Below are 57671 nucleotides of genomic sequence, written 5' to 3'. Positions count from 1 at the left end.
CAACTCACCGGAGGTTGTTAAGAACGGATTGGATGAAAAGGCGCATACGGTAAGACAGGCTGAGCTTTTTTCTTCCCTATCGGCTGATTTCCCAAGGGATATTGATAATGTGCCAGTCACTGTGACGCTAACTGAGGAAGAGAGAAGTGAGTTAGCAAAACCACAGCCGCGAGGTGGAGTGCCTTTACGCGTTGGGTTGGTAAAGTCTATTCCTACTTTAATTAGCATTGCGGGATTGGCTGATGGTCAACCTAATGCTGGCGTGATTCGCCAAACTAAGGGCGGCGGACTAATTTGGGCGGCGTCAATTAAATCGCCAGAAGCTCAGGCATTGCGATTGCATTTTGTCGATTTTTCTTTGCCTGATGGTGTCAAGCTTTACGTCTTTAGCAGAGGTGGAGATGTTCGAGGGCCTTATGAGGCTAAAGGTCCGAATGGGGATGGGGATTTTTGGACTGGCGCTATTTTCTCTGAACGCATAAGTGTTGTTGTAAAGTTTCAAACGCTCCCAACTAAAGAGGATTTGAAGAAAGTTAAATTTACCCTTAGCGACTTAGGTTATATTGGCAGGAATTTTCTTAACTCTAAAGAGCTGTCCGAATGGTCGTCCGGACAATGTGGAAATGAGGATTGCGTAATTGATGCTAACTGTGCTGACCTCGGCCCAGCTGCGAATGCAGCGCGAGCAGTGGCGAAGATGGAATGGATTGCTGGGTTTTACATTTATAGTTGCACAGGAGGGCTTATTGCCGATACGAATGATAGCACTCAAGAAAAGTTGTTTCTCACTGCTAATCATTGTTTGAGTACAAGCAATAGCACACTTGAGACTTACTTTAATTACACCACAGATGTCTGTAACGGAACTTGTCCCGTTAACCCAGCGCCATACACAACTGGCGCTACAGTGTTAGCGACTGGGGCAGATGCAGACTTTACTTTGCTTAAGCTAGGTAACGGTGGCCTTCCAATTGGAGCCGTGTTTTTGGGTTGGAATGCGTCGGCTATTGCTTTCTCTAATGGAGCAAATTTGTATCGCGTGAGTAATCCAAATTTTGGCCCACAGGTTTATTCGCATCATCAGGTAAGCACGACAGCAGCTACCTGCTGGGAATGGCCTAGGGGAGATCGCATTTATAGTAGAGATATAGACGGAGCTATAGATGGTGGAAGTAGCGGTTCGCCAGTAGTCAATGCAAACGGCGAGGTTGTTGGGCAGCTTTCCGGTTGCTGTGGGTATAACTGCAATGACGTATGCGACTCAGTTTCCAATGCAACTGTAGATGGAGCATTGGCTGCTTATTACAGTCAGGTTGCAGAGTTTTTGGATCCTTCGACTGGAGGATGCACTGCAAATGCTGAATGCGATGACGGACTATTTTGCAATGGCGCTGAGTTATGCGTAAGTGGCGATTGCCAGCCCGGCAGCAATCCGTGCGTTGGACAGGCTTGTGATGAAAGTCTAAATGTCTGCACGGGGTGCACATTAAAGGCGAAAGGCGAGTCATGCACAACTAATGCCGAGTGCTGTTCTGGGAGGTGTAAGGGGAAAAAAGGTAGAAAGACCTGCGCCTAGGTAAAGGCAAAGTGCGCGGATGGGCATTTATGTTATTTATGCCCATCCGCATTCATAAGCACCTATTCTATCAATGTTGCGAGTAGGGTTTTTCGCAAGCAATATTAGCAAAGTTAGCACCTGACAGAAAAAGGCTAGTGACGACTTTGGGTTTTGTATAGTAGCCAGAAGTTTTAGTCGTTTTTTGCCTAATTACTAGCACCTCAACGTCATCCTGATAGGAAAATTCAGTTATAGTGTTTGAGAGAGCGGCATAAGATGTCGTGCCCCAGTCATTTAGGCCATAGCCTTTCTTAGCTAAGAGGACTACATAAAAGTAAATGTAGGACGAGCCTTGAACGACATTTAGCGCAATTTGTGCTTGTAAACCCAGAAAATCCGGATGTGATTTCTTAGGCTTTAAAATAAGCTTAACGTCTGAAGGCAAGGCCTTGTCTTTGTCTTCTTCGACTAAGAGTGAAACGCTTATTTCATCGTTCGGTATCTCTCCAGCTGTCTTTTTCAGCAATTCAAGAAAGCAATCTACTTTTAGAATCAGGTTTGCTTGCGTTAAAATCGTCCGCACGCCTGTTATCCAATGTGGAAGAAATAGGAGTGCTAGATTGACAGTTAATAATTGAATCCAAATGATACGTTCCTCTATTGCATATAGGTAAGCATATCCACAGATCCCGGCGATTATCAAGAAAGTCAGCAGTCCAAAGCCATTGGTAATATCGATAAGACTTCTGTCCCAAATCTTTATTTTTTTGCTAAGCGATTTGATTTCTAGGAGTTTTTCCCTGGTAGCTCGCTGCCACTGGGAGTTTGGTTTAAAGGAACCAAAATCGACGTTGTTGTCGTAACCCTTAGTTAAGAGAAATAGATTTCCGACAGCCACTAAAACAATTCCAGGAAAAAAATACATAGTTAGAACCTGAAGTGAGAAACCTGCAACAATAGCCAAGAATGACAGGATTACTCGCTTGGCGTAACCAAGTGAAGGAAAAAGACGAAATACCACAATTGCCGACTTAGATGTAGGGAGCGACATTGTTGCAAGCATCAATTAGTGTCTCCTAAAGTTTTTGTGAGCTCCTCGTATCCTTGATTCCGCCAGTAAAGGGGACATGCGCCGTTACATATGTGAAAGTGCTCGCACTTTTTGCAAGCGTCGTGCGCTAAATCTTTCTTGCGAAATTGCGCTGATCTAGATGACTTCCACAAGGTCGAAAAATCTTCGGAAAGAAAATCCCCCAAATTTTCGTCATATGAAGCGCAGGGTAAAAGTGCTCCATTAGCGCCGATAGAAATAAGCCCGTCGCAGGCACTGCAACCCTTGTTCCCAAGTCCATTTACAATCGAGTTAAACATACACATGGGAACCGGCGAGTACCACATGAATTCCACGCCAACTTTTTCGCTTTCGTCCCGAATGCGCTCTATGTATGGCCCTATCTCAGAATACGGCACTACCATCTCATCGTTAAGCTCACCGCTTCCGGTGGGGATCATGAGATTCATACTAAAGCGATTGCAACCTAAGATGTCTCTTGCGAAACGCGGGAACTCTAGGCATTCTGCTAAGTTTATTCGATTGATAGTTGTATTGGAATGCGTAAATATCCCAGCTTCCCTTAAATGGCGCACTGCAGCAACGGATTTAGCAAATGAGCTCGCCTGCACAATTTCATTGTGAGTATCAGCATTGACTCCTTCAACGCTTACTTGAGCCGAGTCCAACCCGCTTTCCTTTAGGGCTTGAGCGTATTTTTCTGTAATGCGAGAGCCATTTGTAATTAGGTTTACTCTCATTCCAAGCGTTTTTGCGTAGGAGATGTAGTCGAAAAGCTCGCTCACGAGCGTAGGCTCTCCGCCTGTAAAACTAACTGACGGCACTTTTGCATCGTTAAAGAGTTTATGAATAACCTTCTTTATGTTTGCCGAACTGAGTTCATGCTTGCTGCCTACTGGATTAGTCGTGCAGTTGCAGCCAGCGTAGCAGAATTTACATCGAAGGTTACAGCGATACGTAAGCGCGATTTCTGACAAAACTGGATACTCACTAAAACTCATGTCGAAAGGAAGGATCTCCACTGCGGGCATATGGACAAGAGGATCCAGCTTGTTTTCCAAATGCAATCTAACGGCTCGCAGGAATTCTTCAAGCTGTTTTAATTTAGCTACATCGGAATCAACCGCCCTAAGGAGTTCATGTAGCTTATGGCCCTCCAATAGGAATTTCAAAAATTTAGCGCCCGATGGATTTAACTTTACCGCGTTGTTGGGGCGCTTTATTAAAATGTTATCTTCTGTTCTAACGAAAACGTATGGCCGAACATTTTCTATGAACTCATCGACCCAAGAAAGGTTAATGCCGCTAATCACTTCGTCAAGGTTAGGGTTCTGCTTAGAAGGCTTAGTAAACCGTTTAAAAACTCTCGTCAGCATAGAACTGTCACCTCAATGTGAACCTCCACTTACGCAAGCTGAATGGCAAGCCGAGTGGCAGGCTGAATGGCAGGCGGAATGGCAAGCGGAGTGACAAGCCGAATGACAGGCATCGTGACAAGCAGTCATATCGGCATTTACTCCGACCCCTTGTAGCAAATGATCCACGGTAACCGGCATAACATGCTCATAGCGGTATGGATTAGCTCGATCGCGCGACAAATCTCGTCGGTAAGAGGATCGGTGGTACCACTGGTGCCATGCCTCATCTTGAAGGAATATATCCTGAGCAGTGTTCTTTCCGATGGCATCGTGCACTAAAGTGCCATAATAGGCTTTCGTAGCTTCTATGTCGCAGTCCCAAGCTTTCTTTTGAATGTTTTTGATGATGGTATTCATCAGAGACTCTAGCTCGTCCTGCGAAAAGTCTCCGTCGTGTAGAGTGTTTAAGAAATATTGCTCGTATCCGCTGTACTCAGTTCCAGTGCCTTCATAACTGCTCCTAAGTGTTTGCACTTTAAGAGGCGACTGGGAGATTACTTTCAAAAACCCTTCTTCCTCAAGGGAGCTAAGCATCCCGCTTAAAATGCGCTTCAAAGGAATTTCCAGGTAGAACGCTGCTTCGAGGGGAGAGAGATCCTTGCACACTTTCCCCTTTATGCGAAATGTCGATAGCTCGAGTTTTGGTGGGGTCCAATCTATGTTCTCCCAACGGATGTCATTTAAACCCTTGTGGGCTGCTAATAGGGAGTGTTGCTTGCCAAGAAATACAAAAATAAATCCCATGCCAACTAATGCAAATCCAACTCCTAATGCAACTTTGTTATGCAGAGGTAACTCAGAAGTGAGTTTTGAGGCATATGTTTGTGGAAAATTAAACCACTCATACGGCAGGTAAAATTGGACTCTCATGTGAAAGTGATTGCCCGGATTCTCCTTGTGAAAGAGAACTCCCAGCCCATCGTTATTTGTTCCACCCCTAAAAAAGTCAATCGCGTAGTTCTCATTTACCCAGGGTTCGGTTAGGAGTAATTGCCTGTTATCTACATAAGAACGCAAATTAACTCCACTTGATACTTGATGTGGAAATATAATGCGTAGGGTATAATGGCTCTTTGGAGCAACTTCATCCCATTCGACGGGAGCCCAATTAAACACCGCTAAGTCCTTGTCCCCCGCCTTAGTGTGGGCTAAATACCCCGCTCGGCTAAAATTACTGCGAAAGAAGAGAAAGAAATGAACATCGCCCGATGAAACACCCTCGCCGTTAGCAAGTACGATATCCCACTTGTCGCGGCCCTCCCACGAAATATCTAACTTGTGCCTTTTCCCAAATGAGTCGAGAGCATAACTGTGATCGAGGAAGCCACTGATTTCGAGGCGGTCGTTTCCGCTAAAGTAAAAACCGTGAAATTCGCCTGATAAAACCCTCCAGCTTACGTAATACATTACTGTTGCATCGCCGTTTGCACCGAGATCGATGCTAGTTTCTACGGCTGTTATTTCTCCTTTGCCAGCTAGTGCAAGTGACGGGCAAACAAGAACCACTAGCGCAAGGCAGCAAAATTTATAGCATTTACAAAAAGGATTTTTGTAAATGCTATAAACAGCAAGTGCGTAAGCACTTGCCAATAAACAACAAATACTGTTTCCAAAAAGTAAAATATTTAACTTACTTTTTGGAAACAGTATACAAAAGAGGCTAGTGCAATTTCTAGTAAAACGATACATATAAAACCTAATGGTTACTACCGTTAGCTAGATGCTGGCAATCAAAAAGTTAGATGAAATCCATCAGCGAAAGGCGCGAAAGTTGAGCGCCGCTGGCCAAAGTTGCTTCGAGGTTAGTTTGAAAGTTGGCGAGCTTTGAGGCTGCTTCAAAGATGTCTGCGTCCTGGACAGCCTGCCTGGCCGTTTGGGTGTCGATTGTTGCGATATCCATGATTTCGGAAGCTACTTGGACTCTCGAGAGCCTACTGCCGATACTAGCTCTCTCGGTTTTAACCTCGTCGGCTCCGCTTTCGACTAGATCGAGTGCTTCTAAGATATCCTCCGTTTGTTCTTGGTATTCGGCGGGAAAGTTAAAGGCTACGCCGTTTCCATCTGGCAATGTCGAGAGGTCTTCGGGCTCTGTGCGATATCCTGTTAGTGCACGACCTAGGCGCTCAAGTGCTGCAATCGAGTTCTCAAACACGTCCTGGCCAGAAGTGCTAACTCTCACGCTTAAACTATCAGTTATGCTCACTTCCCTAGTAACGTCTTGCCCGGCGTCGGCAGAATCAAATACCCATCTTTCACTCGCCGCGCCCGTAGCGGGGTTTACGTATGTTGCGGAATCAAATGGCGGGTCGTCGTCATCGGCTCCACCGTAAATATATCGACCTTGTACTTTAGAGTTTGCAAGGGATACCAGAGCATCTCTTAACTGAAATACCTCATCTCCTAGAGTCCTGCGTTGTTCCTCGGAAAGAGTCTCATTAGCGCCCTGTTGAGCTAGTTCTCTCGCCCTAATAAGAAGGTCGCCAGAGGAGGCAAGAATGCTCTCCTGCTGCTGCAGCAGATTTGTTACGTACGACATCCGTTCTTTGTGTTGCTCAAAGCGCTGAAGAGAGCTTTGAAATTGAGCTATAGTGCCAGCATGGGCCGGATCATCGCTAGGATTAGCGACGCGAATACCGCTCGACACTTCTCGTTGAACGTCAATTAAAGCGTTTCGTTGCCTATAAATTTGCGCAATAAAGGATCTAGTTATTTGAGCGTCTGTAACTCGCATTTGTTAACCCCCTGTCTTGTTACCCAAGTAACCGAACTAGTTCTTGTAATAGGTTGTCTCCAACTTGAATCATTCGGGCAGATCCCTCGTAGGCTCTTTGAAATTTGATTAACTGAGCGAATTCTTCATCGAGACTTACCCCTGAGGTGTTTTGCTGCAATGCAAGAACCTGTTCTTCTCTGGTTGTGTTAATTGCTAAATTTGTAGCAGCAGAACTAGCTTGGCTTCCAACATAGGTTACTGTCGTGTTGTAAAGGTCTTCAAGTGTAGCAGTTGCCGAGAATGCTCCCACGCTGTAGTTAGTTTCTACATTTCTTTGCGCGACCAAATTTCTAATATTTGTGTTGTCTGCATCGCCAAATGGAGTGGAGCCGCTCGTCGCTGTATCCAAGTCAATTGCCGCGGCGATATTAGCCGGATCGGATATGTTAAACGAAATTGCGCTAGCATATCCGACGAAGCTGGTGGATGCTTGAAGGTCCGCAATACTGGGGAGACCGTCGGCATCGTCATCGCTTGCCCCAGCAACGGTAAAAAGTCCAAATGGAGAGGGATTATTGCCGTTAAGATCTACTGAGGAAGCTTGAAATCCCGCTGTGACTGGATCTTCGTCCACCGGGCCTAGGTAGGTTTGGTTGAAGCGCACTAGTAGATCTCTTGCGACCGCTTCTATGCGAGCGCCAATTAATACCAAGTCGCCGCTTGCATCAAAGGCGGAAGTGTCGGTATCGGACTGAATACCGCGAAGGCTTAGTAGGCCACCGAGTTCGCCGCCAGCGGTTCCGATGACGCTTGTCAAATCTATATGTTCCGTCGTCGAGCTAGAGTCGTAGTCATAAACTATGTGGCGAAGGGCGCTGTTGTCTAAGCCAGGTGGATAGCCGCTAACGGGAGCAAAACTTGGCGACGCAGTGAAGTCCAAAGCTCTAGCGCTTGAGCCATTTACAAGCGTAAATCCGTTGCTAAGTGAAACCAAGACAGTTCCATCGCCATTTTCTACTGAGTTAATCGAAAGCTTTTCGGATAGTTCCTTTAATAGTTGGTCTCTTTTGTCTCGCAGAGCTAAAGCTTCCTGCTCCGAGATTTCCAGTGTGCTTATTTGCGTATTTAACTCAGCAATGTCGGCGGTCATGCTGTTAACTTCGCCAATTACTAATCCAATTCGATTGTCGGCCTCCCTTTGTAAACTCGCTATAGATTCGTACGAAGACTGAATAGCTTGTGAAAGGCTTGCGCCCTGTTCGATGACATTTTGTCGCAAGCTCATGTTTGCCGGATCGGCAGATAGGTCGTCTAGAGAACTAAAGAATTCCGATAATTGGAAACCAATTTGCCCTACCGTGTCTTCTAGGGAAAAAGGGCCTTCGGCACGCGATAGTAATTCATCGCGTATTTCACTTTTTGCCCGATCCGAAGTCGCTGAGTGAATCTGACTGCTTAAGAACTTGTCTACGAGGCGGGAAATCGTTCTAACGTTTACACCACTACCTAGAGAAATGCTGTTGGCGTCTGCGCTAGTAGTAAGTGTCTCAATATTAGCGCGTCTTCTGCTATATCCCTCGACATTGGCGTTAGCGATGTTGTCGCCAATGACTCGAATTGCTTGAGTCTGAGCAAAGAGCGAACTTTTGCTTATATTTAAGAGACTGCTTATTCCTCCAGATCCCATGATTTACTAGTTCCTTCTAATCTGTGCAGTTTATAGTCGTGCGGGAATCCCTTCTCGTTTTATTGCAAGAGGTGTGCAATTTACTGTTGAATTGACAAGCGAATTAGAAAAGGCATTATGTACGGGGAGTTAGACCGTGTGCTGTCTAATGCCGGACGTTAGATTGCGAGGTATTAATTATGGTGGAGGAAAATATTTGCCTGCTAGCGGGGAAAATTAGTCTGCATGAATCGCTGCCTAATTATAATGGCTAGGCACTGGTTCTGCTGCGTTTTAGAGAAGTCTCTTCGTGACTAGAGAGTTTGCCCTCCTTACTGTATGTTGGCAAATCGCCACCCGGCGCACATTGCACAATTGCCAGAGTCGAAGTTACTAGTCCAAGTGAATTCTTAATTAAGTCGGCATTTTCTGCGTTGAGCGCGCAGACTGCCGATACGATATTTCTTAAATCGCTTCGAATTTTATCGAGTTCTCTTTGAGTTCCCACTGAGGGGCACTTCGTGACGATCTCCGAAAGTTTAATCTGTTCGAGCGTTTGCTCACTCGACAGAAGTGAGGAGATAATAGTGTTTCGTTTTTTCTCCAGCTCTTGCGCGGCATTAATGAGGTCAAGTTTTTTTACGTTAGTGCTCTCTAATTCCGCTGTGTCGCATTTTACTATGGCCGTTCGCTCCTTTGTGAGAAGCCGCAAGAATTCCTCTTGTTTTGTAAGTTCGGCCTTTAAGCAATGGAGCAAGTTCTTAAACGGATCCATTAAGCGTTTTCGTCTTTGGCAAAAGATAAAATTGAGTTAGCTACATCTGAACTCGATACGGAGTATTCACCCGCAGCAATTTTTCTCTTTAAGTCTTCAACTCTTGAACTTTGTTTTTCTTCGTCTTCCGCAACGATTTTAGAAATTTGTGCAAACTGCCTCGCCATAGGTGAGATGCTAACTCTATCGTCAGAGTTACTAGCGATCGCGCTACTGTTAGAACTCTCGCGCTCGTCCTTCGCCTGTTGTGCGCTATTTTTAGCTGTAGTTTGGTCTAGGCTATGTCTTCTAAAAATGTCGCTTATTCTCATCTTCGTCTCTCCGTAGCTACTAGGTTATCAAGTTAATTATAGCATAGATTTGCTCTAATAATAGTTATGCCTAGGTTTGCTTAACAAATAACCTATACTGAGTTATCGTTCAGATGCTTTATTGGCCTTAGTGAGTTCTTTTCTTAGCATATCTTTAACCCCTATGCCTTTTCCTTGGGATGCGGATTCGGCAATCGCCTGATTCAGCATATCCCGATATATTTGCCCTTCGTTGGAATTTTCTCCAAAAAGTCCCGTGGTTTCAACCGTCTCCCACATAACCTTAAACATCTGGTGCAATAATAGGGCCTCAAAATCGCTAGCGGCCTTTTCAACTTCAGCCTCTTTGCTACTTGCTTGATTTGCCAGCACTTTTGCCTTTTCAAGAGACGCGGTCCCTTGAGATAGCATTGCTATAGAGGCTGAATCAGCGGCAGAAAGTGCCTCAATTTTAGACATAGATGTAATTCCTTGCTACATCACCACTAGCTCCGCATGGAGCGCTCCTGCTTTCTTTAAAGCTTGGAAGATAGCTATTAAATCTCTAGGCGTTGCCCCCAGGCTGTTAAGTGCGGTTACGAGCTCGCCAAGACTTACCGATTCCTTGACGATAGTTAGCTGTCCACTATCCTCTGCAACTGCAATGTCCTGTTGCTCAACTATGGCCGTTGCTCCCTGGCCAAAAGCATTTGGTTGCGAGACTTGTGTTTCGGAAGAAATCGTAATGTTTAGGTTTCCGTGCGCTAGCGCCACCGTAGATACCCTTACGCTTTCTCCCATAATTATCGTTCCAGTCCGCTCGTTTATTACCACTCGTGCCGGGAGGTCGGGATCGATTTCAAGTTCTTCTAATCTAGCGATTAGATGTATCGGTGCTTTAGCAGTTAGCTCGTCTAATGGAAGGAGCACACTTGCGCTATCTATAGCTTTGGCTCTTCCAATGCCGACAAACCTGTTCACTGCGTCCTGAACTCGAGTTACTGTGACAAAATCTGGTTCTCTCAGCACTATGCGAACGGAACCGCTAGAAAACAAGTCAAATGGGATTGCCCTTTCAACGGTCGCACCTTTAGCAATTCGCGCAACAGTGGGATGGTTCTTTTGTGTCGAGTCTCCATCTCCTTGGATTACAAAGCCTCCCAAGGATATTGGCCCTTGCGAAACGGCATATACTTTGCCATCTGCGCCCCTAAGAGGTGTCATTAGCAAAGTTCCGCCCTGCAATGTAGATGCGTTGCCAACAGAAGATAACGTAACGTCGATTTTTGATCCAGGTCGCGCAAACGGCGGCAACTCTGCAGTGGCAATAACGGCAGCAGTATTTCCGAGTTTGCTTATTTCCTTCACGTCGACCCTAAGACCCAGGCGCTCCATTAAGTTGGCAATGCTTTGGTTAGTAAAGGCGCTCTTTTGATCCCCCGTCCCCTGCAAACCTACTACAATTCCGAAGCCCACCAAGTGATTGCCACGCACTCCCTCTATGTCGGCTACGTCCTTTAGTCGCGCGGCAAGCGCAGTGTTGGCTGTCGTCAGCAGCAAAACAGCGATTGCTAGAACAAAAACAGTTCGTAGCTTCCCCTTAGCTTTCCTTATTGCAAGTGTCATATTTTAAAATGGCCAAACGAATTCAAATATTCTCGCGCCCCACCCTGGCTTTTGTTGCTCGGTCACTATGCCGCGTCCATAAAAATCTATCCTCATGTTGGCAATCTTGTTCGACGGAACCTGATTATTTGCATTGACATCTTGTGTTCGGACTAGTCCGCTAATAACGAGTATCTCCTCCTCGCTGTTAACTGATATAATCTTTGTTCCTTCTATTCTGAGCAAGCCGTTAGGAAGTACTTCCATAATGACTGCCGATACGGTTCCTGACAATGTCCCCGAACGCTTGGTCTCACCATCGCCCTCGAATTTTATATCGGTCGTAGCATTGATGAGTTCTTCTGGATCTAAGCTAGTATTGTTTGCTGTCCAATGTTTCGTTTCCAGACCGAATAATTCCTTTATGCCAGCAGCAAGTGAGAACTTCCCTTCAGTCTCAGTTTCTGCAAGCTTTTTGCCTTCTTGGGATTCTTTGATAAGTATCGTAATGATGTCCATGGGCTGATAGGCTCTAAAATCGCGAAATAGCGATGTAGCCTGTCCTTCATCCGGCCAAAGAGAAGGATTCGCTCGCATTTGGCCGTTGTGATATGGCGAGGAGCTACCCGGTGGCAGTGTGCTCGCCGGAGGTAGTGGCGGCGGCGGTGGTTGCAGACTGGAGGAGTCTAAATTGAACCGGGCTTTTTCTAGGAGTGCTGTTGGAGCTGCCTCGCGGTTGCTTACCTTGAATATGGAAAAATCGCTTGCGCTGCCTGAGTGCATTGCCTTAGCAAATTCCTCTGCTGGCACTATGCGCTCTGCCGGTGCCCGGTTGTAGGCACAACTTGACAAGAGCAGTGAAAGCGATAAAAAAAGCCGTGCAGTATTCATGGATTTGCCACCTCCGCATGCTGTGGACTCTTCACAATTGCTTTAATTACTTTGTTCGAGCTATCATTCCTAAAGCGGATGGTCTCACCTTTTAATCCATCCTCCATGGCTATTGCCGTAACGGACGCATTTATGCCGGCAGCATTGTAGATTACCGAGATTCGAGCCCCTTTGGAAACAACTGCTGGGATATCTATGAGGTTGCTTCGCAGAGGCTCGCCAGCTCGCAAATGTGCCTTTGCCCGACGGCCTATTATGGATTCCGAATTGTCTACAATATTATCTGCAAACTTATTTCGGTTAAGCCTGACTATTTGCAGATCGTCATGCTCAATTAGCATTCCTCTCTCGATGTCTCTCGCTAGTACGGGAATATCCGTCCAATAATCGACGACCGCCGAAGCGAGAAAGCGAGCCGCGCTTTGTTCGGCAACGTAAACTTCAATCCTTAAAGGTACTATGCCGCCCGATGGTTGCCCCAATGCTTCTACCGCAATGCGCGTTGGGCCATTCGGTATTATGTAGCTCTCGGGAAATTTAACCTCGCGCACTCTTAAATCGCTCTTGCCGTTAATGTGTAACTTAGCTCGCACAATGTCTAAGACTTCAGCAGGCAAGAGCTGCCGTCCGGACCTTTCTACTCTCACCTTAGCTGGAATGAAATAGCCTATTGTTTCGCTGTCTATTCCGCTACTGTTGATGGACTGAAGAATGTTATCGCCTAACAAAACTAGGGAGGAGCCCGGAGTCGGAGCAGGGCCGAGCTTCACAGCGCGTAGCCTATTTGCCAAATCATTGTCGGTGACGCTTGCTGATTTTATTTGTCCCACGTCGCCTAAGGTGAGTTCACTGGCATTGATGGTTACTACATTGTTAATTACTAGCGTGGGTCGTTCCGAATTCGCCTGCGAACTACCTTCCTCGGCGATCGCCCAAAACGGCATATATATCACAACAAGAGCAACTGCGAGACAGCAGCATCTAGGGCGAAGCAATCTTTTAAAAAGCAAGTGCATGAGCGAAGTCTTTCGTGCAAGTTGCATGGCTTTACATTATCTCTTAATATTAACTGCATTAGACAGGATTTGATCAGCGGTTTGAATTACCTTGGAATTTGCTTCGTAGGCGCGCTGTCCCGTCACCATTTTTACAATTTCTTCTACTACGCTAACATTGGAACTCTCTAAGAATCCTTGAGCAATGGTGCCAAAGCCATCTTCGCCGGGAGTTCCAGCCGAGGCAGTTCCCGAAGATTCGGTCTCCTCGTATAGATTTCTGCCGGAAGCGCGCAAGCCAGCCGCATTTTGAAATCGCACCGTTTGCACTTGCCCTACCTGCGTTGGCGCGGTTGCGCCGGGCTGTCTAACTGTTACTATGCCGTCGCTTGCTATGGTAATGCTAAGAGCATCCGGTGGAATTGTAATTGCTGGCTCTAGTTGAAAGCCATCTGAATTAACTACAGCTCCCTCCTCGTTTAATTTAAAAGCTCCGCTTCTCGTGTAGGCGGTGTTGCCGTTGGGAAGTGTTATCTGGAAAAAGCCCTCGCCCTCGACGGCCATATCCAGTTGATGACCAGTGGACTCAAAGTCGCCCTGGGAAAAGATTTTGCCAACGGCTTCTGGGCGAACGCCCAAGCCTACCTGTATTCCTGTGGGGCTGGTGCCCTGCTGAGTGGCTGAGCTACCAGGTTCTTGCATGATTTGGTACATCAAGTCCTGAAAATCAGCGCGGCTCTTTTTAAAGCCGCTGGTGTTGACGTTAGCTAGGTTGTTAGCGATTACATCCAAATTTAGCTGTTGAGCCAGCATGCCAGTGGCGGCTGTAAATAGTGATCTAAGCATAGTTGTTATCTCTCCTTACTGTAAGATGCTCTCTAGCGGTCATTTTATACGCGAGTTGCTGCTGATCTTATTGCTCTGTCGTTTAAGTCATCGATTTCTCTAACTGTTTTTGTGTACGCTTCGAAGGCTCGTTGAGCCGATATCATTTCAACCATTGCCTCGATGACCGAAACATTTGGCATTTCTAGCGAATGTGGCACGACGTCCGCCTCTACGGCGGTCGCACGACCGTTACCTGATATTTTAAATCTAGTTGAGCCGATTCTGCTAAGGCTTTCTAGATTATCAATTGCAACGGTTTTTAGGCGTCCAACTATTTGTCCAGCCGCTATTACGTTTCCATTTGCAAGAATTTGCGGTTGAGTTGCTTGTCCAATTGATATTGCGCCGCCTTCTCCGGATACGGGCAAACCGTCTTGGGTTACCAGGGTGCCGTCGGCATTGAGCGCAAAATTACCTGCTCTAGTGTACGCTTCGCCATCGGGAGTTTGGATGGCAAAAAAGTGATTAGGAGTTCGAAGCGCCACATCCAGGCCATTTCCAGTTTCTGCAATAGGACCGGGGGAGAAATCCGTAGATGTCCCAACATTTATTACCCCTGGGGCGCGTTCGAAGTTCGCTGCAGCATTTTGCGGCATGTTCGACAAGGCGTTCGCAAGGGTCTCATCAAAGGATTGTGCGCGAGAGATGAGTCGTTGTGCTTTAAAGCCAACCGTACTTACGTTTGCCAAGTTGTTGCTAAGTATTTCAATGCGCCGGTTCGCAACTAAGCCACCCGATGCTGAAGTGTAAATGTCCTTATTCATTTTCTGTTACCATGTGTGCCGTTATTCTTCATCGTTTCTCGCTGCGAGTTTATATAAGTGCCGATTCGCGTTTGAAGTCGACCTGTGTGGCATTGGGCAGTTCGCCAATCTGTGTTCGCGAAAAATCTATGTGCTTTTCCTCTTTTTTTATTTCAGAGAGAGTCTTGCCAGACTGCCTAACGTATTCGGAATTATGCATAGGTTCTGGGCTCGGGCGAGAAACTAGTTTGTCGAGAGCTCTTACCTCGGCTAAGGGGAGGTCTAGCTTGCGAGCGACTACGTGAATTTCTTTGCCTTCTTCCAGAAGGCGCTTTGCGATTTTATATGCGATTGGATCCACGATGGGAGAGCTGCCGGAGGGTGGTATTGAGAAGGCCATGCGGCGGTCGTCGCTTTGTTCTGCAAGGGAGGCCTTCACTTCTCGCGTAATTTCAACTGACTCCATGAGACTGCGCTCTCTTGAGGTTTTGGGAGTTCTCCTGTCAGGCTGTGTTGGGTTTGAGGCCGGGCTGGTATTCGTATCGCTAATAGCGCCAGTCGAGATTGTTTGATTTGGCGATCTAAGCCATGTGCTGTTGGGAAATTCATCTTCGCTTGGGAGAGAACTGCTAGTCGACAGCTTTTCCTTCTTGCTGTTTTGCGCTCGTTCGAGTTGTCCCAATAAATCGCTCAATTCCTCTTGGCGCTTTTGAAGTTGTCTATCGAGATTCCTGCTAGAAGCGGCTGCCTCTCTTATTAGATCGGTTAAGCATTGCTCGACCTCGGAGAGCTCTTGTCGCCACTTGTCGCGAGCCGATGCGCCGCTAGCGCTGCTAGGAAGAAGCATTTTTAGACAAGCAAATGTTACAAATATTGCAAAACCAGCGTCGACTAGGCTTTGAAAATGTATTGTCTCCATTTGCCCTCCTTATATGCTAGTGGCGAGTTATGCCGCGTAGCAGTTAAGCCGCGTGTCAATATAACGGTCTATGTCGCTCGCAGATGTCAGCGTTTTGGCATAATACATCGCCTTTATCACTCGAGTTCTCCTGCGCATAATTCCAAACTAGTAACCGCATAGACTACTCTCAAAAAACTCTAACTAGCTAATAATTAAGAAGATAGTTAGGTGCCGTAATTTCTAAACTTGAGTCAGCCACACCTCTAGTTGATTTGCAGTATGGCCTAAGATCTTACTGCCTAAAACTCAAGTTCGCCCGTTTACTAGAGTCTTATGCAAGAGTTGAACCAATGTAATTCTCAGGTGGAGAAAAGCTCTGGAGTTCGAGTAGTTCTAAGACGATAGAGTAAATTAGAAGAATAAATCGATTTTGATGATTGGCAGGCAAATGTTTCAATGGCAAGTGTAATTATAGCAGATGATCATGTTGTTCTTAGACAGGGCTTAAGGGCACTGCTTAGTAGTCTCGAGAACGTGGAGGTAGTCGCTGAGGCCGGAGATGGCTTTGAAGTTGTGTCTCTGGTGCAGAGATATATGCCTGACATATTGATTCTAGATCTTTCGATGCCAAACCTTGGCGGGATGGAGGCCATCTCTCGTCTTAGAAAGCTAAAAAATGATACCAAAATTTTAGTTCTATCGGCACACGACGATGATTCTTCAGTTCGCGCAGTAATGCGAGCGGGGGCCAATGGATTCGTTCCTAAGACGGCAAAATCAAGCGAACTGGAATTTGCGATCACGGCTGTTTTAGCTGGCAAGAATTACTTAAGCCCAAGCGTTTGTAGCTCCATTCTGGGCTTCGGCATTAATAGCCGCGAAGAAGATTGTTCTCCGCTTGCTGTTTTAACGGATAGAGAACGAGAAGTGATGAAGTTATTGAGTGAGGGCGAGCGGAATAAGGCAATCGCAAAAAAGCTTCACATATCGCCGCGCACTGTGGATAGCCATAGAGCGAACATTATGAAAAAGCTCAGTGCAAATAGCAATGCCGAACTCGTTCATATTGCCTTAAAGCATGGACTAATTGACTAGGGGCGAATTGGAATTAGGCCCATCGCTTCGCACGTAGTGGACAGCCAGTGCAGGCGGTATGTTTAAAAGCGAAATATTAGTCGTTACCGCTCCCGATCTGCTAGCTTCGAGTTTCCATTTTCTAATTATAGATTCCACGCCGCGAATTCGCGCTCGATGCTTTGCGCTCGGCGCAAAATTGCCAAATTTTCTAATCCCAATGTACTCGAAAAAAGAAAGACATCCATTTTTAGCGAGCATCTTGCACAAAAGGTTTAAAATATTTTCGACGTCGTTTGGCGAAAAGTTAGAGAACGGCAGACCCGATACAATGACGTCAAATTCCGCATCTGGATAAAGCGAAGGAAGATCTTCAATAGAGCCCCTTACGAAGACAATGCGATCCTTATGCGCAAGGTAATGCGAGTTTCCCTCGAGGCTTTTCTTTAGCTGATTGAGTAGAAAAGCGTTTATTTCGCAAATTGATAAAGTGTCATCCGGGCCCATTTCTGCAAGAATTTTTCGCGTAAATGGCCCAGTTCCCGCCCCAACCTCTAAAATTCTCTTGGCCCCGACTTTTTCTGCAAGCGGTCGAACCATATCCTTTGCTAGCCACCGCGAGCTGGGACAAACACTTCCCATTTCGACAAAACGCTTCGGCAGTTGCTTGTAAAATGTTAAATAATTGTTAGCCATCGAATGTATAGTTATGCGATGCGAGTATCGGTAAAACGCACTCCCGCTTAAATAGAGTTTTACCGAGCTCCTGCGCCAGTAATGACAACTCGTAGAGTTTTTGCCGCTATCAGTAAATCTAGCAAAAATGAGCGGTTGTTTACATAGTTAATATCGTAAAACATTTTTGTTTGGTAATCATCCAGGGATGAGGCATACCTATGAGCTACCTGTGCTAAACCTGTTATGCCTGCTTTTACCTCTAGTCGGCGATAAAATTCAGGAATTTTCTCGGCGATTTGACAAGCTAGTTCAGGACGTTCAGGCCTGGGGCCAATTAAGCTCATGTCTCCAAAAATGACGTTTAGCAACTGGGGGAGCTCGTCAAGTCTAAAATTTCGCAAATATTTTCCCAGAGGAGTAATTCTTGGGTCATGTTCGCTTGCCCAGACTGCGCCGGTGTTGCGTTCAGCATCGTTTCTCATAGTCCTAAACTTGTACATAATAAAGACCTGCCCATCTTTGGTAAGCCGTTTCTGTTTCAATATTACCGGCCCAGACGATGTTAGCTTTATTGCTACGGCCACGGCGAGAAATAACGGCAGCAAAGCTATCAGTAGAGCAATGGCAACTGAAAAGTCTAAAATCGGCTTGATCGCATCGTAAGTTAGGCGAACGCGCTCGTTTCGCGCGTAAAGGTTAGAGCTGCTAAGTCTATAGAAATTTTTTGAAGAAACAGCAGTGGGGAGCACGGCATAAGTTTCGCCACGCGGAGGCAACGGAATTTCGGAAAGCACAGCAGTACGACTTATTTCCTTCGGTACTAACATTTGCCCTTAACATCTAAAGGAGTCATCGCAAAATACGCTTGCGAAAAAGCCTATACCGTTTCGGCTAAACTCCCTAATAAGACAAAGCCCCTTATTTCTACAACTATAAAAAATCAAACGCCTATTGTTTGTTACTCAAACATATGGCACCACATCGCCCCATCAACCAATGTATGATATGCGCCATTTGTCACTAATTGCCTCATTCTTTTGTTTAAAAACCAGGACAAACTGACAAACGCGTTATTACATTACTTATTTTGTGTAAAAACGCAAGTTTCTTTGTTGTTAATTGTGCAAAATATAGGTAGATATTTGGAGGTAACGGAGTTTTTGGATTACCGTAGGCCATTCCATAAGTTAAGGGTTTTTTAACAGGAGCAATATCGATGAACGGAGCGGGTGCGACGATAAATTCTCGAATTAGAGTCTTAGTGGCGAGGACTTTTAAGGCTGAGAAATTATACGCGTCCATGTCCTTTCCTGACGGAGTTGGTACTGGCTTTAGTTTGGATAACGTGGCGAATGATTTAAGGGCTGATGCCTGGCTGCGTTGTCACAAACAGCTAAGAGCCATGTTAAATGAAACGCTTAAGTTAAGCGGTAGTAGTGCTATGGTTTCGCGGTTGGCAATAATTAAACAGCAATTTATTAACAAAGCTAATTGCGAAGAGGCAAAGATAGCCGAGAAGGCTAAGTTGTTGATGGATTCTGCAACAAGGCAAGAATATGCCTCCTGTCTACAGTTTTCACTAGAGCTCGTCGAGTCGAAAGCTTGCGCTCAAGCTAGTAGAGTTATAATCGATGAGGTTAGCGGAGTTCTTTCTGCGTCTGGGAATGCAGGTGCATTTGCGCCAGTGTTTGAATCAATGGAGGTAGAGCAGGATGAGGTTTTGACGTCGGAGAGCGAAAAAGATCCAAAGCCGGAGCTACCTGCAAATGTAGTTCGTCTACAGCTAAAAAAGCGAGCTTAAGTCTTATACGTCGGTTAAAAATAAAAAGTACTTTTTTTAGGGTGCTTGTAATATGTCGCAGTTCTTGACGAGAAAAACAATTAGTCAGTTGCTAAGAGACGGGGCAGTTGGAAGTTCGGTTGAGATCAATGGGTGGGTTAGGACGCGACGAGATGCCAAAGAGATGTCGTTTCTCGAGGTAAACGACGGAAGTTGCCTGGCCAACATACAAATTATCGTAGACCGAAGCATCTCAAGACTGGATACCTGTGTCCAAGAGGCCAATACCGGTGCAGCGGTGCAAGTTGAGGGCGAATTGGTACTGTCTCCAGCTAAAGGACAGCGAGTTGAGGTTAAGGCTACTAGCCTTAACCTCATTGGCCCAGCCGACGCCAATGATTATCCCTTGCAAAAGAAGCGCCACTCGTTTGAATTTTTGCGAACCATTGCTCATTTGAGACCGCGAACAAATACGTTTGGTGCAGTGTTTCGTCTGCGACATGCGGCGGCGTTTGCAATACACAAATTTTTTCACGATAGGGGGTTTGTTTGCGTGCATACTCCCATAATCACCACCTCAGATTGTGAGGGGGCCGGGAAAATGTTTAGAGTTACTACGCTGGATCCTACGGTAGCCATATCGGCTAACGTAGAAGACAAAAACGCAAGAGAGACTTTTTTTAGCAATGATTTTTTTGGTCGCGAGGCTAGCCTTTCGGTTTCTGGGCAGCTAGAAGCCGAGCTCTTCGCTACGGCTTTAAGCAAGGTGTACACATTCGGGCCTACTTTTAGAGCGGAGAACTCGAATACTCCAAGGCATTTAGCGGAGTTCTGGATGGTTGAGCCGGAAATGGCGTTTTGCGATTTGCAGGGCGATATGGAAGTGGCAGAGGACTTTGTTAGGTCTGTAATTCAATACGTCCTGGAGAATTGCCAAGACGACATGAAGTTCTTTGACCAGTGGGTTGAAAAGGGGATTATTAATTCGCTAGAGCAGGTTGCTTCGGCAAAATTTGAAGTTATTACTTATACCGAGGCAATAAACTGTTTGGCAAAATGCGGTCGATCGTTTGAATATCCCATTTCGTGGGGCGCGGATATACAGACTGAGCATGAGCGCTATTTGACGGAGGAATACATAGGTAGGCCAGTTTTTGTGACTAATTATCCAAAAGAAATAAAGGCATTTTACATGCGGTTGGATGAGGGAGAAAAAACAGTCAGCGCTATGGATTTATTAGTGCCGCGATTGGGAGAAATTATTGGCGGTTCCCAGCGCGAGGATCGCAAGGATGTTTTGCTTAAAAGGTTAGCTGAGTCTGGCTTAGATGAAAATAATTACTGGTGGTACCTAGATCTTAGAAGGTACGGAAGCGTTCCGCACGCCGGGTTTGGGTTAGGGTTTGAGCGTTTGCTTATGTATTTAAGTGGTATGAGCAATATCAGGGACGTGATTCCTTTTCCGCGTACGCCTGGCAATGCTAATTTTTAAATATTGAAGTTACTGTAGTCCTGTAGTGCAACTTAATCAGAGCAATTATTTGAAGACAAGTCGTGAGCCTGTTTATCTGAATGCACAAGGTGCGTATTCAGAGCTAACAGTCATTATCCCTACTTTAAATGAGGCCTCCGTTATTGGCTTTCTTTTAGATGATCTGGCTAAGAGATACTCTGGCGCCACTGTCCTTGTTGTGGATGATGTTAGCAGCGATGGGACGCAACAAGTTGTCTTGGAGCGAGTAAGCGTCTTAGGCTCCGGTGGAGGATGTTGTAGTGTGGAATTGTTGGAAAGGCGAGGTGCTTTAGTCAGGGGAATATGTGCTAGCGTCATCGATGCTATTTATTGTTGCAAAACGAAATTTTTCTTAGTGATGGATGGCGATTTTCAACATCCTCCGTCGGAAGTTGCAAAGTTATTTTCTAAACTAATAGACGGAGCAGATTTGGTAGTTGCAAATAGGCTTTCGAGGTATTTTGGACATTCTGTTTTGCGAAGTATTATTTCAAGGATTGCCACTGCGCTTGCGCGCGTTAGCCTAAGGCGAAGAGGGATTGTGGTAAGCGACCCGATGTCAGGTTTTTTTGGTGGCAAGACGAGTTTTGTAGTTGGCATACTAAAAACTAGCTCTGTTAATTTCGAATTGCGGGGATATAAAATTCTTTTTGACATATTGAGATTTTTTCCGCCAAATGCCTCGATTGCCCATGTGCATTATCGATTTGGCTGTCGAGAGGTGGGTAAATCAAAGCTAGGAGTACGCCACGCAGTTTGTTTTGTTAGGTCTTTAGTCAAAGATATTTCTGCGGGAAAGAAAAATTCTTAGTAGAAATTTTTCTTTATGGGCCAAAAAAGTTTTTGACATATTTATTTATCTGCGCCTATATAGCCATCTCTGGAGTATCTTAGCTATAGTAAGGGCAGAGTGGCATTGTGTTGTCAAGGTGGTGTTGTGGTAAAAAAATGAAGTTATTGTGTGGTTATCTGGAATTTGAGTGCTTGCATCGTTGATGGCTGGGCAGTACCGTTAGTGGGTTGGTAAATGGCAGTAATTTGTTTTGCATCACTTAAAGGTGGTGTGGGGAAAACGTCTATTTCTGTCAATGTTAGTCACGCTTTTGCAAAGCGGGGCTGTAGAACTATTCTAATTGACTGCGATCCTTCGGGGCATTCTACATCTTTTTTTCGCACAGCAGTTGGTTCGCCGAAAAACCAAGCCACAGGTGAGGTGATGGCGGGCGCAGAGGCGCCGCTTGCTCAGTTGTTTTTATCAAAATCTTTTAGGCAGCAGTTATCAAGTGGCGAAACTGCTTCCGATGAGCTGATGGAGGTTTTGGAGCCAGGTCGTGGTATCGTTGATTCCATAAGGCCGGATTTAGATCTTTTGCGGTCAGGGCCAGAGCTTCGCCATTTTCTTTGGGGTCCTGGCGCGAAGGCATTTGCGAATTTATTTCCACAATTAATTCGCGAACTTCGCAGTGAGTACGATCACGTTGTAATAGATACGCCTCCTGATTTTAATGTCTTGACTCGCAACGCCATTGCCAATGCCGACATCGTGGTTGTTCCCGTCGATCCCAGCGAGATGAGTATAAATAGCTTAGAGGAAATCGTCGCTAGTGCTCAACACATCAAGGGACCGGTTTGGGTTATCGTTCGTTCGATGGTAAATAAGCAGGCAAGTCGTGTTAATAAGTTGACCGCAGCGAGGTTGGATAAGAATCTTGTCGTTAGTAACCTTGAGATGGAAGGCGATGTGCCTGTGGACGATGAGGACATTAGAAACTTCAGCAGTGCCGAGGATTTTATCTCGATTTTGCGAGAGCGAGAGACGCATTGTCCGAAAAAAGCAAGCATCGGTGATTCATCAGCGCATGATGGGCCCATATACCTGCTAAACTCGGTGATTTTTCGCAGCGAGCAGCAGAATCGCCTTACGTTCTTGGGCCAAACGGCCTTTGATTTAAAGGCTACTGCAAAATTGGCGCAACAATATTATGAAGTAGCGCGCGAAATAGAGGATATCATTTCATATGCAGCGTTTTCCGAGTCGGAAAAGCTTGGACATTTGGGGTTTGAAGAAGAACTTTCATTTTCCTCCCATCGCAAGTCTTGCTAGCCAGCTAACTCTTCTGTAGAGATTGCGGTATGGCTGATTTAAAAATTATTAGAGTTTTAAGCGGAGTTACCGCGTTATTGACACTGGTGCTCATTTCGTTGGGTGGCTTTGTTAGAGCAACTGGTGCTGGCTTGTCGTGTCCCGACTGGCCGCTCTGTTTTGGAAGAATAGTTCCTGAGTTTACGCATGGCGTGGCTCAGGAATATATACACAGGGTTATAGCTGGTTTTGTAGTGCTGTGTTCCTTAGCAATGTTGCACTTAGTGTTTCGCAGCCGAAAAACTTATACTTTCCTGTATAAGCTAGTCGTTTTTCTTCTAATATTGGTCATGATCCAATCCGTAATGGGTGGCCTTACGGTTATTTTTCAGCTTAATCCCTTTATTATTACTGCTCATTTAGCACTTGGCAGTGTTTTTTTTCAGTTACTGGCGTTATTGGCAGCCGAAAGGATTTGTCCGAAGTGCGAAAATTGCGAAGAGAATAAATCTGAGCCAAAGAGAGCGCGAAGTGTTAATTTCGTGCTCTTAATACTAAGTGGTTTTGTTTTTTTGCAGATAGTATTGGGTGGTTTTGTTGGTAGCAGTGGGGCAGCTCTAGTTTGCGAGGGTTTTCCTTTATGTAACGGTAGTCTGTTGCCGCCTGAGGCCACCGCGCCTCAGTTATTGCAAATATCCCATCGAGCGTTGGCAGTTTTTTTGTTAACTTGCATTACAGCCATTTATTTTTTTGGGCGCAAATCTCTATTGCTGATGGATCAGGCTTCTAGCTTGCGGCGCGTTTTTTTCTTAACCTTACTTCAGTTTGCTTTGGGAGTTGCAAACGTTTTGATGTATATTCCCATCTGGGTAGCTGTTTTACATCTAGCGGTTGCGCAATTGATATTGTTTGAACTTTTGAATATGTCGAAATCGCTAAGTGGTACGTGGTTTATGCGGCGAATTCAGAAGAGCATGGTTCCCTAAATGGCAAAGGTCGGATGTCGGTAAATCCATCATATGCGACTGTATCGCAAGGTGCTACTTGCACGACATATTTTAGCGACTTATTTAGCTTAACTAAGCCAAAAATCATTGCGTTGCTGTTGATATCGACTTTTTGCACCATGGTGCTTGCATCTGGTGGAAATGTTTCGATGCCGTTGGTAGTTTGGGTTCTTCTGGGTGGCGCTCTAATATCGGCATCCGCTAATGCGATGAACTGCATCCTCGATAGAGATATCGATGCTCTGATGCAGAGAACTAAGAATCGCCCTATGGCAGTTGGTAGGCTTGGTCTTCTATCGGCATATCTGTTTGCTATAATCGCAGGGGCAAGCGGTTTCTTTGTCCTCTATAGCTTTGTTGGTCTTAGTGCCTCGCTCGTGGCTCTTAGTGGGCATTTGTTTTACGTGTTGATTTACACGCTATGGCTAAAGCGAATTACGGCGCAAAATATAGTGATCGGTGGCGTTGCGGGTGCCATACCGCCATTGGTGGGATGGGTAGCTATTAAGGGAGAGTTAGAGTTTACTGCGCTGTTACTGTTTTTGGTTATTTTCTTCTGGACCCCGCCACATTTTTGGGCTTTGGCTCTCAATAAGAATTCTGATTATAAGCGAGCGGGTATCCCAATGCTGCCTGTTGTTGCTGGGCGGGATGCGACCCTTAATGGGATGTTGTTCTATGCCTTATGTCTAATTCCAACTACAGTCATCCTTGTACTTTCAAATGAATATTTGGGATGGTTTTCACTGCTTGTCATGTTATCATTAAGTGTGGTTTTTTCTTGGAAGATATGGCATCTTAAGCGCACGGGTTTTGCAGAGAATGTAGAGATGCTTAAAGCGAAGGAAGTGTTTAACTTTTCAAATGCCTATCTCTCGCTTTACTTTCTATGTCTAGTGGTAGATGCCACGCTGTTATAGCGATTGATAGTTGTTGCTAGCGCAATTGCCAACGTAGCTCAGCTGGTAGAGCAATGCTCTCGTAAAGCATAGGTCACGAGTTCGAATCTCGTCGTTGGCTTATTTGTTTGTCTTACTCGCTAAAGTTATCTCGATCGCTAATGCTTAGTTCGCCGAGAAGCACTAATTCTTGGCCCTCATTTACGGACATGCCTACGGTTACGAGAATGTCTTTTATAATCGCGTCGTCCGTGCACAAAATAGAATGCTCAATTTTCATCGATTCTATTATTGCTATTACCGTGCCCTTCTTAACCACCTCTTTGGGTTTAACTAGCAAGTCGATTACCGTTCCTGGCAGTGGCGCTACCACTTGGGTTTCTCCAAAGGATGCTGCACCTGCATGTGAGCCCGATCGTTCGCTCTGATAAATCGAAAATGATTTCTCTTCGACGTAAATGTTAGCAGCAGACATTTCTGTAGCACTATCGATGAGCGACTTATACGCAACTCCATCGAATTCAATTTGCAGGCTACGTAGTTCTAGGCTAGGTTCATGCTCGACGCAAACCTCATGAACGCCATCGTTTATGCCAAGTGTAAATATATGCTTATTGCTCTTTAGTTTAGCGTAGCTGATTAACCTGGCGCGTAGTTTTTGAGTTAAATCTACGCCATGTTCTCGCATGTCGTAATCCAAGAAGGTGCTTGCAATTTCTGTTTTGGCTCGCGTTAAGGACGTATCTGGTCTCCAATAAATAAGTGTGCAGAAAGGATCGTTTGGGTTTTGCCGCAAATGTAATTGAATTGAGCTAAATATTTCATGAATCAAGAAAACCGACATTGCTACTTTGGCGAGTGATAGGGAAATAACGCTACTTTCGATTAGTTCGTCAATTTTCCTATCGACCCATTTAGTATCTGTGTTATTTGAGGCGACATCCTGGTGCGATAGTATGCTAAGCAAAAAGGAAATATTATTTTGAACGCCGCAAATTCTTGTTTGCTGTAATGCCAATCTTAGGCGCTCAATGGCGGCTAAGCGAGTTTCGCCACTCGCAATGAGCTTCATTAGCAGCGAATCGTAATTTGTCGATATAGTTAATCCCTTCTCCAGGGCGTGATCTATGCGTAGCTGGGATTGTGCGATCTCGGGGAAAGTGAGGTCAGCTACTCTTCCAGATTTGGGCAGAAACTTTTGTTGTGGCGCTTCCGCATATACGCGCGCTTCTATTGCTACTCCTGTAGGTTTAATATCGCTCTGTGATAAGGAAAGCTTTTCGCCACGAGCAATGCGTATTTGCCATTCAATTAGATCTATGCCGAAAATCATCTCTGTGATTGGGTGTTCAACTTGAATGCGGCAATTGGCTTCGAGGAAAAAGAAAGCCTTGCTCATATTGTTTTTATCGAGCGGAATCAAGAATTCCACAGTTGCGGCATTTGTGTAGTTACAGGCTTTAATTAGCTTTAAGGCACTTTCGCATAACTTGGCGCGCAATTCGTCTTCAATGTAAGCACTAGGCGATTCCTCGACTATTTTTTGCGCACGGCGCTGCAAGGTGCAGTCCCTCTCCCAAAAATGGAGCGCATTCCCAAAATGGTCTGCAAGAATTTGTATCTCGATGTGACGAGCTCGCTGTATTAGTTTTTCTAGGATTAGGTGCTCGTCCCCAAAATAAGCTTTTGACTCTCGTTTAGCGGCTTCTATGGCATTTTGTAAATCCTTAACCTCGTTTACCTCTCGCATCCCCCGACCACCGCCTCCAGCTCTAGCTTTTATTAATAGCGGAAACCCGATGTCTTGTGCGCGTGTGACTAAAGTTGCTAAATCAGTTTTCTCGCCATCATAGCCTGGGATAACGGGTATCCCAATTTTCGAGGCGAGTTTGCGCGCGCTGTCTTTGTGCCCGAGCGAGCGCATGGCGCTGGCGTCCGGGCCAATAAAGATAAGACCCGCGTCGATGGTCTGTCTCGCGAAATCCGGATTCTCCGATAGGAAGCCGTATCCAGGATGTATGGCATCAGCTTTCGCAGCTATTGCTACAGAAAGAATCTTAGCTGCGTTTAAATAGGACTCGCTCGCTACTGCGCCTCCCACATTGAATGCCTGATCTGCCGCTTGTGCGTGGGGATTTGAGTAGTCTGCGTCCGAGTAAATGGCAATTGTGCGAAGCCCAAGTTTTCGGGCAGTGCTTATTATGCGAAGGGCGATTTCGCCTCTATTGGCAATAAGAATGGATTTCATTTCTTCTGAGCAAGTGATTTCTTTAGAGTTACATTCTAAATATTCCAAATCGAGAACTAGAGTCCTGCGCAATTAAACTACTAGCAAAGGCCAAAGCTAATGTCTCGCGAGTCTTTAAAGGATCTATAATGCCGTCATCCCAGAGGCGTGCCGAGGCATACCAGGCGCCATTTTCGTTCCTATATTTTTCTTTAATTTTAGACTTAAACTCATTTCTCTCCGAGTGACAAGTCGGGTTGTCAGAGTTGTCAAATTTAACTTGTGCCATTACTTCGGCGGCTTGGTCCTCTCCCATGACTGAGATTTGCGAATTTGGCCATGTGAAGAGGAAGCGCGGATCGTAAGCTCTTCCGCACATGCCGTAGTTACCAGCGCCAAATGATCCCCCAATGATTAGAGTAAACTTTGGAACCGAGGACGTTGCCACGGCAGTAACCATTTTAGCACCATGCTTAGCTATTCCATCGTGTTCGTATGATTTGCCAACCATAAAACCAACTACGTTTTGCAAAAAAAGCAGTGGAATGCCACGTTGGTTGCAGAGCTGTATAAAGTGAGTTGCCTTTAGCGCAGACTCGCTAAACAAGATGCCGTCGTTAGCGATTACGCCAACTAAGAAGCCATAAATGTGCGAAAAGCCACATTTAATAGTCTTGCCGTATTGGGCCTTGAATTCCTCAAACCTCGAGCCATCTACGAGGCGGGCTATTACTTCCATAACGGAGAAACTCTTTCGCAGATCCGCACCTACTATGCCATATATTTCTTGTGGATCGTATAGTGGAGGCTCTGTCGAATGTTTAGCAACTAAGCGCTCAATGCTCGAGGATTCGGGGCCAAGTGATGCAATAATCTCCCTGGCACGCTTAAGTGCATCTACTTCGTTGTCCGCGCTGTGGTCGCTGACCCCGCTAATCCCGCAGTGGACATCCGTGCCGCCTAGCTCCTCGGCGGATACGATTTCGCCAGTTGCAGCCTTTACTAGAGGTGGGCCTCCTAGGAATATTGAGGCATTTCCCCTAACCATTATAGTTTCATCGCTCATGGCCGGAACATATGCTCCACCAGCGGTGCAGGAGCCGAGGACAACAGAAATTTGAGGTATCCCCATGCTGCTCATGAGCGCCTGGTTGTAAAAAATTCTTCCAAAATGAAAGCGGTCAGGGAAAATTTCGTCTTGCAACGGAAGAAAGGCACCGCCACTATCGACAAGATATATACACGGCAGCTTGTTCTCTACTGCAATTTCCTGGGCGCGAAGGTGTTTTTTTACTGTGAGCGGAAAATACGTTCCTCCTTTAATGGTGGAGTTATTGGCGATGACCATGCACTTTCTGCCAGAGATTCTAGCGATTAAAGTATGAATTCCAGCTCCAGGTGGCAGACCTTCGTAGACTTCAGCGCCGGCGAGAGGTGCGACTGCTAAATATGGTGAGCCAGGATCGAGTAAATGAGTTATGCGTTCTTCGACTAATAGCTTGTTTCGTCGTCGCGCAAGCTCCTCAGTCTTTTTGCTGTGTGGAGTCAGGCTGTTTTGCAAATACGAGTTTAACTTGGCTAGTAGAGACTGATAGTCTAAATAATTTTTCTTATACTGCTCGCTGTTAATATTGAGATTCGACTTAAGGATGGACATTTTGCCAGTCTTCCATCAAAATCAAACCTTCGTCAACAATGACTTATATATCTATATCTTCCTTCCCAGATTTCTTAATGTCTAAGCTCAGTATAGCTCTGCTTACTTCCCGCGAGTCTACATGATACGTGCCCTCGGCCAGCTGTTTTTTTATTAGTTCGATTTTTCGGACGCGCTCTGCCAACCATTGCAGCTTTAGCAAAGTACCCTTTCGTGCTCGAACATTCGTTCTAGATAGTCTAGTTATATTCTCTATTTTTTCTGAGTCGAAGTTATCCATGTCTATTAATACGTTTTTCATATACGCCCCTTAAATTACCGAAAACTACATCGTTTTTGTTCAAAATTGGTGTCCAAAAATGAACAACAATCATCGCCATGAATGGGCTAACGACTACTTTTTTGAAAAACTTGAGGTTTTTTTAAAAAAAAGTGCACAATTTTGTGCCATACGGTTCGGGCATGAATTTATTTCATAGAATTGTTTATCTGAATTACCATTTCGGTCTTAATAGACGCCCGTGAAATCTTCTTGCACGACAATGCTTTGCTGGCTGCGCGTATTTAATTGCTGCATAATAAATGCTTAGTTTTCAATAGGATAACAACGTGAAGAGAGCGGTTTGGAGTATGTTTAACGAGCTATCTAACTCAAGGCCAAGTGAGTTGGCATATAGCATGCACTGATACCGCTTGTTTCCGTCAGATTATTACAGTTTGATGGGCGTGTCGGCAAATGCGCCCTTTACGATGTTGGTGTAGCAACAAAATGTAGCAATGGAGAAGCAAGATGAGCGATAGAGGTACGTTTTCGCCGGCCAATTTCTTTTTAAAAGATCTTCCTCAAATACTTAGGACACCGATTCACTTGCCACGGCTATCGCGTTCTAAAACGCCAGCTGGTGTTAGCGGCTTGACTAAGCATAGAGATGTTGGTGCGCAAGATGATGCAGACGAGCGATTTAATCTACAGGGCAGGCTCAAGTTAGGCAGCGAATCTAATTTTGTTGTAGATGATATGGAATTTGTGTTCGATCAAAATACTCTAATTGTAGGCGAACTGGAAATCGGCGCATTAGTGCGAGTGAAGGGTCATTATGTCGATGGAAAGCGATATGCAAGCAGTATATATCGCCTAGCAAGTTTAAACTGAAATTGGGTTTTCTTCCTGTGCGCCGAGAAGGTATTTACTAATTAAATTTTGCAATTGCCCCCGCTTGCTGCTATGAGCTTAATGGGCGCATGGCAGCAGCATAGCGATGGCAAAAATATTACTGTTGAACATCTCTGGCGAGGACAAGGCTGGACTTACCTCATCCCTTACGGCAATACTTTCAGAGTATGATGTAGAGATATTGGACATTGGTCAGGCGGTCATCCACAATTTTCTTTCCTTGGGCCTGTTGGTCAATATCCCAGAAAAAGAAGAGTCATCTCCGGTTTTAGAAAAGTTTTTGTTTAGGGCGCATGAACTTGGGCTTACTGTGAAGTTTACGCCAATCTCCGTTCAGCAGTACGATAATTGGGTAAGCGCCGAGAATAAGAGTCGTTTCGTGCTCACTATTCTTGGACGAGAGCTCAACGCTAGTGAAATTTCGTCAGTTACGGAGGTAATTGCGGCTTTTGGGCTAAATATCGACGTCATTACTCGAATGTCCTGCCGTAGACCGATAGCTAAGTATATTGACAGCGAATGCTATTGTGTTGAGTTTGCCATTAGTGGGGACATTGACGATACCGGCGAAATCCAATCTCGGTTGCTGGATATTTCCAATACATCTGGCATAGACATTGCTTTTCAAGCAGACGATTTATATCGGCGCAATCGGCGCCTTATTGCATTTGACATGGATTCAACTTTAATTCAGGCAGAGGTTATAGACGAATTAGCCCGTGCTCACGGTGTATTGGAAGAGGTAAGCGCTATAACCTCTGCTGCCATGCGAGGGGAAATTGATTTTACGGAAAGCCTAAAGAGGCGAGTAAAATTGCTAGAAGGCCTGGATGTCTCTGTGCTTCAACAAATCGCCGATGGACTTGTTTTGTCGGAAGGGGCAGAAAAACTTAGTAGAATCCTTAAAGCGCTAGGATACAAACTAGCTATTTTGTCGGGTGGATTTTCTTTTTTTGGTGAGAGATTAAAGGATAGGCTTGGCTTTGATTATGTATATACAAATGAGCTAGAAATTCAGGATGGAAGATTGAGCGGCCGCTGTTTGGGGCGCATTGTCGACGGCCAGCGCAAGGCAGAGTTGTTAAGCGAATTGGCCATAAAAGAGGGGATTAAACTGGAGCAAACGATTGCCGTGGGGGACGGCGCAAATGATCTCCCCATGCTTAGCGCTGCTGGGTTAGGAATAGCGTTTCACGCTAAACCAATAGTAAAAAGTCGCGTTAAACACTCGATTTCTACCTTAGGGCTTGATGCGTTGTTGTATTTTCTTGGCATTCGAGAGCGCGAAAGAGCTTAATTGGCGGACGCGCTAGAAAACATGCTCATAATAAGTCGTATATAATTTGCGAGTAATAAGCCAGTGTTTCCTAGAAGATACAGCAGCGAAATTGCTGTAGACAGAATGTTCAATTTGTTTTCTAATCCGGTCGATAGTTCCTGTCCAGAACTTCGGTCTTACTATAAATGTGCTGTGTGCTTTGAGTGGGGGATATCGATTTTTATTGACAGTTGTGTGATGAGTTGAGATCTAGTGACGGATTTCTTCGCAAGAACTATCAGTGGGAGTGTGTTATTAACAAAGGAGATGACATGATGAATAGAGCTTCGCGTAAAAGTGCTCGAGTAGTTAAAAGTCTGTGTGCTGTAGGCATGTTTAGTGTCTGTGCATACTCACAGGCTCTAGCTGCGGATGACGTCGCAAGTGCGAGTAACGTGGCAGAGTTTTTTAAGAACGGCAAGGCGTATATTAGCGGCCGATATAGATATGAGTTTGTAGACCAGGATGACTTTGACAATGATGCTAAAGCCTCTACCTTGCAAACTCGATTGGGGTATAAGACGGCAAACTTTATGGGGTTTAAGGGTTTGTTGGAAGTTGAGGATGTAACTGAGATTGGTAAAGATTTGTACAATAGCACTGTCAATGGTAGGACAGACAGGCCGGTAGTAGCTGATCCTCAGGGGACAGAAGTTAATCAGGCATATATAGGCTATCATGGCGTGCCCGATACGGCTGTAACTTTTGGTAGAAAGCAGATAGTGCTCGATAACGTCCGTTGGATAGGAGATGTTGCATGGAGGCAAAATAATCAGACATTTGATTCGGCAACTCTAAGCAATACGTCGGTTCCAGGACTTAACTTGCAGTACGGATACATATTTAACGCAAACCGCATATTTGGCGATGGCAGTCCAGTTGGAGATGTTGAGTCAAATTCTCATCTCGTAAATGCCAAGTACACTGGTTGCTCCTTAGGAGCTTTGGCAGCGTATGCGTATATGTTAGATCTAGAAGATTTGCCAGCAGTGTCTAGCAATACTTTTGGAGCTCGTTTTGATGGAAAGTACGGAGTAACTGATCTATTGAGCTTGCTCTATGACCTAGAGTACGCTTTCCAAATGGATCACGGCGATAATCCAACTGACTATGATGCGCATTATTATCGCGCAGAGGCTGGTGCTGGTGCTTATGGGTTCACCCTAAAGGGTGGGTTTGAGAGCTTGGGCAGCGACGAGGGTGATATTGCAGTATCGGCTCCTCTTTCAACGACACATGTGTGGAATGGTTGGGCCGATAAATTTGTATCGACTCCAGCAGATGGGTTGCAGGATGCCTATGGTTTGCTTGGGTATCAAGTGTCTGGAGTTCATGAGTTAGTTGATGGCTTAGCTCTCACTTTGGTATATCATTACTTCTCTTCGGATGAAGGAAGCACTGATTACGGAACAGAGTGGGATTTTAACATCCAGAAGGCACTTTTCGAGCATTATATGGTTGGTATAAAGTATGCTAACTACAATGCTGATGAGTTTGCCACAGACACTCAAAAGGTAATACTCACCTTGGGTGCAAGCTTTAATCAAGCTTAAACGCGCGCAAGGCGGTAATTGAGAAGTTGATGTTTAGAGCTTAAAAGAATGGGGCTGCTTTCGGGCAGCCCCATTTGTTTTTATAGCTACTTATTAATAATATAGTGGAAAATCTTAAGGCCACTCTCGATTGGTCGAAGCAAACAGTTACTTTTTCTGGCCCAGGGACTTTTCGTGCCAAGGATGCCATTAAAAAGCTTCCGGCAGCTCGCTGGGTGGGAGAGAAAAAAGTTTGGGTTGCGTCCCTAACCAGTGTCTCAATTGGCGATTTAGAAAAAATATTCCCCGATGTCATCATAGAGGAAGTCGGAGAGCCTTCTAAAGAGTGTGAGAATTCTGATGAGTGCGATGGCGAAGCTCCAGCTGCGGCAAGCTCTTCTCCCTTGCTTAGCCAGGCAATAACCGTCTCTGAGCTAATAGCTAAGATTCGAGATGTAATTCTACTGGCCTTCCCCAATCGCATTTTAGTTAAAGGCGTCATAGCTAAGGTCACTCAGCCCAAGCATTTGTATTTGGAGCTAGTGGATTTAGAGAACCCTTCGGATCACGTAAGTTGTTTCGTCTGGCAAGAAGATATAGAACGCGTTTGCAAGCCTCTTTTTGAGCGAGGGTTTAAGCTCGAACCTGAACTCGATGTTATGTTTGAGGCGATAGTTGGCTTAAACCCTAGGAAGGGTGCCATATCGTTATCCATCTGTAGCGTGGTAGTTGAGTATACGATTGGAAAAATTGCAGCGGAGCGCGATAAGACTAATGAGAGGCTAAAGAAGGAGGGTCTATTTGGGCTTAATAAGAAATGCAAGTTGAGCATTCTTCCAACAAAACTTGGCATTATTACAAGTTCTGGCGGGACTGTAATAAATGATTTTCTTGCCGCTTTAGAAACGGCACGTTTTGGTTTTGAGCTTTTTTGGTACAAGGCCAATGTTCAAGGTGCCGGAGCTAAGGAGCAAATCATCAATGGTTTGCGCGTTTTGGGCACGTTGCCTGGAATAGATGCGATTTTAATATTTCGCGGTGGTGGTAGTCCGGCTGAACTCGCAATTTTTAATGATTATGAGTTAGCAAAGCAGGTTTGTCTTTGCGAGGTACCAGTTGTGTCGGCCATCGGACACCAAGAGGATCAGTCCTCGGTTCAGGATGTAAGCTATAGAGGCGAGGGTGTGCCCAAAGATGTCGGTTCTTTTTTTGCTAGCATCGTGGAAGATCTTCGCTGTCGCTGTCGCGAAAGTATTTCGCAAATGGTTAAGACGGTTGTTCATGTCGCCGAACTTGCGGAGGCGAGTTTGGGAGGTGCAGTTTCGCAAATTATGCGTATGTGTAAACGGTTAATAATGTCGCGAACGGAAGTTTTAGAGTTATACAGAGCGAGTTTGCCGACTCTCGCGCGCGGTTTGCAAATTAATATATCGCGGCGCTTAATCGATATTACGCGACCTATGCCGGCACTGAGCTCTAGCATATTTGTGCGCGAGAGGCGTTCGCTTAAGAAAGTTTTGGGAGACATTCAACTATCGAGCAACATGCTGATGACTTATAGGTTTAAGCAGATGGCTATGACAAATAGAGGTTTGGTGCGTGGATACATGTTTATTTTTGAGACTGGCAAGTTGCGCCTTGTAAAAGCACTGGATTTACCTCGTCTAGCGTTGCAATGTTTGCGATTTGGAGAACTCTCGCTCGAGAAACATGAAAAATCTCTTAGGGACATGTCGCCCGATGTTCAGTTAAAAAGGGGTTTTGTACTGGTTAGAGAAAGGGGCAATGGCAAGTATGTTTTGTCGGGAAGCGAGCTTCTAAAAGAGCAGGAAATCGAATTGCAGTTTCATGATACCGATAGGTCAGCAATCATTAAGTAGTGGAGAAGACGATGGCTAGTGAAGTTAACAAAAATAAGTTTGAGGAAAATTTTAATAAACTCGAATCTCTATCCCAGGAACTACAGGATAATAAGGTTACTATAGATCAGTTAGTGCCTAGGATGAAGGATGCTTTAGCTGCTTTTAAAATATGTAAGGATGTTTTGCGTCACACTAAGGTGCAGCTAACTGAGATAACGTCGGAATTTTCCGCTTTTAGCGATGAGTCTACGGACGAAATCTCCAAAGAAGTGGCTAGTGACAGCTAGAATTTTTGCGCGACGAGTTGTTAGTACTTTCAATGGCGGCTAATAGTGTCTTGTGAATGCTTTCGAGCGAGCCACTTTGTTCGACAAAGAAAACATTTTCTCTTCGTGTATCGAAGAATTCTTCTTCTGCTTGCACGATTATGGGGGGATGTGTTTCTAGTAGATTTTTTAGAAAAGTGTCGAGTTCTGAATGATCTTCGTCGCCAAAGTTAAGGACAATGCAATCTGGTTTTATCTGGCCAATCATTAGCAATCCATGTGAAGCATTGCTTGCATGGATCAATTCAATTGGAGGCAGGTTCTGTATGGCTGCTGCAATACACTGCCATATTTGAAAAGATCTTTCGTCTTTATCGACGAATAATATCCGTGTAATGTTACTCGAATCGTCCATGCTAGGTTACTGACAGTCCTTAGTGATCCTTGACTTTAGGTCGGCATTTGTAAGAATTGTCTGAAGTAAATTGCTTAAGGGGCGTGTTTTTCTTAAATGCCCATCAAAACACAGAGGAATATTATACCATTTACAAAAAGGATTTTTGTAAATGGTATAAACAGCAAGTGCGCAAGCACTTGCCAATAAACAACAAATACCGTTTCCAAAAAGTAAAATATTTAACTTACTTTTTGGAAACGGTCTAGTGCGGAGAATTTTGTGACATCTATTAAACTTACGTTTTTAGGCGCAGCGGGAACCGTTACTGGGTCGAAGTTCTTGGTCGAGGCTGGCAGTAGGAAAATACTATTTGACTGCGGATTGTTTCAGGGAACCAAGGAGCTTCGCTTGCGCAACTGGGCGGAGCCGCCGTTTGACCCTTTGTCGCTATCGGCGATAGTTCTAACTCATGCACATATCGACCACAGTGGTTATCTCCCATTAGTTGTGAGGCGAGGTTATTCGGGGCCCATATATTGCACGGCGGCAACCTTTGAGCTACTAAAACTGCTCTTGCCCGACAGTGCGCATCTTCAGGAGGAAGAGGCATTTTATGCCAACAAGTCTGGGACTTCCAAGCATCATCCTGCAAAGCCACTATATACCGAAAAGGATGTCGAAGAGACGCTAAAACTTTTTAAGATTATTGAGCGCGATAAACAAACAGAGATTCTTCCCAACGTATCAGTGGAGCCTCGCTGCGCCGGTCATATTTTAGGTTCGGTGTCGTTGACTGTCGATATTTTTAAGAAGCGAATTACTTTTTCAGGCGATATTGGACGCTACGATACGCCATTGCTACCACCCCCTAGTCCGGTTGATTTTGGCGATTTATTGCTCTGCGAGTCAACGTATGGAAACCGCATACATGGCGAAGGGAACGTCGCAGACGAGTTAGCGCAAATAGTGAAAGCTGCTGTAGTCAGGAGGGGGCCACTAATTATTCCCGCATTTGCCGTAGGGCGTACACAAACTTTACTCTACTACCTAGCCGAACTTGAGCGCGACGGGAAAATACCCATTATCCCGGTCTACGTCGATTCGCCCATGGCAGTAGATGCTACTAAAATTTATTACAACTTTCGGAATGATTTTGATGAAGAGAGCGCAAAGCTAATGGAGTTGGGAAAGATTCCGCTATTAACTGCAAAGACTTCCTTTTGTAGAGCTGTGCAGGATTCCATGGCGCTAAATCATTTAAAGGGCCCAAGGATCATTATTTCTGCTAGCGGTATGGCTACTGGAGGCCGCATCTTGCATCATTTAAAGAACTGGATTCACTCAGAGGATACTACGGTGCTTTTTGTGGGATACCAAGCACGAGGTTCACGCGGAAGTATAATCCAGTCGGGAGCAAAGTATATTAGGATTTTTGGAGAAGATATTCCCATTAGGGCACAAGTAGACACTATATCCGGACTTTCTGCCCACGCCGATAGAGATGAGTTGTTAAAATGGCTAGCCGAATCCAAGGGAACGCCAAAGCAGGTTAGGATAATTCACGGTGAACCCGAAGCAAGTCGTGCTTTTGCTAATGCACTAAAAAAGAAATTTAACTGGGACGCGGCGCCTGCTACTCATATGCAGACAGTTGAGGTTTGATTTTTTTTACTACGCGGCCGACTGTTCGGCTGGCCGCGTAGTAAGTGCGAGCTCTCTATCTTGGTCTAACTTAGCAGGGCGTTTTCTTTATCTGCGCCTGAATCTGTGACTACACTAGCAAGAATATCTCGTGCGTCCTCGTGAATCATTGTCGAGTAACCGTTAATCAAGCGAACATGTCTAGTTACCTCGTCCCAATTTGCGCTGCTAACGTGTTCGCGTAGCGCAGACGCCAACTTTCTCTGCTTAGAAACTATTTCAGCGTAATAATCGATTCTCGCCATTACGTCTTTTGGGACATCCTGCTTTGCGCCTAGGACGTCTCTGGTTTCTGTTATGCAGTTATCCAATTTATCAAAGGATTCTAGTAATTTATCGACTAAGGTGCCTGGCATAGCAATTATCCTCATCTAAAAAAAACATAAACAATGGCAAAACAATCTTCTTAGTTTTACGCCCGTATATATTAGTATCAGCCAAGGAGCAGCTTTTGCTTCAATAAGCTACATAACTACATAAAAACCCTCATGTTTTACTTGCCTTGAGTGAGCCGGTTCCTAGGGTTAGTCTAACCGCAGAGATTGTTTGTGTCGCTATTTTTCGCGCGCGCTTAGCGCCGTCTAGGAGAATATCTTCAAGCTCGTCTTTTTGTGATACCCAGTGATTGTACTTTTCTCGAAACGGCGAAAGGGCAAGCTGCATAATGTCAAAGAGCTCCTTTTTTGCCACTCCGTATCCCATGCCACCTTCTCGATATTGTCTAGCGAGGTTTTCGCAAGCTTCCTTGCTAGCGAAAAGTTTGAACATTTGAAATACGTTGCATTGCTCGGGATCCTTAACGTCCTCTACGCTCTTTGAGTCCGTAACTATTCGCATTACCTTTTTTCGCATAGCAGAAGGTTCTTCAAATAAGCCTATGAAGTTGTCATAGCTCTTTGACATTTTTCGACCATCTATTCCCCTAATTACACCGGTCTCCTCGGTTATGAGTGCCTCCGGGACAGGGAATATGGAACCAAACTGCAAATTAAATCTCTCGGCCACATCTCGCGTCATCTCCACGTGTTGCTTTTGATCGGCACCCACAGGGACGAGACTTGCTTTGTACAATAGTATATCTGCCGCCATTAATATCGGGTAAAACATTACACCCGAATTAATGTTAATGTTTTTTGCCTTGGCATCTTTTACTGCATGTGCTCTCTCGAGTAATCCCAGTGGAAAATGACAGGCTAAATACCACGCGAGTTCGCAAACTTCCGGCACATCCGATTGGCGAAAGATAATGGCCTGCCTTGGATCAATGCCGATTGCTAAATAAGCGGCCGCAAGAGAGGCGGAGTGAGATCTAAGATCGGAAGCGCTCTTTACCGAAGTAAGCGCATGTAGGTCAACTATGCAAATAATTGTCTCGTGTTCCTTTGCAAGTTCGACAAAATGCTTCATCGCTCCGAAATAATTTCCAATGTGAACCTGTGTTCCAGACGGCTGCACCCCCGAAAATACTCTCTTAGCTATCGTTTTGCTCATTTCATTTTTGCCTTAACACTTGAGAATGCTCTTTGTCTAAGCGCTTCAAACAGTAATATTGAAGCGGCTTGGCTCACGTTTAGCGATTCAATTTTACCCATGAGGGGTATCTTTAGCATAATATCGCAATGTTCCTTTACTAATCGCCTTAATCCCTTTCCTTCGGAACCAAACACAAGGACTATTGGTTCCGAGGGAAGCTTTGTTTCAAAGAGATTATTGGCTTGCTTGCCCGCATCCGTTCCTATGATCCAGAAACCATTATTTTTTAGTTCCTTTAACGCTTCGTTTAGATTTGTAACGAGCGAGATTGGCATAGTTTCACTTGCACCAGCACTAGCCTTTGCCACAGCTGGGGTTATGCCAACACTGCGGCGCTTCGTTCCTATTACTCCATCTACACCGCCACATTCTGCAACGCGAAGTACCGCACCCATATTTTGTGGGTCTTGCAGTTCGTCCAGCGCTACGATTATCCCGCTTGCATTTGAGCGAGCGCTAATCTGTATTAGCTCCTTAAGGCTAAAAAGTCTTCGCTGATTGAGTGTTGTAACTACGCCCTGATGAACTAACCCTGGGACTGCTTGCTCAAACGCGTCTTTGCTAGCCTCAAGGATGGGCTTTTTTAACTTAGCAAGTTTATCGCTAAGAGAAGTCTTTCGCAACCAATCCAAAGAACTCTTTGTCGCAAAAACCTCGCAAATATTTTGAGGGCTCGATTTAATCGTCTCCATAAGTGGATTTCTTCCACAAATGAAGTTAGTGTTTCTCAGTCTGTTCTTAAGATCTTTTTCCACTGTGTTTTAGCTTGGACCATTCTTAAGAAAATACTCCTGAGTCCCCTTTTCTTCAATAGCCGAGGCAACGCGCCTAAGTGCTAGCACATAGGCAGCCGTTCGCATAGAGCAGTGCTTCTCCTTGCGGATGTTATCCACTAATTTTGCGCTTTGATTCATCGCTACTTCCAATTTAGAGTACACCTCGTTTGCCGTCCAGTAATAGCCAGCCCTGTTTTGTACCCACTCGTAGTAGCTGACAGTTACCCCTCCCGCGTTAGCCAAGATGTCTGGAATTACCACTACGCCCTTATCAAAAAGAATCTTATCGGCCTCCGGCGTCGTGGGGCCATTGGCGAGTTCAAGCACAATACTTGCCTTTATATTGTTTGCATTCTTGGCAGTAACCTGACCCTCTAAGGCTGCGGGGACTAAGACATCGACCTCTAGCTCTAGAAGTTGCTCATTCGTAATGTGTTCGTATTCGAGCACTTCGCATACCGAGCCCTTGCAATATACTGCTTGTAGTTGGTTAGTCTCGTGTTTAATTTTATAAACGCTTGGAGCATCTAAGCCGTCCTTCTTGTAAATGCCGCCCTTGGAGTCGCTAAGTGCGACCACTCTATAACCTGCGTCACTAGCAAGTTTAGCAAAATTATACCCAGCATTGCCAAAACCCTGAATAGCCATTGTAGGATGGGGTTTGTCTAAGCCGAGCCCCTTTTTTAGCGATTCGAGCACATAAAATCCGCCCCGCGCAGTGGCGTCTGCTCTCCCCAAAGAGCCTCCTAGTGATAGGGGTTTGCCGGTTATGACGGCTGGTATGTGTTCTCTCTTGATAATTTTATATTGGTCCGACATCCAACCCATAATTGTTTCATTTGTGTAGACATCTGGCGCCGGGATATCTCTGTCGGGTCCGATTACATCCGCTACGGCATTGATATAACCGCGACTTAACCTTTCGAGTTCCAGCTTTGATAAGTTTTTTGGGTGTACGCGAACTCCGCCCTTAGCTCCGCCAAATGGCAAGTTAACTGCAGCGCATTTAAATGTCATCCAAAACGCGAGTGACTGCACTTCATCTAAATTTACATCCGGGTGAAATCGAATCCCGCCCTTGCCTGGGCCCCGAGAATCGTCATAGAGAACTCGATAGCCCGTGAAAAATTTTAAAGCACCATTGTCCATGCGCACTGGAATGGCAAAGATGTGAACAGCTTTCGGGTGCTTTAGCAAAGCTATGGTATCGGGCGATAACTGTACATGTGCTAGTGCTAGATCGAGTTGCGAAAGAGCATTGGCGAACAATGGCATTGTTGTCATAGTTAGTATCTCTGAATTAAGGGCGATAATCTGCTTGTTGCGAAGGGATAGCATCGCAATCAATAACTTGTGAAGAATGAAATTAACACAATGATCTTATGACGAAAAGAAATTAATAGAGGGCGTTTTTTTTATTGCGCCAAATATCTATGGAGTATGTTGGCGCTCTCTGATAGGCCTAGCTTCAGGCGTTCAGAATAGAGTTTAAGTAAGAAAAAGTTCATTTTCGACATGGCTTAAACACTTTAAGTTACATATAGATGGAGCCAATAACGCAAACGTGGTACTTAGGCCCTTACTAGAAGTCGTTTCGGTACGTTTTTTAGCAGATCACTGATAATAAGAATTTTAATGCCATATCGGAGGACGACGATATGGCGGATATATAGTTTTTTGTGAGGAGAAGGTAGATGATCGTTCAGTGTCCAAAGTGTAAGACCAAGTTTGGCGTTTCCGATGCTCAGCTTGCTGGTTTGACTAGCCCGCAGTTTCATTGTTCTCGTTGCGATAACACTTTTTTTGAGAGCGTTGGTTTAGAGCATGTATGCGCGGCAGATTTTGGGAATAGCAAAGTTGCATCGCGTAGTATTTCCGCGGTGTGCGCTTCCGAGGGAGTCCCGGCGTCAGTCGAAAAGTGTGGCAGCAAGTGGCAGCAGTTGGATATGTTTGCTCCTGAAGCTTCTGCTGAGAGTAAGTGCTATGAAAGTCCGATAAAGACTTTTGGCGATATGCTTGATAGTGGCCCTTCGGCACTCATTACGGCTGATTGGCCTACTGATGATACGCAGAAGATAGAAATCGATATGTCTTCGGTCTTGCGCAAGCGCTTAAATGAAGACGCAATTTCTAACGGCGTATTGCGCTTTAGAAAGGAGGCCTTGGAGCGTTTACATGATCTAAATCAAGCTGATCGGCGAGTAGATTGGCCTCAGGCTTATTCGCCTTCGGATTTTTTCACCAAAACAAATTCTCCTTACGTCGATTTGCCCGATTGCTGCCGCTCAGACATCGCGGCGATAGACAAGGCAGCAGGTGACGTCGTTTCTTCCTTGGAAACAATATCTTCGCCGTCGAAGTTAGCTTCTCTGGAGAAAGAGTTTAAGAGTAATAGCTCTGAAAGCTACGAGCTAGTGATGCCGGCAAGTCATTCAGAGACTCATGTTGAGGAGCGAGGCCCTATACAGGTATTTTCTGATTTCGATTCATTTGATTCGTTTGATATGTCGGAGCAAGACGAGCCGGACTTATCGCCTCAACCAATTGCTAGTGAAGAAAAGGAGGTTTTGAGCAATAGGCCTCTATATTTCGCATGTTTCTTTCCGCTGCTCGTTTGCATTCTTCTCGGAGTTGCTGGACTGTTAATTTCGAGAGTGGATGCTCTCGCTACAGTTTTGCTTTCCTTAGATAGTGACAGTGTCAGTTCTCAACCGCCAGCAGGGCTAGAACTAGCGAAGCTGCGTTCAACGGTAGCTACTCTTGATGATGGTCAGCAAGTGTTAAATATTCGAGGCGAGGTGGTAAACAATACAAACAGGCCGATGTCGGAAATTAAGATAGAGGCCAAGTTGTTTGACGGCAACAATCAACCGCTGGAGAAAACACTCGTTGCCGCGCAAGGCGACATCGTCAATGCTTTAGAGATAGGCTCTCTTAAGGATAGCGCTGTTAGTTCGGTTGCGCCGGAAGATGGCGAGCAGTCTTTAGAGTCATCAAATGTCCTAAAGCCAGGAAGTAGCATGTCCTTTAGGCTAGTTCTAGCCGACTCGGTTCAAAACGCCGAGTGGTATGCCGTCCGAGTCCACAGTGTGAAATATGTGCTCGGCGATGCGAAGCTTAATAGCTATTGATCTCACCTTTCGATACAGGCTTAAGCCCCTTTACCTATCAGTAACATCTGGCCCCTTTCGGCTTAATTCTGCTAGCATGATTCTTGCGGGGCAAGACATGCTGCGAGTTGCCGCTATTCACTTTGGCGCGGGGAACAATAGGTCACGAAAAGAAAATTCGATAAGTAGTGTAGACAACAAAAGCACTAATGAGGAATGTGCCTTCTTTGCGTGAGATGGTGCTGTCGGTAAAGACTATCGGTAGCGTGACGACCGCTACGCCAATCATAACCGGAATGTCAATCCACAAGGCTTCCGGGGACACAAGAACTCCAGTGCCGCTAATTAGACCCGACAATCCCAAAACGCCAAGAATGTTAAAAATGTTGCTGCCAACTATATTGCCAACCGCTATGTCGGGTTGGCGATGGATGCTTGCTAGTACTGATGTAATTAACTCTGGCAAGGACGTGCCGACGGCAACGATTGTTAGCCCTATTACTAGCTCGTCTATTCCTAGCAGACGAGCAATGTCTACCGCGCCACTTACAAGCCATCGAGCTCCTAAGCAGAGAAATAGCAGGCCAATGACTATTGTTCCGATCTGAACGGAAATCTTTACCTTACTCCCGTTATCAGCAACGCCTAAACTATCTTCAAATTCAGCCTTGACCTTTTCGCTCTCCCTGCGACTTAGCCTAATTACCCAAGCCGTATAAGCAATCAGCATGGAAAATAAAATAGCGCCATCTAAGACCCCAATCGCTCCGTCGAGTCCCATTGCTAAAACCAGTAAACTTGCCGCTATCATTGCCGGAACATCGAACTTGATAAGCTGGCTTGCCACAATTAGTGGAGTAACTATTGCAGAAAGTCCAAGAATTAAAAGCACATTTAGAATATTGCTTCCAACTACGTTGCCAAGCGCTACGTCCATTTTGCCATCTATGGCCGCTAAGACGCTTACGGCGAGTTCCGGTGAGCTCGTCCCAAAGGCAACCACAGTGAGCCCAATGACTAGAGGATTTATCCCAAGCGCTAATGCCAGCTTCGAAGACCCCCTCACTAAAGACTCTCCTCCAACTAATAACGTAACTAAGCCAGCGGCTATCCACATGAGTGGGTAAGAATAAGCCCCCATTTTATAAATCCTCTAGAGTTATTAACTTTGCTCAATAAGTAACGGAACTATGGTCTCTCGTTGTTAACATTAATCGCATCCAAGGAAAACGCCTTCCAGGATAAAGTCTTGGCTTTTTCCTCTTCGATTTGTAGCCGGATACTGTCCTTATGTCTTGTGCTTTCTAGCAAGACTAGGCGTTTAAGCTGGGACAGGCTAATTTTATTAGTGTTTTCTTGTTGCGTCTCTGCCTTGCTAAGTTCGCTTTCGATATCTATTGCAGCCTTCTCTTCAAATGCGGAGGAAGAGACTGCGGACGACGAAGTATTAACTATAGGTGGCGAAAGGATCTGAGTTTGGAGAGACCTGCTCTTGCAATTCTTAAAACCACAGTGACTAAATTTTTCGGCACATGCCGCATCCATAATTATTCGCAACTCGCTTTTTTTCTCGGGTGGAAGTTTTGACATCTTCCCGAATTGAGCGAATCTGCGTTGAACTTGCTCCCTAAATTGCTCGCATGTGAGTTCCTGCTCAAGCCACGAAAGTGCATCTCCCTCATTTCGAGGTTCTTCAGGCTGGACTTCAGCTTCTAAAGATGGCAGCGCAAGTAAAGAGACAAAAAGAACAATATAGTATTTATGCGGAAACGTCATTGGCGGTATAAAAATGAACCTAGGGAATTTTAGCACAAATAAGCTTAGTTTGTCTTGCGGTTATGATTCTAAACGAATATGGCACGATTCATCAAGGTTTTTAAGTCTGTGTTTTCTCAGACATGCCCCTAAAAACGTTTTGTCTTTGTGCCTCTGGGGTTGTAAACTAGAAGTGGTCACCAATATTTTCTTTTACTAGTTATTAAATGGCTATTAACGAAATCTGGAAGAATTTTTTTCAGTCCGAAAGGCTAACAGGCAAGCGGATGACTAGTTTGGCGATTTGCGTAGTGGTTATGCTAGCCTTTTTTTGTGGTTATTTTAAGGATGGGTTTAGTTCTAGCTCTGGAGAGACAAATGTTAGTGATGTTTCTCCTAAGGTAGCGCCAGCGAATATCGCTGCGCTTTCTGAAGTGGACGTGAAATCTTCCTCTAGTGTGGGGTTAAAGCAGAACCTGTCGCCTGCAAAAACTTCGGCTCAATCCTCAAGTACAGCGGGCAAAATACCTATCCCATATCCAAGCAAAGTTCAGGGGAGCCTTCCTCAACAGAATCCCTATTCTCGCATGTTGCAAGGTAGGCGCGATAGAGATGTTTCTTCTGGTGCCGCAAGTTCACTGGCCACGCTCCAAGGCACTTTTAATTCAATAACTCGGGGAAAGATTCAGGACAGTGCAATGTCGCAGCGAAACAGCTACTTCGATAAGTTGCGAGAGCAAACTCGAGCGCTCACAGAGGCAAAGCATGACATGGAGGAAGATGCAGCGGAAAAAGGCGAGGGAAAAGATGCTGGCGGGATCGATGCGACAGCTTTGCAAGCTACTGGAGATATTTCTCCTTCTAGGGCTGGAATTGGAGAAGATTCTAGTTCTGGCAAAGACGATGCACTGGGAGAAGCGCCAGATTTAGCTGAACTAGAAGCGCTCGAAGCAGACCTTGCTGAATTAGAAGAGATGGATGCAGGTGAGTAAGCTCGCTATCTAGTCTTTTTGCCGCAAGAGCAAACTTACTTTGTCGCGATGTGCAATCTCCCAATTTGGATTATCGCGCAGCAAATAGGCTAAAGGTGCGTCTGGTTCTAGCAGTAGCCAGTAAAACTTGTATTTGTCTATTACCCTTTGCCAACCTGGCTTAGCGTTATTGAGAGTAAAAAATTCTTCGTATTTATCCCTGCCATTTAGCTGATTTCTATCATCAATAAATGCTTTGTGTTTTGGATAAAGGTGCCAAGCTAGGTAGCCACCCCAGTTTGGGGTGTGAAAAATTTTTTCACCTGCTGCCGAGTTTTCAATTATATGCACTGCGTCTTTTGGAAATTTCGGGTGAAAGGACAGTTCTTCCTCCGTATGTCCAGGTAGGTGTTTAAGGTAAAGTGTCGATAAGAGCAAGACTAGCCAAAAGCAGGAGAAAAAAAGAAAAGTGCTGGCATTTTGCTCCTTCCTGCTCAAACTCGCGAAGCTCTTGGCTATTGCATTTAACGGACTGCAATTTGGCATTTTCCTCTCTTCAAGGATGTATTGCATGGCTTTTGCCAATGGAACTGCACTTACTAACCCAAAAAATGGTATGTATCTACAGTGCAGCACAGACATGTGGAAAAATGGCGCAAGCAACAAGGCATCGAAGAGCGACCATTTTTTAGTCGCCATTCTCAGCACAGCAAACATTAAAAAAAACGAAGTCAGCCAAAAGGCAAAAAAGCTAGGCGAATATATAGAAGGGCTAAGCCATTCGTCCATTAAGTTCATAAAATAATCGTCTTTAACTAATTCTAGTGTATAGGCGTGTAGTTTGTAATTGTACGGGTTTATAAAGGTACTAACAGTTGCCAGCGCGCTAATTGTGGCGATTGCTGTAAGTCGAAAAGTTCTGTCCGACCGCCTTTCGAAAAATGTTGCAATAACGCTTGAGAACAGAATTAATAGTCCTAGAGGGAAGGCTGGGTGCAGGTTAGCCCACAAAAAGAAAATCGGGATGAGGAAAAGCAACGCTAGCGAGTTTTTCGCCCTTTTATCGGCTTTCCCTGTATGCTGCCAGCGGTAGACAATAGAGTATGCTACAGCAAGTAACATCATGGAAAACAAAACGGGACGAAGAAACCACTGCGTCCACCCCTGTAGCATGGAAAGTAGTACGGCAATTAGTGTGACAATTGGCGCAAGTTTTTGGGCCCTTAGTATTGGCGCCATTACTAGGAGATAGATGCTTATGACAAAACCAAAAGTAAGTATGTGCAGCAATGACCAGCCGCCAACTTTATAGAGTAAAAAAATAATTGCGTCGGAAAGCCATTGATCCGATACCCATGATTTTGGAGGAGAGTTAACCGATGATTCTGAGGTGAAGAGAAAGTGGTCGTACTGAGGTACTTGTGAATTTTTAAGGATCCACTCGCCGTTTTTTAGATGCCAACCTATGCCGGGATCGGAAATTAGCGAATGTCCGAAGTAGACGAGAAAAAAGAGAAATATAGAACCTACAATGTCAATCCAACCCGGGCGCCTAAGACTAATCGAGCGGCGAGAATTTTGATGTTGTAAGGCGATCTGTTCTTGCATTATTGAATTTATTTGAGATGCTATAATAGTCATAGTATATGTGTATTAGTTTATGATTGTGAAGAGAGATTTTTGTGGGCTGTTTGAAAACATGGCATAAAAATACTCTCATTTAGGCATTTGGGATGGAGAAATGTTTAAGCTCTTAAAGAACTTTTTGCGAGGTAAGGCCAGTCTTAAGGTAGATAAGAAGGGCAAGCCCCTGGGTAGGGATTTGCAGGCGGCCATTGGGGCATTGCTATTGCAGATGGCGGGGGCGGATGAAGATTACGCCCCGGAAGAGGTTTATACCGTTACCCGCATAATACAAAGGCAGTTGGGGTTGGATACTGAGGAAGCCGCCGAAGTGCTGGAAATGTCTGATGAGCTGCGCTTGCAGGAGAAAAAGATAGATAAGTTTGTAGCACTAATAAACGAAAGCTTTGAGCCAAGCCAAAAACAGCTAATTCTCGCAATGATATGGGCTGTAGTGATAGCGGACGGCGAAGTAGAGAAATTTGAGAATAGGTTTGCAACTCAGATAAGAACTAGGTTTCAGTTGTCGCAAGCGGCGGCGGATGAGGCTCGAAAGTTAGCGGCTAGCGAGCAGATATAGAACGCCGCTCGTTGCGAGCGATTTCGGTGTTCTTGTATCTTTTTCTAAGCGTAGAGTATCGCCTTTTAGAGGCTTTTTCGTGACCCAGTTTTTCGTAAAATTCCGCTACTTGGCGCTCGTGTTGTGCTAGCAGGGTTTGGCAAGACTTTATCTCGTCCTTTGCAATTGGGGAAAGTTCGTGTTTCGGAAACTGACTAACTAGTTGCTTAAAGGCCGCTACCGCCTCGTGTAGTGGAGTTTGATCGTGCATGGGGCTTTTGTATTGCAACTTGTGCGCACTGCCAATTTGAAGCAGCACGTATGGAATTGCTTCGTGATGCTTGTGGTATTGCTGAAAATCATTGTACGCACTGACAGCAGTTTTGTAGTCTTGAGAGTAGAAAAAGGAGTCCGCAATCTTTAGTTCAGCAAGTTCCACAAAAGGGCTATGGGGATAGCCGTCTCTTAACTCCATCCAGGAATCTCTAGAAGCGGTAAACAATCCGCTGTCGTAGTTTTCCATGGCGCTAGAGAGAATGGAAAATTCAGGTGTCGTAGGGGCTTCTATGAGTGCCGTGAGTTTTGCTGGCGAATCGGACCAAAGGAAGCAGCCTGTAGTTGGCAAACAGAAAAAAAGCAATAAGCTAATTAGTAGACTGCGCTGGCAGCAAGAATATCTATTCATTTTTTTCCAGTCCTAAGTGTTTTTCTAGCTTTTTTAGGCGCGTGAATAAATCGGGAAGTTTTTTTAGCAAGGAACTCGTTTTGTGCCAGCGTACAGTATCCATTGGTGGAGTGCCGCCGATAACTCTGTCGTCTTCTATATCGCTAAAAATTCCCGTTTGGCCTGCTGCCCTTACCTTGTTGCCTATAGTGACGTGATCGGCAACGCCGACCTGGCCTGCAAGAATTACGTCATCGCCGATGGTGCAGCTTCCCGATACGCCCACCATTGAACACATGAGAGTTCGCTTGCCCACTTTGACGTTATGTCCGAGCATGACTAAGTTATCTAGCTTAGTGCACGCGCCTATGCGCGATTCGCCAAGAGTCGCCCTATCTATAGTCGCGTTAGCACCTATGTCTACGTCGTCTTCTAGCACAGCGGTGCCTATATGCGGTATGCGGCGATGCCCAAGTTGTTTGTCAGGTATATAGCCAAAACCATCGCTTCCAATGACTGCGCCATTCTGAATAAGGCAATTATTGCCAAGAGTTACACCTTCACGGATGATTGCGCCCGAGTGAATCGTGCAGCCAGCTCCAATTGTGGCTCCTGGATAAATCACAACGTGCGGGTGAATGATAGAACCATCGCCGATAACGCAATTTGCTCCTATTACCGCAAAAGGGCCTATGTAGACGCCATTGCCGACACTGGCAGTTTCGTCAATACAAGCGTTTGGGTGGATTCCTGGAACGATTTCGCAATATTTCTCAAAGAGCGGCGTTAGTGAGATGATGGCCTTTAAGGGTTCGGGAGTAACGATTTGAGCCATCTCTAGGCTCGGGTCATATTCTTGTATAAGAAGTGCACCTGCTTGTGAGTGTTTAGCTAGGTGGAGGAAATTTTTCTTGGAGCTCTTGCTAGTTCCAAGGAAAGATAAATCCCTAGCAGTGGCAGATTCAAGAGGTCTTATTCCCGAAATCTCAATAGAGGCATCGCCGTGAATCTTTGCACCAAGTCGTTCGGCGATATCGCTAAGTGAAATTGCTTTAATATTTTTATTTTCTGCTTTATTTTCTAGCATGAATATTAAGTCTGCATCTTTATGTGTTGCTATACCGTTTCCAAAAAGTAAGTTAAATATTTTACTTTTTGGAAACGGTATTTGTTGTTTATTGGCAAGTGCTTGCGCACTTGCTGTTTATACCATTTACAAAAATCCTTTTTGTAAATGGTATAAAAGTATAATAAATTACGCTCCACTTGCGAGCCCTTGTAGTAATAAAGAGTGCGTTAGTAAAGAAACTGTCATAAGCGGGAGCACAGTAAAAGGCTAAAATAATAGCGATTGGCGTCCTTCGCAAAACACATCTCTTGTATGAGAAATATGCAATGATAATTACCAAGTCCTATACTCTAGTATATAACATCGTGGTTCGTCAATTTTGTTGCCAGCAAGCTACCGTTTGGTTTGTTTTGCTTAGTGCGTTGTTGTTTGTAGGCGCCTGTGGTGGTGGCGGAAATAGTGGTGGCGGTGGCGGTTCATCGCAGAGAAGCAACGAAACAGCTATTAGGATAGTGCATGGCGGCATTGATGTTACGCCTATGGCTCTTTATTATGGAGAAGGCGATAAGACTCGCTACGTCCAAACTGCGCGCTACGCTGAATCTACTCGCTATGTTCCAGTAGATGCAGCGGATCAAGTGCTTATTAGCTTGGAACGCGCGAATTCGCCAGGCGTTGGGCGATACGAATTTAGAACAAACCTTGCCAAGGGTGTTGAATATACCGCCTTGGTCTATGGCGAGGTGCGCGGAAAAGGGGTTAATGTCGGCATTAGGGAAGACGTAGTTCAGCGGCCCGAAGAGGGAACGGCTTTTCTTAGCTTGTTTAACAGTTACATAGGCACTGCTTCTATTAATGTTACAGCTGGTAGTAGTTTGCTAGGGTCTGTAAAATTTGGCGAGTTTCTGCCGATAACGGCCCTGGCTAGCGGAATGTCAGAGGTTTCTGTAAATGATGCACAGGGAGTAAAAATCGCCGCTCTTAGTCTTAACATGCCGGACAGGGGAGAAGTTCTTCTTCACCTGACTGGCTCAAAAGACTTGGGCGTAGTTTTTGCCGTGCCATTGGTAGATTACGACTAGGGCTAGGCAGTTTTATATTATGTCAGCAGAGATTGTCGAAGCGGTTCGCAGTAGGGTCAGCATTTCAGAAGTTATCTCTGAGGTCGTTAGCCTGAAGCGTTCAGGGCGCCGCATGGTGGGGTTGTGCCCATTTCATGCCGAAAAAACGCCGTCTTTTTTTGTGCGAGAGGAAGATGGTACGTTTTGTTGCTTTGGATGTGGAAAACGTGGCTCGGTTTTTGACTTTCTAATGGAAACCAAAGGTTTTAGCTTTGCAGAAGCATTGAGACACTTAGCAGCTAAAGTTGGGATTGAAATTCCAGAAAGCGGTTGGAAACAAAAAGGCGCGGGTTCTTTAGATAAGGACAAACTGCTAAAATCGCTGGCCCTAACTGCTCGGGATATTTTTTGCAACGTGCTTAGGCTAGATGTGGAAGCCAAGCGTGCTCGGGATTATTTGGCAGAGAGGGGCACGGAGCCGGCGATTCTTGAAAAGTACTCCGTTGGGTACGCACCACTTAAGTGGCAATTTATTCAGCCTCAAATTTTTAAGAGCTATGGCGAGGATTCGGTTAAAAGAGCAGCTGTAACCAAAGCCTTGCTCGAGCTTGGTCTTATTCGAGAGAAAAAAAGGGAAAAAGTAGCTTCGTCTGATATTCGACACGAGGATTCGGCCAATAGTGAGGTTTTGGCGAATAAGGGAGACGACTTTTATGACAGCTTCCGAGGGCGCGTAATCTTTCCTATAGCGAAGAGCGATGGAAGTGTTATTGCCTTCGGTGGGCGCGTTATAGATGGTAACAAGGATGTTGCCAAATACATTAACTCCCCAGAAAGCAGGATATATGCAAAACGGGCGAGTTTTTTTGGGCTGCCTCAGGCTGTCGAATCCATGCGAAAAACTAGACATGGCTTTGTGGTGGAGGGTTATTTCGATGTCATGTCGATGGCGCAGGTTGGATTTGTAGAAACAGTTGCTACCTGTGGCACTGCTATTACTCCCTGGCATGCGAAACTGCTAAAGAGATTTGTCGAGAGCATTACGGTTGTCTTTGATGGCGATACCGCTGGTGTGCGAGCTGCAGCACGCGTGTTTGAGGTTTTTCTGAACACGGGAGTAGATGTAGGTGTGGTAATGTTAGATAAGGGAGACGATCCCGATACTTTGGCCTTAAGGGAGGGGAAAAAGGCGGAAATTGAGGAGATTTTTAAAGCTAGGAGGCGCTCTGCTTTAAGCGCATATATTGCGCAACTGCTTGAAAGTGCAATTAGTGGACCCAATACCTCAAGTGCAGCGGTAAGAGGTAAAGCAGCGGAGCAATTCGCAACTTTAGTGTCGCAAGTCGAGAATGCAGTAGAACGAGAAACGCTTTTGGTAGAAGCTAGCAATTTGTTCGGAGTTAGTAGGAGTTCGCTAGGGATGCTAGTAGCAGAATGTGCTGAGAAACAAGAATCTCGTCTGCGAAATAGAAGAAATTGGCAAGCTGGGAAAAGCGAAAATGTTGTTGTTGAGAAGACGGATTCTAAGGAAACTGAGAATTTGGTTTCTAAGGAGTTATCTTCATATTGTAGGCAGGCTGTAGTAGCGGTGTTGTTGAATCCAGCCTTGGCGCAGATAGTTATCGATACACGAGAGTCCCTAGAAGGTAAGAATATATTGTCAGTCATGCCACAAAGCGTAGTAGATTTTATTGGGGATGTGGCGATTCTCTATGCCGAGGCGCGCATTAGCGGGCTTATTGGCGAATGCCAAGCTAGTGGTAGCGATGTCGAAAATATCGAGGAAACTTTGGGCCAAGCATTAGCAAAGTATTCGCTAGCCGATTTTGGATTACTTGAGGAAGCTAAACAGAAGGCGTTAAGGGGAGGAGCTAATCCTGATAAGGTTATAGAGGAATTAAGACTGTCAGTTCACCGCCACGAGTTAAAGGCCGAGGTCGATGGAATTCGTTCGGCGGAGCTGGTAGCGCCGAATTTGGCGGTGCATGCTGAGTTAGTACAGAAGAAACTTCAGAAAAGGCGCGATTTGGATCGGCTAAGGAGCGCCAAAAAACAATAATTTTCTTGGGAGTAGGTAATAATGTATCTTACATGATTGCCATATGTATTAGTTTTTGGGATGATACTGGTTTTTTTACTGTGTTATGTAGTGAAAAATCATTTATGCCTTTAAACTCACTGTTAAATCTTGTCGTGGAGAATTAATATACTATTCTTTATTGAAGTGATTACATTTAAGGCATTTACATTCTCCCGTTATTGCAATTTTAATTTTTGTTTGAACTTTTCTAGGTTTTTATCGCCTAGAGTTTGGGGGCAACGTAGCTAGTTATGGTTAGAGAGTCTGTAGGACAGAAGGGCAAGGGACGGTCGAAATCGCCGAAAGGTGGTGGTGTTGATAATAGAGCTAGTGGCATTAACAACATTGAAGAAATAAACGATGCAATAGCAGATGTTGATCTGGGCGAAGAGCCTGTTGATGATTTGTTGTCAATCCTAGGGGAGAGTGAGGATGAAGAGCTCGAAGTTGAGGAGTCGGATGGCGAAGATGCTTTGACAGGTGGCGACATTGGTCTTGCAGGTGCGGACTCTTCAGATTTGTTGGGAGCTGGTTTTGCAACGCATGCAGCTGGGAAGGCTGGCGATCCGGTGAGAATGTACCTGCGCGAGATGGGCGGCGTTAGTCTGCTTACACGTGAGGGCGAGGTCATCATAGCGAAGCGAATCGAGGAAGGACTCAAGGAAATTGAGTCAGAACTCTATCGTTCACCTGTGGCAGCAATATACGTCTTGGAGCTACAGGAGGCCGTGAAGGCTGGTGCTATTAGAGTTAAGGATCTGTTTGGAGAGGAGGAGACTGCCGAAGTCGACGAGGAGTCGGAGGAAGAGGACGAAGTAAGTGAGTTGGAAGGCGAGCCGGGCCCGGCAGAGGGCAAGGAAAGTGCGGCCCAACTTGAGGAGGAGGAATTACAGAAGAAGTTTTTTAAGAAGGCGGCCGACATTAAAAAATCACTTCGACAAGTTGAAGAAGTGTTTGCCCATATCAGGAAGTTAGAGGCAGGTTCTAAAGCATATAAAGAAGCCGATAAGAAGTATCAGAAAGCGCGGGATCGCACGGCGCTAAAAATTGCAGATTTGCAGCTTTCGACTAAACAGGGAGAAGCAATTGTTGCTAAAATGTCGGCGTATGTCGACAAGCTTAGGCTTGCCGATAAAGTATTGGCAAAAGCGGCAAAGCTGACGGGGCGAACGGCGGAAGAGTTATGTGAGGCGGTGGATGAGATTGCCGATGGAGATCAGCTTGCTTTCAAGCGAGTTTGTAAGCGATTGAAGTTGAAGGCCACTGAGGCTAGGGATTTGCTTCTAGAGATAGCCGACGCAAGGAAGGTGATGAGCAGTATCGAGACTGAGACATCGCTTGCTTTTAAGGAACTCAAACACAGCGTTGAGACCATTTTTAAGGCCGAGCAAAAAGTTTATAACGCTAAGAAAGAGCTGGTTGAGGCCAATCTGAGGCTCGTTGTGTCTTTAGCTAAGAAATACACAAATCGAGGGCTGCAGTTTTTAGACCTCATTCAAGAAGGCAATATTGGCCTTATGAAAGCTGTTGATAAGTTTGAGTATCAGCGGGGTTATAAGTTCTCCACTTATGCTACTTGGTGGATTCGGCAAGCTATCACGCGCGCAATCGCGGATCAGGCGCGAACTATTCGCATACCAGTGCATATGATAGAGACTATCAATAAGCTTGTTCGCACGTCCCGCTATCTCGTGCAAGAATATGGTCGAGAGCCTACACCCGAAGAAATCGCTCAGAAGATGGATATATCGGTAGATAAGGTGCGAAAGGTTTTAAAGATTGCAAAAGAACCTATCTCACTGGAGACACCCATAGGAGAAGATGCCGATAGTCATTTGGGAGATTTTATAGAGGACAAGAGAATTGTTTCACCCTCGGATGCTGTGGTTAATTTAAATCTGCAGGAGCAAACTAGACGTGTGCTGGCGACGTTAACTCCAAGAGAGGAGAAGGTACTGCGGATGCGGTTTGGCATTGGAGAGCGTAGCGACCATACTTTAGAGGAGGTTGGCCAAAACTTCGATGTGACAAGAGAGAGAATCCGTCAGATTGAGGCCAAAGCCCTTAGAAAATTGCGACATCCCAGTAGATCGAAAAAACTTAAAACTTTTATGGAGCGAGTTTAGGTGCGCGTTTTTTTTGCACGCCAGCTGGAGGAGGTAAAGATTTTTTACCGCGGCAATTGATTTGTTGTCGAATTTATGCTTCTACTAAGTGTTTTACACCATTTACAAAAAGGATATTTGTAAATGGTGTAAAGAGCAAGTGCGTAAGCACTTGCCAATAAACAACAAATACCGTTTCCAAAAAGTAAAATATTTAACTTACTTTTTGGAAACGGTATAAGTACAAAGAGTCTGTCTGGAAACCAGTTTTTTCCGAGGCGCGTCTTTTTTGTCGATGTGGCCCTATAGCTCAGTTGGTTAGAGCAACCGGCTCATAACCGGTGGGTCCCAGGTTCAAGTCCTGGTGGGGCCATTTTTTGTTGGCGCTTTTTTGACATGCCAGATATGTCCTTTAATGTTAGATCAGAGCAAGTGTGATCATTTTTGATTTTGATGGCGTATTGATCGATTCGCTCGATGAGGTAGCCATCACTGCTTACAATGCATTCACGGGAAAGACTGCCGAGACTTTTGTTGAGCTTCCTCCTAATTACCTCTCACTTTTTCGGAAAAATCGCTTCCACGTGAGGCCAGCAGGGGATTTCATTACTTTCGCAAGTTGGTGCATCGGGACTGCAAAACACTCGCCTGACAAACTTCTAACAGAGGATGAGTATTTAGGTCTGTTCGAGCGAGAGGTCGAAGGATTGCATGAGCGCAAGGCGAGATTTTTCGCCGCTCGTGGAAATTTCCTAAGTAGCAACAGGCAACAGTGGCTTTCGCTGCATTCTCCTTATCAGCCCATTTGGAATGTATTGCGCAATGCGGTTGATGAAACACTGGTGTTGCTGACGAATAAGAACAGAGCTGCGGTTTTGGAATTATGTGAATATTTTGGCTTGCGAGTGAGTGCGGGAGACATTTATTCAGGTGACGGTTCAGGAAACAAGGTTGCAAATTTTAAGGCAATCGACCTGAGGTTTCGCTGCCAGTATTACTATTTTCTCGATGATTCGATAAACAACCTACTCGATTTGCAGCGAAGTGTTGTCTCAAAGGAATTCATTCCGCTTCTAGCGGATTGGGGATATGCTGGTCCAGCAGATTGGGAGACGGCAAGAGAGCAAGGAATTAGAGTAGTCGCTCAGAAGGAAGCAATCGATATTTTTAGGAATAATATTTTTAAGGCGTCTTAAAATATTAGCTGTGGGAAGGGGATTTTATTGTGAATGCCACCAGGAAGCCTGAAAATTCTGAACTCGACACGACTGTTAATATTGCCTTAGTTGCCGGTGGTACTGGTGGGCACTTGATTCCGGCCATTATCATTGCCAAAAAACTTCACAGTAAGGCAGCGGTAAGAAATCTGTTGTTCGTTGGAACTGGAACAGAGCTTGAAAAAAAATTACTTGCCAATGTAGCGTTTAACCTCGAAGCTATTCCGGCTCGAGCTGTCCACGGCGGTGGAATTTATGGAGCTTTTAAGTTTGCTTTGACGTTGCCGCGTGCGATGTATGCTTGTGTGAGATTGTTTCGAGAGAAGCGTCCGTCTGTAGTAGTTGGTTTTGGCGGGTATCCGTCGTTTGTCCCTATATTAGTTGCTTGGCTCATGAGGATCCCCACTGCAATTCATGAATCCAATGTGGGCGTTGGCTTGGCGAATAAAGTTTTAAGCCTTATAGCTACTAAAGTGTTTGGCGTCACAGGCTGTAAGGGGTTCATCGGGACATCTAACCTCAAGTTGTTGCCGAATCCAGTGCGAGAAGAGTTTTATTCGATTCCGCCGTTTAATTACCCTGAAAGCGGCGAGCCATTTAGGATTTTGGTGGTAGGGGGGAGTCAAGGTGCGGTTACTCTCAATACAATAGTTCTTGGCCTTTGTGACGTTTTTCAGGAGTGCGGTGTTGAGCTTCATCACCAGAGCGGAGTTTTGGATTACCAAAGAGTAATGGATGCTTACCGGGCTACGGCTTTTAAAGCGTATAGCGTGAGTCCTTTTGTCGACGATATGGCAAAGGCATATGCCCGCGCTCATTTGGTAATTTGCCGTGCTGGAGCCATGTCCGTGGCGGAAGTCGTCGCTGCGGGTAGGCCTGTAATATTTGTGCCACTTGTAATAGCTTCCGGGCATCAACGCCTCAATGCGGAGCCAGTAGCAGAGGCAGGTGGTGGCATTATTGTCGAGCAGGATAAGTGTTGTGCCGAGAAGCTTCGACAACACTTAAGCGAGTTGTTGTCTAGTAGAGAAAAACTAGAAACTATGGCAAGATGTATGGAGAAGTTTCGGGGAGATATAGGAGTAACATCGGCGGAACGTATAGCAGAAGATATTATGGAATTAGGTTTAAAACACAATGTATAACAGGCATCGACAGCATCTTCACTTCGTAGGTATCGGTGGTGTCGGCATGGCTGGCATTGCTGAGATACTTCTAAACCTAAATTACAGCGTTAGCGGTTCTGATATTGCTAGAAACTCCTTAATAGATCATTTGGAAGAGCTAGGAGCTAGGGTAGCAGTCGGGCATGCTGCCGAGAACGTGCGTGCGGATACTAGTGTCATGGTAGTTTCTTCGGCTATATCGCCTGAAAATCCCGAGATCGAGTTTGCAAGAAACAATAATATTCCAGTAATACCAAGGGCTGAAATGCTGGCCGAGTTAATGCGCATGAAATACGGTCTTGCCGTAGCGGGTTCGCATGGCAAGACGACTACTACTTCTATGCTGGCAAAAATGTTAACCGATGCTGGCTTCGATCCAACGGTTATAATTGGCGGTCGCGTATTGACTAAGCGCAGTGGCGCTAAACTGGGCAAAGGTGAATATTTGGTAGCAGAGGCCGATGAGAGCGATGGAAGTTTTGGTTTGCTTAGACCGGCAATTAGCATCGTCACTAATATTGATGCCGAACACTTAAACCACTATGGTTCCTTTGGGGAACTGGAGATGGCATTTGGCGACTTTATGGCAAGTGTTCCTTTTTATGGAGCGGTTGTGGCTTGTTTTGACGACCCAATCGTTGCTAATTTAGCGCGCAAATTGAAGCGACGGGTAATCTCATACGGTTTAGCTCCGGGAAGTGATGTAACTGCTACGGATTTGGTAGCGGAAGGAGCGAGTACCAGTTTTAACTTGTTAGTAGGGGGCAAGCAAGTTAGTAGAGTTAAGCTACCGCTGCCGGGTTCCCATATGGTTAGCAATTCGCTTGCGGCCGTTGCTGTCGGAATAGAACTTGGAATTGACTTCGAGAAAATCTGTTTTGCACTGGAGAGCTTTCCCGGAGTTGCTCGCCGCAGCGAGTTAATTGGCATTAACGCAGGAGTAGCTGTGCTAGACGATTATGCACATCATCCTACGGAGATAAAGGCGACTTTGTCTGCTCTTAGGGCGGGTTGGTTAGCTAGAATGGCTACTGAGCAAGGCGCTTCTACTATGGGTCGTCTTGTGGTTTTGTTCCAACCCCATCGTTACTCTCGCACTAAGGATCTCTTTAGCCAGTTTGTCGAAGTGTTTGGCGATGCCGATGAACTCATAGTAGGCGATATCTATGCTGCTGGGGAGAAGCCTATCGAAGGTGTTACGGGGGAAAATTTAGCGCTCGCGATTAAGCATACCCGGGTTTCGTATGTAAGCGATCTAAAAAATGCTGTGGCACCGCTTGCGTCTAAACTAAGAGCTGG

Annotated in this window: 52 protein-coding genes and 2 tRNA genes (1 of these 54 running past the window's edge); 25 read left to right on the top strand and 29 right to left on the bottom strand. The window is 45.3% G+C overall.

The features are described from left to right. On the top strand, nucleotides 1–1576 hold the 3' portion of the coding sequence (locus IT291_08205) for a trypsin-like peptidase domain-containing protein (protein MCC6221204.1). The gene continues 89 nt to the left of window position 1, outside the view; only the last 1576 of its 1665 coding nucleotides appear in the window; the start codon falls outside the window, past its left edge; its stop codon occupies nucleotides 1574–1576. A 70-nt stretch (nucleotides 1577–1646) separates the two neighbouring features. On the opposite strand, the gene IT291_08200 is transcribed toward IT291_08205, so the two are convergent. From IT291_08200 to IT291_08135, 14 genes are all read right to left on the bottom strand, one after another. Beyond that, the gene (locus tag IT291_08200) at nucleotides 1647–2624 is read right to left on the bottom strand and encodes a hypothetical protein (GenBank protein MCC6221203.1); all 978 of its coding nucleotides are present in this window, start codon (nucleotides 2622–2624) and stop codon (nucleotides 1647–1649) included. Then, entirely contained in the window at nucleotides 2621–4006 is a 1386-nt protein-coding gene (locus IT291_08195; GenBank protein MCC6221202.1) for a radical SAM protein, read from the bottom strand. The genes IT291_08200 and IT291_08195 overlap by 4 nt, the downstream gene beginning before the upstream one ends. Before the next feature lie 12 nt (nucleotides 4007–4018). Next, on the bottom strand, nucleotides 4019–5554 hold the full coding sequence (locus IT291_08190) for a hypothetical protein (protein MCC6221201.1): 1536 nt from the start codon (nucleotides 5552–5554) through the stop codon (nucleotides 4019–4021). 232 nt (nucleotides 5555–5786) lie between these two features. Next, a complete protein-coding gene (flgL, locus tag IT291_08185; protein MCC6221200.1) occupies nucleotides 5787–6779 on the bottom strand; it encodes a flagellar hook-associated protein FlgL in 993 nt (330 codons plus the stop codon). 19 nt (nucleotides 6780–6798) lie between these two features. Continuing rightward, on the bottom strand, nucleotides 6799–8448 hold the full coding sequence (gene flgK / locus IT291_08180; protein MCC6221199.1) for a flagellar hook-associated protein FlgK: 1650 nt from the start codon (nucleotides 8446–8448) through the stop codon (nucleotides 6799–6801). Nucleotides 8449–8698: 250 nt separating this feature from the next. Continuing rightward, the gene (locus IT291_08175; protein MCC6221198.1) at nucleotides 8699–9202 is read right to left on the bottom strand and encodes a flagellar protein FlgN; all 504 of its coding nucleotides are present in this window, start codon (nucleotides 9200–9202) and stop codon (nucleotides 8699–8701) included. After that, nucleotides 9202–9513: a flagellar biosynthesis anti-sigma factor FlgM gene (gene flgM / locus IT291_08170; protein MCC6221197.1), complete on the bottom strand. Its 312-nt coding sequence runs from the start codon at nucleotides 9511–9513 to the stop codon at nucleotides 9202–9204. Before flgM ends, IT291_08175 begins: the two co-directional genes overlap by 1 nt. Before the next feature lie 102 nt (nucleotides 9514–9615). Then, nucleotides 9616–9972, bottom strand: coding sequence for a rod-binding protein (locus tag IT291_08165; protein ID MCC6221196.1), 357 nt, complete (start codon nucleotides 9970–9972; stop codon nucleotides 9616–9618). Nucleotides 9973–9987: 15 nt separating this feature from the next. Further along, entirely contained in the window at nucleotides 9988–11118 is a 1131-nt protein-coding gene (locus tag IT291_08160) for a flagellar basal body P-ring protein FlgI (protein MCC6221195.1), read from the bottom strand. A gap of 3 nt (nucleotides 11119–11121) precedes the next feature. Then, nucleotides 11122–11988, bottom strand: coding sequence for a flagellar basal body L-ring protein FlgH (locus IT291_08155; protein MCC6221194.1), 867 nt, complete (start codon nucleotides 11986–11988; stop codon nucleotides 11122–11124). Next, nucleotides 11985–13031 (bottom strand): flagellar basal body P-ring formation protein FlgA, encoded by a 1047-nt coding sequence (flgA, locus tag IT291_08150; protein MCC6221193.1) that lies wholly within the window; start codon nucleotides 13029–13031, stop codon nucleotides 11985–11987. The genes IT291_08155 and flgA overlap by 4 nt, the downstream gene beginning before the upstream one ends. 9 nt (nucleotides 13032–13040) lie before the next feature. Then, nucleotides 13041–13829, bottom strand: a complete 789-nt coding sequence (gene flgG, locus IT291_08145) for a flagellar basal-body rod protein FlgG (protein ID MCC6221192.1) — start codon at nucleotides 13827–13829, stop codon at nucleotides 13041–13043. Between the two features lie 44 nt (nucleotides 13830–13873). Next, a complete protein-coding gene (locus tag IT291_08140; GenBank protein ID MCC6221191.1) occupies nucleotides 13874–14635 on the bottom strand; it encodes a flagellar hook-basal body protein in 762 nt (253 codons plus the stop codon). Nucleotides 14636–14684: 49 nt separating this feature from the next. After that, nucleotides 14685–15533, bottom strand: a complete 849-nt coding sequence (locus IT291_08135) for a hypothetical protein (protein ID MCC6221190.1) — start codon at nucleotides 15531–15533, stop codon at nucleotides 14685–14687. Between the two features lie 438 nt (nucleotides 15534–15971). On the opposite strand from IT291_08135, the gene IT291_08130 reads away from it, so the two are divergent. Continuing rightward, nucleotides 15972–16610, top strand: a complete 639-nt coding sequence (locus tag IT291_08130; protein MCC6221189.1) for a response regulator transcription factor — start codon at nucleotides 15972–15974, stop codon at nucleotides 16608–16610. On the opposite strand, the gene IT291_08125 is transcribed toward IT291_08130, so the two are convergent. Together IT291_08125 and IT291_08120 are read right to left on the bottom strand one after the other, a co-directional pair. After that, nucleotides 16599–17285 (bottom strand): methyltransferase domain-containing protein, encoded by a 687-nt coding sequence (locus IT291_08125; protein ID MCC6221188.1) that lies wholly within the window; start codon nucleotides 17283–17285, stop codon nucleotides 16599–16601. The genes IT291_08130 and IT291_08125 overlap by 12 nt on opposite strands. Before the next feature lie 59 nt (nucleotides 17286–17344). Then, complete coding sequence (locus tag IT291_08120; protein MCC6221187.1) at nucleotides 17345–18094, bottom strand: sugar transferase; 750 nt, start codon at nucleotides 18092–18094, stop codon at nucleotides 17345–17347. A 389-nt stretch (nucleotides 18095–18483) separates the two neighbouring features. Here IT291_08120 and IT291_08115 point away from each other — a divergent pair, with 389 nt between their 5' ends. The 7 genes from IT291_08115 (at nucleotide 18484) to IT291_08085 (ending at nucleotide 24670) form a co-directional block, all read left to right on the top strand. Further along, complete coding sequence (locus IT291_08115; protein ID MCC6221186.1) at nucleotides 18484–19068, top strand: hypothetical protein; 585 nt, start codon at nucleotides 18484–18486, stop codon at nucleotides 19066–19068. Between the two features lie 52 nt (nucleotides 19069–19120). Further along, nucleotides 19121–20539: an asparagine--tRNA ligase gene (asnS, locus tag IT291_08110; protein ID MCC6221185.1), complete on the top strand. Its 1419-nt coding sequence runs from the start codon at nucleotides 19121–19123 to the stop codon at nucleotides 20537–20539. A gap of 49 nt (nucleotides 20540–20588) precedes the next feature. After that, nucleotides 20589–21371 (top strand): glycosyltransferase, encoded by a 783-nt coding sequence (locus tag IT291_08105; protein MCC6221184.1) that lies wholly within the window; start codon nucleotides 20589–20591, stop codon nucleotides 21369–21371. 216 nt (nucleotides 21372–21587) lie between these two features. Continuing rightward, the gene (locus tag IT291_08100; protein MCC6221183.1) at nucleotides 21588–22664 is read left to right on the top strand and encodes a ParA family protein; all 1077 of its coding nucleotides are present in this window, start codon (nucleotides 21588–21590) and stop codon (nucleotides 22662–22664) included. A 29-nt stretch (nucleotides 22665–22693) separates the two neighbouring features. Next, nucleotides 22694–23629 carry a COX15/CtaA family protein gene (locus IT291_08095; protein MCC6221182.1) on the top strand — a complete coding sequence of 312 codons (936 nt, stop codon included), beginning with the start codon at nucleotides 22694–22696 and terminating at the stop codon, nucleotides 23627–23629. Then, entirely contained in the window at nucleotides 23590–24570 is a 981-nt protein-coding gene (locus IT291_08090; GenBank protein ID MCC6221181.1) for a protoheme IX farnesyltransferase, read from the top strand. Before IT291_08095 ends, IT291_08090 begins: the two co-directional genes overlap by 40 nt. Nucleotides 24571–24597: 27 nt before the next feature. Beyond that, nucleotides 24598–24670: transfer RNA gene (locus tag IT291_08085), tRNA-Thr, on the top strand. Between the two features lie 12 nt (nucleotides 24671–24682). Here the strand turns inward: IT291_08085 and IT291_08080 are convergent. The 3 genes from IT291_08080 to IT291_08070 are packed head-to-tail and all read right to left on the bottom strand — an operon-like array spanning nucleotide 24683 to nucleotide 28734. Then, nucleotides 24683–26797 carry an ATP-grasp domain-containing protein gene (locus IT291_08080; protein MCC6221180.1) on the bottom strand — a complete coding sequence of 705 codons (2115 nt, stop codon included), beginning with the start codon at nucleotides 26795–26797 and terminating at the stop codon, nucleotides 24683–24685. Nucleotides 26798–26825: 28 nt separating this feature from the next. Further along, the gene (locus tag IT291_08075) at nucleotides 26826–28433 is read right to left on the bottom strand and encodes a methylcrotonoyl-CoA carboxylase (GenBank protein MCC6221179.1); all 1608 of its coding nucleotides are present in this window, start codon (nucleotides 28431–28433) and stop codon (nucleotides 26826–26828) included. Between the two features lie 43 nt (nucleotides 28434–28476). Further along, nucleotides 28477–28734: a flagellar biosynthesis anti-sigma factor FlgM gene (locus IT291_08070; protein MCC6221178.1), complete on the bottom strand. Its 258-nt coding sequence runs from the start codon at nucleotides 28732–28734 to the stop codon at nucleotides 28477–28479. Nucleotides 28735–29223: 489 nt separating this feature from the next. On the opposite strand from IT291_08070, the gene IT291_08065 reads away from it, so the two are divergent. The 5 genes from IT291_08065 to IT291_08045 all read left to right on the top strand — a co-directional run bounded on the left by IT291_08065 (nucleotide 29224) and on the right by IT291_08045 (nucleotide 34606). Continuing rightward, nucleotides 29224–29586 carry a hypothetical protein gene (locus tag IT291_08065; GenBank protein MCC6221177.1) on the top strand — a complete coding sequence of 121 codons (363 nt, stop codon included), beginning with the start codon at nucleotides 29224–29226 and terminating at the stop codon, nucleotides 29584–29586. Between the two features lie 106 nt (nucleotides 29587–29692). Further along, on the top strand, nucleotides 29693–30904 hold the full coding sequence (gene serB / locus IT291_08060) for a phosphoserine phosphatase SerB (protein ID MCC6221176.1): 1212 nt from the start codon (nucleotides 29693–29695) through the stop codon (nucleotides 30902–30904). 293 nt (nucleotides 30905–31197) lie between these two features. Next, nucleotides 31198–32478 carry an alginate export family protein gene (locus tag IT291_08055; GenBank protein MCC6221175.1) on the top strand — a complete coding sequence of 427 codons (1281 nt, stop codon included), beginning with the start codon at nucleotides 31198–31200 and terminating at the stop codon, nucleotides 32476–32478. Nucleotides 32479–32582: 104 nt separating this feature from the next. Next, nucleotides 32583–34337, top strand: a complete 1755-nt coding sequence (gene xseA / locus IT291_08050; protein MCC6221174.1) for an exodeoxyribonuclease VII large subunit — start codon at nucleotides 32583–32585, stop codon at nucleotides 34335–34337. A gap of 11 nt (nucleotides 34338–34348) precedes the next feature. Then, nucleotides 34349–34606, top strand: a complete 258-nt coding sequence (locus IT291_08045; protein ID MCC6221173.1) for an exodeoxyribonuclease VII small subunit — start codon at nucleotides 34349–34351, stop codon at nucleotides 34604–34606. On the opposite strand, the gene IT291_08040 is transcribed toward IT291_08045, so the two are convergent. Next, nucleotides 34593–35000, bottom strand: coding sequence for a hypothetical protein (locus IT291_08040; protein MCC6221172.1), 408 nt, complete (start codon nucleotides 34998–35000; stop codon nucleotides 34593–34595). The two genes, IT291_08045 and IT291_08040, sit on opposite strands and share 14 nt — an antisense overlap. Nucleotides 35001–35270: 270 nt before the next feature. Here IT291_08040 and IT291_08035 point away from each other — a divergent pair, with 270 nt between their 5' ends. Continuing rightward, nucleotides 35271–36644, top strand: a complete 1374-nt coding sequence (locus IT291_08035) for an MBL fold metallo-hydrolase (protein MCC6221171.1) — start codon at nucleotides 35271–35273, stop codon at nucleotides 36642–36644. 65 nt (nucleotides 36645–36709) lie between these two features. Here IT291_08035 and IT291_08030 read toward each other — a convergent pair whose 3' ends face one another. From IT291_08030 to IT291_08015, 4 genes are all read right to left on the bottom strand, one after another. Continuing rightward, nucleotides 36710–37039, bottom strand: coding sequence for a hypothetical protein (locus tag IT291_08030; protein ID MCC6221170.1), 330 nt, complete (start codon nucleotides 37037–37039; stop codon nucleotides 36710–36712). A gap of 130 nt (nucleotides 37040–37169) precedes the next feature. Next, nucleotides 37170–38174: a tryptophan--tRNA ligase gene (gene trpS, locus IT291_08025; GenBank protein ID MCC6221169.1), complete on the bottom strand. Its 1005-nt coding sequence runs from the start codon at nucleotides 38172–38174 to the stop codon at nucleotides 37170–37172. Further along, the gene (gene rlmB / locus IT291_08020) at nucleotides 38171–38908 is read right to left on the bottom strand and encodes a 23S rRNA (guanosine(2251)-2'-O)-methyltransferase RlmB (protein MCC6221168.1); all 738 of its coding nucleotides are present in this window, start codon (nucleotides 38906–38908) and stop codon (nucleotides 38171–38173) included. The genes trpS and rlmB overlap by 4 nt, the downstream gene beginning before the upstream one ends. A gap of 69 nt (nucleotides 38909–38977) precedes the next feature. Continuing rightward, nucleotides 38978–40267: a Glu/Leu/Phe/Val dehydrogenase gene (locus tag IT291_08015; GenBank protein MCC6221167.1), complete on the bottom strand. Its 1290-nt coding sequence runs from the start codon at nucleotides 40265–40267 to the stop codon at nucleotides 38978–38980. Nucleotides 40268–40686: 419 nt separating this feature from the next. Here IT291_08015 and IT291_08010 point away from each other — a divergent pair, with 419 nt between their 5' ends. Continuing rightward, nucleotides 40687–42123 (top strand): zinc-ribbon domain-containing protein, encoded by a 1437-nt coding sequence (locus IT291_08010; protein MCC6221166.1) that lies wholly within the window; start codon nucleotides 40687–40689, stop codon nucleotides 42121–42123. A gap of 142 nt (nucleotides 42124–42265) precedes the next feature. Here IT291_08010 and IT291_08005 read toward each other — a convergent pair whose 3' ends face one another. Both IT291_08005 and IT291_08000 read right to left on the bottom strand, forming a co-directional pair. After that, nucleotides 42266–43243: a calcium/sodium antiporter gene (locus IT291_08005; protein MCC6221165.1), complete on the bottom strand. Its 978-nt coding sequence runs from the start codon at nucleotides 43241–43243 to the stop codon at nucleotides 42266–42268. A 47-nt stretch (nucleotides 43244–43290) separates the two neighbouring features. After that, nucleotides 43291–43878, bottom strand: a complete 588-nt coding sequence (locus IT291_08000) for a hypothetical protein (GenBank protein MCC6221164.1) — start codon at nucleotides 43876–43878, stop codon at nucleotides 43291–43293. A gap of 206 nt (nucleotides 43879–44084) precedes the next feature. On the opposite strand from IT291_08000, the gene IT291_07995 reads away from it, so the two are divergent. After that, nucleotides 44085–44849, top strand: coding sequence for a hypothetical protein (locus IT291_07995; protein ID MCC6221163.1), 765 nt, complete (start codon nucleotides 44085–44087; stop codon nucleotides 44847–44849). Between the two features lie 9 nt (nucleotides 44850–44858). Here IT291_07995 and IT291_07990 read toward each other — a convergent pair whose 3' ends face one another. Further along, the gene (locus IT291_07990; protein MCC6221162.1) at nucleotides 44859–46436 is read right to left on the bottom strand and encodes a hypothetical protein; all 1578 of its coding nucleotides are present in this window, start codon (nucleotides 46434–46436) and stop codon (nucleotides 44859–44861) included. Nucleotides 46437–46569: 133 nt separating this feature from the next. Here IT291_07990 and IT291_07985 point away from each other — a divergent pair, with 133 nt between their 5' ends. Next, nucleotides 46570–47031, top strand: coding sequence for a TerB family tellurite resistance protein (locus tag IT291_07985; GenBank protein MCC6221161.1), 462 nt, complete (start codon nucleotides 46570–46572; stop codon nucleotides 47029–47031). Here the strand turns inward: IT291_07985 and bamD are convergent. Together bamD and lpxD are read right to left on the bottom strand one after the other, a co-directional pair. Continuing rightward, complete coding sequence (gene bamD / locus IT291_07980) at nucleotides 47015–47695, bottom strand: outer membrane protein assembly factor BamD (GenBank protein MCC6221160.1); 681 nt, start codon at nucleotides 47693–47695, stop codon at nucleotides 47015–47017. The two genes, IT291_07985 and bamD, sit on opposite strands and share 17 nt — an antisense overlap. Beyond that, complete coding sequence (gene lpxD, locus IT291_07975) at nucleotides 47688–48761, bottom strand: UDP-3-O-(3-hydroxymyristoyl)glucosamine N-acyltransferase (protein ID MCC6221159.1); 1074 nt, start codon at nucleotides 48759–48761, stop codon at nucleotides 47688–47690. The genes bamD and lpxD overlap by 8 nt, the downstream gene beginning before the upstream one ends. Before the next feature lie 308 nt (nucleotides 48762–49069). Here lpxD and IT291_07970 point away from each other — a divergent pair, with 308 nt between their 5' ends. From IT291_07970 to IT291_07940, 7 genes are all read left to right on the top strand, one after another. Then, complete coding sequence (locus IT291_07970) at nucleotides 49070–49825, top strand: hypothetical protein (GenBank protein ID MCC6221158.1); 756 nt, start codon at nucleotides 49070–49072, stop codon at nucleotides 49823–49825. A gap of 19 nt (nucleotides 49826–49844) precedes the next feature. Then, nucleotides 49845–51863 carry a DNA primase gene (dnaG, locus tag IT291_07965; GenBank protein ID MCC6221157.1) on the top strand — a complete coding sequence of 673 codons (2019 nt, stop codon included), beginning with the start codon at nucleotides 49845–49847 and terminating at the stop codon, nucleotides 51861–51863. Nucleotides 51864–52135: 272 nt separating this feature from the next. Continuing rightward, nucleotides 52136–54010 carry an RNA polymerase sigma factor RpoD gene (gene rpoD / locus IT291_07960; GenBank protein MCC6221156.1) on the top strand — a complete coding sequence of 625 codons (1875 nt, stop codon included), beginning with the start codon at nucleotides 52136–52138 and terminating at the stop codon, nucleotides 54008–54010. 278 nt (nucleotides 54011–54288) lie between these two features. Continuing rightward, nucleotides 54289–54362 (top strand) — tRNA-Ile (locus IT291_07955). Between the two features lie 61 nt (nucleotides 54363–54423). After that, nucleotides 54424–55185 carry a hypothetical protein gene (locus tag IT291_07950; GenBank protein MCC6221155.1) on the top strand — a complete coding sequence of 254 codons (762 nt, stop codon included), beginning with the start codon at nucleotides 54424–54426 and terminating at the stop codon, nucleotides 55183–55185. Between the two features lie 29 nt (nucleotides 55186–55214). Further along, complete coding sequence (murG, locus tag IT291_07945) at nucleotides 55215–56351, top strand: undecaprenyldiphospho-muramoylpentapeptide beta-N-acetylglucosaminyltransferase (protein MCC6221154.1); 1137 nt, start codon at nucleotides 55215–55217, stop codon at nucleotides 56349–56351. Then, nucleotides 56344–57671 (top strand): UDP-N-acetylmuramate--L-alanine ligase (locus IT291_07940; GenBank protein ID MCC6221153.1); only part of this gene is annotated, 1328 nt, incomplete at its 3' end. The genes murG and IT291_07940, both read left to right, overlap by 8 nt.

The sequence above is a fragment of the Deltaproteobacteria bacterium genome (assembly GCA_020845775.1).
Classification (GTDB): Bacteria; Bdellovibrionota_C; UBA2361; order SZUA-149; family JADLFC01; genus JADLFC01.
The sequence above is the reverse complement of the archived record's forward strand: the minus strand, read 5'-3'. Positions and strand labels throughout refer to the sequence as shown.

Coding starts and splice junctions, on each gene's coding strand:
- IT291_08195 (MCC6221202.1), bottom strand. CDS start 4,006: ATGCTGACGAGAGTTTTTAAACGGTTTACTAAGCCTTCTAAGCAGAAC.
- flgL (MCC6221200.1), bottom strand. CDS start 6,779: ATGCGAGTTACAGACGCTCAAATAACTAGATCCTTTATTGCGCAAATT.
- flgK (MCC6221199.1), bottom strand. CDS start 8,448: ATGGGATCTGGAGGAATAAGCAGTCTCTTAAATATAAGCAAAAGTTCG.
- IT291_08175 (MCC6221198.1), bottom strand. CDS start 9,202: ATGGATCCGTTTAAGAACTTGCTCCATTGCTTAAAGGCCGAACTTACA.
- flgM (MCC6221197.1), bottom strand. CDS start 9,513: ATGAGAATAAGCGACATTTTTAGAAGACATAGCCTAGACCAAACTACA.
- IT291_08165 (MCC6221196.1), bottom strand. CDS start 9,972: ATGTCTAAAATTGAGGCACTTTCTGCCGCTGATTCAGCCTCTATAGCA.
- IT291_08160 (MCC6221195.1), bottom strand. CDS start 11,118: ATGACACTTGCAATAAGGAAAGCTAAGGGGAAGCTACGAACTGTTTTT.
- IT291_08155 (MCC6221194.1), bottom strand. CDS start 11,988: ATGAATACTGCACGGCTTTTTTTATCGCTTTCACTGCTCTTGTCAAGT.
- flgA (MCC6221193.1), bottom strand. CDS start 13,031: ATGCAACTTGCACGAAAGACTTCGCTCATGCACTTGCTTTTTAAAAGA.
- flgG (MCC6221192.1), bottom strand. CDS start 13,829: ATGCTTAGATCACTATTTACAGCCGCCACTGGCATGCTGGCTCAACAG.
- IT291_08140 (MCC6221191.1), bottom strand. CDS start 14,635: ATGAATAAGGACATTTACACTTCAGCATCGGGTGGCTTAGTTGCGAAC.
- IT291_08135 (MCC6221190.1), bottom strand. CDS start 15,533: ATGGAGACAATACATTTTCAAAGCCTAGTCGACGCTGGTTTTGCAATA.
- IT291_08130 (MCC6221189.1), top strand. CDS start 15,972: ATGGCAAGTGTAATTATAGCAGATGATCATGTTGTTCTTAGACAGGGC.
- IT291_08125 (MCC6221188.1), bottom strand. CDS start 17,285: ATGGCTAACAATTATTTAACATTTTACAAGCAACTGCCGAAGCGTTTT.
- IT291_08120 (MCC6221187.1), bottom strand. CDS start 18,094: ATGTTAGTACCGAAGGAAATAAGTCGTACTGCTGTGCTTTCCGAAATT.
- IT291_08115 (MCC6221186.1), top strand. CDS start 18,484: ATGAACGGAGCGGGTGCGACGATAAATTCTCGAATTAGAGTCTTAGTG.
- asnS (MCC6221185.1), top strand. CDS start 19,121: ATGTCGCAGTTCTTGACGAGAAAAACAATTAGTCAGTTGCTAAGAGAC.
- IT291_08100 (MCC6221183.1), top strand. CDS start 21,588: ATGGCAGTAATTTGTTTTGCATCACTTAAAGGTGGTGTGGGGAAAACG.
- IT291_08095 (MCC6221182.1), top strand. CDS start 22,694: ATGGCTGATTTAAAAATTATTAGAGTTTTAAGCGGAGTTACCGCGTTA.
- IT291_08080 (MCC6221180.1), bottom strand. CDS start 26,797: ATGAAATCCATTCTTATTGCCAATAGAGGCGAAATCGCCCTTCGCATA.
- IT291_08075 (MCC6221179.1), bottom strand. CDS start 28,433: ATGTCCATCCTTAAGTCGAATCTCAATATTAACAGCGAGCAGTATAAG.
- IT291_08070 (MCC6221178.1), bottom strand. CDS start 28,734: ATGAAAAACGTATTAATAGACATGGATAACTTCGACTCAGAAAAAATA.
- IT291_08065 (MCC6221177.1), top strand. CDS start 29,224: ATGAGCGATAGAGGTACGTTTTCGCCGGCCAATTTCTTTTTAAAAGAT.
- serB (MCC6221176.1), top strand. CDS start 29,693: ATGGCAAAAATATTACTGTTGAACATCTCTGGCGAGGACAAGGCTGGA.
- IT291_08055 (MCC6221175.1), top strand. CDS start 31,198: ATGATGAATAGAGCTTCGCGTAAAAGTGCTCGAGTAGTTAAAAGTCTG.
- IT291_08045 (MCC6221173.1), top strand. CDS start 34,349: ATGGCTAGTGAAGTTAACAAAAATAAGTTTGAGGAAAATTTTAATAAA.
- IT291_08040 (MCC6221172.1), bottom strand. CDS start 35,000: ATGGACGATTCGAGTAACATTACACGGATATTATTCGTCGATAAAGAC.
- IT291_08030 (MCC6221170.1), bottom strand. CDS start 37,039: ATGCCAGGCACCTTAGTCGATAAATTACTAGAATCCTTTGATAAATTG.
- trpS (MCC6221169.1), bottom strand. CDS start 38,174: ATGAGCAAAACGATAGCTAAGAGAGTATTTTCGGGGGTGCAGCCGTCT.
- rlmB (MCC6221168.1), bottom strand. CDS start 38,908: ATGGAGACGATTAAATCGAGCCCTCAAAATATTTGCGAGGTTTTTGCG.
- IT291_08015 (MCC6221167.1), bottom strand. CDS start 40,267: ATGCCATTGTTCGCCAATGCTCTTTCGCAACTCGATCTAGCACTAGCA.
- IT291_08010 (MCC6221166.1), top strand. CDS start 40,687: ATGATCGTTCAGTGTCCAAAGTGTAAGACCAAGTTTGGCGTTTCCGAT.
- IT291_08005 (MCC6221165.1), bottom strand. CDS start 43,243: ATGGGGGCTTATTCTTACCCACTCATGTGGATAGCCGCTGGCTTAGTT.
- IT291_08000 (MCC6221164.1), bottom strand. CDS start 43,878: ATGACGTTTCCGCATAAATACTATATTGTTCTTTTTGTCTCTTTACTT.
- IT291_07995 (MCC6221163.1), top strand. CDS start 44,085: ATGGCTATTAACGAAATCTGGAAGAATTTTTTTCAGTCCGAAAGGCTA.
- IT291_07990 (MCC6221162.1), bottom strand. CDS start 46,436: ATGCAAGAACAGATCGCCTTACAACATCAAAATTCTCGCCGCTCGATT.
- IT291_07985 (MCC6221161.1), top strand. CDS start 46,570: ATGTTTAAGCTCTTAAAGAACTTTTTGCGAGGTAAGGCCAGTCTTAAG.
- bamD (MCC6221160.1), bottom strand. CDS start 47,695: ATGAATAGATATTCTTGCTGCCAGCGCAGTCTACTAATTAGCTTATTG.
- lpxD (MCC6221159.1), bottom strand. CDS start 48,761: ATGCTAGAAAATAAAGCAGAAAATAAAAATATTAAAGCAATTTCACTT.
- IT291_07970 (MCC6221158.1), top strand. CDS start 49,070: ATGATAATTACCAAGTCCTATACTCTAGTATATAACATCGTGGTTCGT.
- dnaG (MCC6221157.1), top strand. CDS start 49,845: ATGTCAGCAGAGATTGTCGAAGCGGTTCGCAGTAGGGTCAGCATTTCA.
- rpoD (MCC6221156.1), top strand. CDS start 52,136: ATGGTTAGAGAGTCTGTAGGACAGAAGGGCAAGGGACGGTCGAAATCG.